This window comes from Kocuria sp. LHG3120 (assembly GCF_049897445.1).
GTDB classification, from domain to species: Bacteria; Actinomycetota; Actinomycetes; order Actinomycetales; family Micrococcaceae; genus Kocuria; species Kocuria rosea.
This window is the reverse complement of record NZ_JAFCWG010000007.1, coordinates 223,147-264,673: the sequence shown is the minus strand read 5'-3', so window position 1 is coordinate 264,673 and position 41,527 is coordinate 223,147. Positions and strand designations below refer to the sequence as shown.

Genomic DNA, 41,527 nt, shown 5'->3' with positions numbered 1-41,527 from the left:
TACACCCTGGCCAAAGAGCTGCGGGTGGCCCTGCCCCTGCACCCCGAGTACCGCACGATGCCCATGGTCTGGTACGTCCCGCCACTGTCGCCGGTCGTGGACCTGCTCAAGGACCAGGGCCACGACGGCGAGGACGCCGCCAACCTCTTCGGGGCGATCGACTCCCTGCGCATCCCGGTCGAGTACCTGGCCGAGCTGTTCACCGCCGGGGACACCGAGAAGATCCGGGAGGTGCTCAACAAACTGGCAGCCATGCGCTCCTACATGCGCGACATCGCCCTGGGCGAGGAAGCGGACGAGGCGATCGCCGAAGCCGTCGGGATGACCGGGACCGAGATCCAGAAGATGTACCGGCTCATGGCGATCGCCAAGTACGAGGAACGCTACGTCATCCCCTCCGCGCACCTGGAGGACGCGCACAACCTCGAGGAGATCGGCTGCTCCCTCGACGTGGACGGTGGGCCCGGCATGGGCCAGACCGGGGTGTTCGGCGAAGCCTCCGGAACGCCGATGCCAGTCGCGGCCGAGAACTTCGCGGCCCTGCAGGCACGGCAGCGCGGGACCGACCCCACCGGAAACGAGGAACTGGGAGGGCGGGTCAACCTGCTCAACTGGGACGGGCGGGGCAAGCCCCAGGGCCTGTTCCCGCCCCAGGACGGGAACGGGGCGCGCTGATGGGGCTGCTGGAGAAGCTGCTCGGCAAGGCCGGGCCGGGCACCCTCGACCCGGGCGCCTACGCCGACCCGGACCCCCGGCGCAGCGCGGTGACCCGGCAGGCCGCCGCAGTGCTGCTGGGCTACCCGGACCCGGCGATGCTCGAGGTGCTCCCGCTGCTGCACGGGGCGCTCACAGAGGTAGAGGCCCCCGTGGAGGAGGTCGAGGAGCTGTTCGAGTGGTTCACGGCTCGCCCCTTGGATGAGGTGCAGGCCGACTACGTCCAGGAGTTTGACCTGTCCCGGCGGCACAGCCTGCACCTGACCTACTGGACCGACGGGGACACCCGACGCCGTGGGGAGGCACTGGCGGCCTTCAAAGAGATCTACCGCTCCCACGGGGCGCAGCTGGACGAGTCCGAGCTGCCGGACTACCTGCCACTGGTGCTGGAGTTCACCGCGAAGGTCTCCCCCGAGGACGGCTACGAACTGCTGCAGCGCTACCGCCCGTCCCTGGAGCTGCTGCGGCTGTCCCTGCGCGACGACGGCCTGCCGCACCGCGGCGCCCTCGCCCTGGTGTGCTCCACCCTGCCCGGGGTCTCCCCGGAGGACCGCGACGCGGTGATGCGGATGGCCGGCTACGGCCCGCCCACCGAATCCGTGGGCCTGGACCCCTACGACCCCCGGCTGCTGCCCGTCACCGAAAGGAACAGCCCATGATCCCCACCGCTCCGCCTCCCGAGACCGTCGAGATCGGGGTGGGGGACGTCCTGTTGTGGGGTGCCCTGCCCTACGTCGTGCTGGCGCTGATCATCGGCGGCTCGATCTGGCGCTACAAGTACGACCAGTTCGGTTGGACCACCCGCTCCTCCCAGCTCTACGAGTCCCGCATCCTGCGCATCGCCTCCCCGCTGTTCCACTTCGGCATCCTCGCAGTGCTGGCCGGGCACGTCATGGGGCTGGTGATCCCCCGCACCTGGACCGACGCCGTCGGGATCAACGAGCACCTGTACCACATCATGGCCCTGGGCATCGGCACGATCGCCGGGGTGGGCACCCTGGTCGGGATCGTGCTGCTCATCTGGCGCCGGCGCACCACCGGGCCGGTGTTCATGGCCACCACCAAGAACGACAAGCTCATGTACGTCATGCTCGTCGGCGCGCTGCTCACGGGCCTGGGCACCACGGTGCTGTCCCTGTTCGACACCACCGTGGTCGACTACCGCCAGACCGTCTCCCCGTGGTTCCGCTCCATCTGGATCTTCCAACCCGACGTCGCCGCCATGGCCGCGGCCGGCCCCGGCTTCAAGGTGCACGCCCTGTGGGCGATGGCGCTCTTCGCGCTGTGGCCCTTCACCCGCCTGGTGCACGCCTTCACCGCACCGGTGCACTACCTGTTCCGCCCCTACATCGTCTACCGCTCCCGTGACCGCGCCTCCGGAACGAACCTGGCCCCGGTGCGCCGGGGTTGGGAGCCCGTGGGCACCCGGGACCGGGCCCGTGGCACCACGAAAGCACCCACGGGCCGCAACCGCGCCGGTCGCCACTGACGTCTCGCCCTGCCCACCGAACGCACGAGGACAGCCATGTCATCCACCTCCCCCGCGACCTCTTCCGGCACCACTGCCCCTGACCTCAAGGTCGGGCAGCTGCGCAACCTGCTCCTGGCCACCCTGGCGTCCGCAGTCGGCTTCTGGGCCTGGACGATCGTGGGGCCGCTGGCCAAGCGCTATGCCCAGCAGATGGACCTCGACGCCACCCAGACCTCGGTGCTGGTGGCCATGCCGATCCTCGTCGGCGCCGTCTGCCGGGTGCCCGTTGGCGCGTTGACCGACCGCTACGGCGGGCGGGTGATGTTCACCGTCATCCTGGGCATCACCGCTCCCCTGGTGCTCGTCACCGGGCTCGTCGGGCAGCTGGGCAGCTTCGGACTGCTCGTGGCCGTGGCGTTCTTCCTCGGCATCGCCGGTACCGTCTTCGCCGTGGGCGTCCCGTTCTGCTCGGGGTGGTACGAATCCCACCGCAAGGGCTTCGCCACCGGGGTCTTCGGCGCCGGTATGGTCGGCACCGCCGTCTCCGCGTTCCTCACCCCCCGCCTGGTGACCGGGATCGGATACCTGGGCGCCCACGTCCTGATCGCGGTGATCGTGGGAGTCATGGCTGTGCTGTGCTGGGCGCTGCTACGGGACTCTCCCGTGCACGGGGCCAAGGCCCCCGAGCCGGTCCTACCGAAGATCAAACACGCGTTCACGCTGAAAGTCACCTGGCAACTGTGCTTCCTCTACGGGGTCGTCTTCGGGGCGTTCGTCGCGTTCTCCAACTACCTGCCGACCTACCTCGACAACGTCTACGACTTCGACGCCACCGCCGCCGGCACCCGCACCGCCGGCTTCGCCCTGGCCGCCGTCATCGCCCGACCCATCGGCGGGATCCTGGCCGACAAGATCGGGCCGAAGACGGTGACCCTGACCGCTCTGTCCGGCACCGCCGTGCTCGCCATGGTCGTAGCCTTCCAACCCGGTCAGGAACGCGTCTACGGCCCCACCTTCCTGCTCATGGCACTCTTCCTCGGCCTGGGCACCGGCGGTGTCTTCGGCTGGGTCGGCCGAGCCGCCCCGGCCAAGGACGTCGGCACCATCGGCGGCATCATCGCCGCCGCCGGCGGCCTGGGCGGATACTTCCCGCCGCTGGTCATGGGCGCCACCTACAACGCCGAGCACAACAGCTACTTCGTGGGCCTGACCCTGCTGGCCGGCTTCGCGATCCTGTCCCTGCTGCTCGCCCTCACCGTACGCAACGGCGGGAAAGTCGACGAACGAACCCACCCCTGAACACCACCACCAACTGCCCCCACCGCCGGCGCGGAGGTCCCCGCGCACCGCGCTGACGGCCACCCACGACAGGACACACATGACAGGCCATCCCTCGGCCGATGACGCCATCCCCCACGCACCCCCGCTGGCCGGACCCGCCACGGCACCGGGACCGGCCACGGATCCCGTCCGGTCCGATTGGAACCCGCGGGGCCCGCAGGTCCGTCGCGATCCTGTGGCCGCCTACGACAAGCTGCGCTCACGCTGTCCCGTGGCCCGCGATGCCAGTGGTGCTTGGACGTTGTTCACCCACGCTGACGTCACTGCCGCCGCGCTGGACCACGAGAGCTTCTCCAACGCAGTCTCCCGCTACCTCCAGGTGCCCAACGGTCTTGACGGCCCTACCCACACGGCCTTCCGCGCCCTCGTGGAGCGGTTCTTCACCCCTGAGCGGATGAGCGCCCTGGAGCCGGTGGTGCAGCGGGTCGCCACCGACCTGGTGGGCCAGCTCGAGGTCCCCGGCCCGATCGACGCCGTGGCGGTCGGCTCCCGCTTCGCCGTGCGCGCACAGACGGCCTGGCTGGGGTGGCCTGCAGGCCTGGAGGAGGATCTGCTGCAGTGGATGCAGGACAACCATGCCGCCACCCGCTCCCGGGACCGTTCCCGCACCACTGAGGTCGCCCAGCGCTTCGACGCCATCATCCGATCCTTGACCGACGTCCGCCGCGAGGCCGGCGACGGTGCGCCCGATGACGTGACCACTGAGCTTGTGCGTGCCCAGGTTGATGGGCGGGAGCTCAGCGACGATGAGATCGTCTCGATCCTGCGCAACTGGACCGGCGGTGACTTGGGGTCGATGGCGTTGTGCACCGGCGTGGTACTGACTTATCTGGCCGATCAACCCGAGTTGCAGGCCCGGCTGCGCTCGGGGGTGTCCGACCGGGAGTTCGACGCGATCCTCGATGAGATCCTGCGGATCGATGACCCGTTCGTCGCCAACCGCCGCATCACGACGGAACCCGTCACAGTCGGTGGTCGAGAGCTGGCCGCCGGCGACCGGGTGCTCCTGAACTGGACCGCCGCCAACCGCGACCCGCGGATCTTCGCTGACCCGGACGCGTTCGACCCGGTCGGCAACGCCCCGTACAACCTGGTGTACGGGATCGGCAAGCACGTGTGCCCTGGCAGGCCGCTGGCGACCCTCGAGCTGCGAGTACTGACCCGCGCCGCCCTGGCGGCGACGGCCGTGATCGAGCCCGATCCGGACCGGCCCCGGGAACGCGAGTTGCCGCCCGTGGGTGGGTTCGCCACCGCTCCGCTGCGCCTGCGGTGACACCCACCGCTCCGGCGGGAACACCGACCCCGTGTCGGGGTGGAGGAATCAGCCTCTCCCCGGCCGGGGCCGAGCACGCGTCGCTTGTCGGGACGCCCGAGCAGCCAACCCCTGGGGTTTAGTAGTTCTGGGGCGGGTCGGAGGCGGGGAAGGAATCGAGTCCCCACTGCTCGATCTTCGCTTCGTTCCGTTCGTACTGGGCGGCGGCTGTTTCCGCGTTCTTGATCAGCTGCTGGAGCTGGACGGTTTCGACGCTGGTGCGCGTCGCCGTGGCGATGCGGGGGCTCGTGGTCGGACTGGTCTTCTGGCACATGGGATGTTCCTTCTGTGGGCTGGATCCGCTCTCTCGCGCCCCGCCTCAAGATGAGTCGACAGGTGCCGGTGTGACGGCCCCCGTCAATGGGCTGGGGCCGCCACACCGGCGCCCTTGTTCTCACCGCATGAGGCTCCGGGCGTGCCCATGATCAGCACACGGGGGTGGGTTCGATGACGATCTTGCCGGTGGCGTGACCGGCCTCGACCTCGGCGATCGCCCGTCCTGCTTCTGCCAGGGGATAGCAGGCGGTGACGTGGGGATCGACGAGTCCGTATTCGATGACCTCGGTGATCTTTTCCATCGCCTCCTCGGTGCGTTCCAGTGCCGCCCCGCCCAGTTCTGTGGCGGTCGTGGCGTCGGCCGCCGAGATGATCCTGGCCGGATCGGTAACCAGGCCGGCGACCTCGCCCAGGGCCTCACCCCCGACGAGGTCGACGATAAGGTCCACCCCCTCGGGGGCGACCTCGCGGACGCGGTCAGCAGCTCCTTCCCCGGAGGGGACGAAGGTCGCCCCGGTGCATTCGACGATCTTGCGCTTGGACTGGCTGGCGACGCCGATGACGGTGAACTGGTGGACGCGCCCAATTTGGGCGGCCATCAGTCCCACCCCGCCGCCGGCGCCAAGAATCAGCAATCTCTGGCCGGGTTCGAGTTCGAACTGGTGGGTGGCGTCATAGGCGGTGGCCGCAGCCACCGGGATGGTGGCGGCGTCGGCGAAGGAGATCTCCTCGGGCTTGGCGACCGCCTCGGCCGCCCGCACGAGGGTGTGCTCGGCGAACCCGCCGTGACCCGGAGCGACGGGGCCGAGGATCTCGTCGCCGACCGCGAAACCCTTTACGCCTTCCCCGAGATCGGTCACGACGCCGGAGACCTCCCGGCCCATCGGGGCCGGCAACTCCCGGTCCCGCCCCAGTACCCCGGAGCGGATCTTCCAGTCGACAGGATTCACCCCGGCGGCCCGAACCTCCACGGCCAGCTCGCCCGGGCCAGGCTGCGGGGCGGGCCGATCGAGGAGCTGTTGGGTCTCAGGACCGCCGAAATCGGTGAACACGTAGACCGTGGACATCGTCTTCCTCGTTTCTTCTCTAGAGGGTGTGGATGAGTGCGGGCTCAACCGGTCGGGGGTTCGTCCCGGCCGGTGGCCTCGGCCGCGTCCGCCTCCTCCTTGGTGGCGTAGGCGGCCTCGGCGGCGTGCTCGGGCGGGCTGTAGACGGTGTAGAGCACCAGGGGCTCATCCCCGGTGTTGCGGAAGTTGTGCCGGGCCCCGGCCGGGACCGCGCACTGGTCACCGGCCTCGATCGGATGCGTGTGCCCGTTCAGGTCGGCTTCCCCGGTGCCGGCGACGAAGGTGAGGATCTGATCGGTGTGCTCGTGGACCTCCTCGCCGATCTCACCACCGGTAGGGATGGTCATGACAACGATCTGAGCGTGTTGGCCGGTCCACAGCACCTGGCGGAAGTCGGGGTTGCTGCCAGCGATGTCGGCGATGGTGAAGTGCTCAATGTTGCCCTCGATGATGAAGTGCTCTTGCGCGCTCATGATGCTCCTCCTGCAGTGATGGTGGTCTCTCCGCCCGGGGCCGGGCAGGACTGGTGGTGCGTTCCGCCCCGTGGCGGGCGGTCCTGGTGTGGGGCCGCCCGCCACGGTGGTGTCCTAGGACCGGGATGTCACCCGGTCTGTGGCCGGGGCGGCCGGTGTGGTGCCCGTCGCGGGGGTGGTGTCCTGGGCGCGGCGCAGCAGCCGCATGGCGTTGGCGATCACGACGAGCACAGAAGCCTCGTGGACGAGCATCCCGATCGACATCGTGACCCCGCCGGCGAAGACCCCGGCCAACAACAGCACCACGGTGATCAGGGCGACGGTGATGTTCTGATGCATCACGGCCACGGTGCGCTTGGCCAGCCCGATCGCTTCGGGCAGCTTCAGCAGGTTGTCGCCCATCAGCGCGATGTCGGCGGTCTCCACGGCCACAGCCGAGCCGGCCGCGCCCATGGCCGCGCCGATGTCCGCGGTGGCCAGGGCGGGGGCGTCATTGACGCCATCGCCGACCATCACCACCAAGTGGCCCTCCCGCTGCAGCGCCGCGACCGCCTCGAGCTTGTCCTCGGGCAGCAACCCGGCGCGGATCTCGTCCACCCCGGTGACCTTCCCGATGGCCTGAGCCACCAACGGGGCGTCACCGGTGAGCATGACGACCTTCTCCACCCCGGCCTCGTGGAGCCGGGACACCATCTCGGCCGCGTCGGCCCTCACCTGGTCGGCCACGGCGATGACACCGATCACGGCATTGTCGACGGCCACGATCATGGGTGTCCGCCCAGCCGCGGCGAGCTTCTGGGCCGCAGCTGCAGCCTTCGGGTCGGTGATGCCGTACTGCTCCAGCAACGCGGCGTTGCCGATCAGCACCCGCACCCCGTCAGTGGTCGACACGATGCCCTTGCCCGGCACTGGGTCGACCGCCTCGGGGACCACGGAGGCGCCCACGCCCTCGGCCGCAGCGGCGTCGAGGATCGGGCGGGCCAGGGGGTGCTCGGAGCCGGCCTCCGCGGCCGCGGCCCAGCCCAGCACGTCCGCGCGGTCCAGCGCCGGGTCCAAGACGACCACGTCGGTCAGCTGCGGGCGGCCCTCGGTGAGCGTGCCGGTCTTGTCCACGGCGACGGCGGTGATCCTCGCGGAGGTCTCCAGGAACTCCCCACCTTTGATCAGGATGCCATTGCGGGCCGCACGGCCGATGCCGGCCACGATGGCGACCGGGATGGAGATCACCAGGGCTCCGGGACAGCCGATGACCAGCAGGGTCAGGGCGAGCACCACGTCCCCGGTGATCAAGCCACCGACCAGTGCCAGGACCATGATTGCGGGGGTGTACCAGGTGGAGAAGCGGTCGATGAATGCCTGGGTGGCCGCCTTGGCGTCCTGGGCCTCCTCCACCCGGTGGATGATGCGGGCCAGCGTGGTGTCGGCGCCGATGCCGGTGGCCAGCACCTGAAGAAACCCGCCGCGGGAGACGGTCCCGGCGAAGACCTGGTCGCTCTTGGCCTTCTCCACCGGGATGGACTCCCCGGTGATGGAAGCCTCGTCCACGGCACCGGTGCCGGCCACGACCTGGCCGTCGACGGGAACCTTGGCGCCGTTCTTGACCAGCACGACCTCGCCCATCGCCACGTCCGCGGCCGGAACCTCGACCTGCTCCCCGTCACGCAGGACCACGGCGGTGTCCGGGGCGACCGCGACGAGCTCGGCCAGCGCCGAGCGGGTCTTGTTGAGGGTGGCCGACTCCAGGGCGTGGCCGACCGCGAAGAGGAAGGTCACCGCGGCGGCCTCCCAGTAGTTGCCGATGATGACCGCCCCGATGGCGGCGACCGCCACCAGCAGGTCGATCCCGACCATGCGGGCGACCATCGCCCGGACGGCCTTGACCACGATCTGATTGCCGGCGACGACGGCGGCGGCGAGCATGAGCACATCCGCCCACAGGACCGAGCCGACGACCTCGGAGGCGACGAACGAGGCGAGGATCAGCACCCCCGCAACCGCGGGGATCGCCCACCGGCCGTAAATCCACCTCTGCACCCTGTTCATGATGTCCGTCCTTCCTGGTAACCGTTCTCGCCCCTGATGGGGGCTTGTTCACGACGCTACGCACAGCCCACGGACCCGAACATGTCGGGGATCAATCAACCGCACGATCGCAGGAAGGGCCAATGAGCGCCGGCTCGGCGGGCAACGAAGAGCGCCGCTGCCGTGACCTCCTGGGGAGGTCCCGGCAGCGGCGCGGGCTGTGGGTGCGGCGGGTCAGAAGGCGGCGGGGCGGGCGGTGTAGCCGACCTTGGCAACAGCGGCGACGATGTCCTCCACACTCACGAGGGCAGGGTCGTGGTCGACCTCGATGCGGGCCGAGGCGAAGTGGACCTTCACCGCGTCGACGCCCTTCAGACGCCCGACGCGCTTCTCGATCTTGGCCACGCAGGAGGGGCAGGAGAAGCCCTCGGCGCGCAGGACCGTGTGAGTGGTGGTGGCTGTGGTGGTGGTCATGGTGGTGGTTCCTCTCCCTGTTGTGGAGTACTCACCTCATCGGGTGTGTCTCCAACCTACGAAGGACCGGGTCCTCGGACCATGACGGGCGTCAATCAACCGCGAAGCTCGGGGGTCAGGCCTCCGCTCCGGCGATCTCCGCCAGCCGGCGCGGGTCACGCACGGCAGTCCAGCGGCGGCCGGCGTCGATGACACCGTCCTTGCGCCACCGGCTCATCACCCGGGAGACGGACTCCGGGGTCGACCCGGTCATCCCCGCCAGATCCGCCCGCGACAGCGGCAGCTCGATCAAGGTCCCGCCCTCGCGGGCGGGCTCCCCGAACTTCTCCGCCAGGCGCAGCAGGACCGCCGCCAGTCGCTCGGCCACGGTGGCCGTGGACTGCCGGGTGACGTCGGTGCGGGCCTGGGCGAGCAGCGCTGTGGTGTCCTCGAGCACCCGCAGCCCCACCTCTGGGTGCTCGCCGAGGATCTGGCGGAACGCGTCGTCGCCGATCCGCAGGGCGCACACGGTGGTCAAAGCCTCGACAGTCTCGGCGTAGGCTTCCTGGCCGAGGGTGCGCAGCCCGCCGAACAGGTCTCCCGGCCCCAGTAGCTCCACCACGACCTCTTGCCCATTCGGGGCGGTCCGGTAAGCCTTGGCCCGTCCCGCGGCTACGAGGTAGAGGTGCTCAGCCGGTGCGCCCTCGACGTGGAGCGCGTCCCCCTCAGCCCAGGACAGGGAGGTCATCCTCCGGTCGATGTCCGCCAGCTGCTCCTCGACCAGCCCGGCGAACATCGGTGTCCGGGACAGCACCCGCATCCGCACCGGCGCCGGACAGACGTGGGGCTGCGCGCAGGTCGACCGCAACGGGATCCGCCGCCGAGAAGACACCGGGCTAGCATCCGGGGACATCCGCGCCGGCGACCCCTGCAGGCCCTCGGCGTGCGAGGAGGTGCTCATGCTGTTCCCTTCAGGCCAGGTAGGGGAAACGGCACCAGGTACGGGGCGCCCACCTGGTCACCGGATCGCGTCGTTCGAATTCCACCGTACTCCCACAGCATTCGGCCCCGGCCCCGCGTCCCGCTTTCACGGACCCCGGCCCGCATCAGCAACATGGCTTCTTCCCCCAGACCTTCTCCAATGGGGGTGCATCTCACAGACACCACCAGTGCGCGCAGAGCTTTCCCCGCTGACGTGTCGCTGGCGCCCGTTCGGCGTGGCGCGCGGGGAGTCCTGCAGCTTCCAGGAGGAGCGTGGACGCTGTGAACACCTCACGTCCCGAATCGACTCCTCCAGCCCATCAGCAGCGGAAGCCGCCCCGGGACTTCGCCGCCGTCCTGCCGCTGTTGGTGGGCTCGGCTGTGGGCGCGGCCGGGGGCAGCACCTTCGTGCTGGCCAACGCCTCCGCACTGGTCCCACCGCGGCCCGGACTGACCCTGGTTGCCTGGGGCGTGCTCGCGCTCGGATGGTTGGCCGCGACACTGCTGCACCGGCACGACCCCGCCGTAGCACGGCCGCGCCGGCATGCCCTGACGATTTACGTGACGAGTGTGGTGGCGACGCTGGTGCTGATCCCACTCGCCACCACGGCCTTCGGCACCCTCGAGGCAGAGCCCCTGCGTCCCGCGGCCATCGCCGCGGCGGTGGGTCTTTTCGTCACTCCCACGGCAGGGCCCGCAGCCGCAGTGCTGGCCGGGTTGACGATGCTGGCCTCGATCACGCTCTACAACCTCCGTCACTAGCCAGCACTCCACGGCCCGGAAAGCAACCCACAGTGCATCAGACCCGCCGGGTTCGGCGTGAGGTCGTTGCACGGAGGCTGGACTATGGACGAGGAGGTTCAGGAGGTGTCTCCGTCGACGGGTTCGACCTTAGGGTCCGTTGCCGGGGTGCAGCGAGTATGTGGGGGCAGTGCTGCGCTCAGGTGCGGGGCGATGTGTGCCAGGTGGGCGAGATAGCCGTGGGCGTCCAGCTCGGTCAACGCGAGGCGAACCTGGGCCTTGGCCGTGCTGGCGCGGGCGGCGAGCTCGGCCAGCGCCAGGGTGTGCTCGGGGCGGGTGCGGGCCACCGCGCGCAGCACCCGACGGGCCTCCGGGCTCAGCCGGGAGTCGGCGCTTGCCTGGTGGATCAGGGCCTCCAGGGCCGGGCGCAGGGCGGCAAAGGCCGCCGCCCGGGACAGCGGATCGGCCACGGGAGTCGCCCAGTTGGCGTGCGCTGCGGCAGGGTGGGCATCGTTCATGCGGGCCTCCTCAACCGGGGCAGCTACCTGCGATTGGACGATGTGCTGCCACAGGGACGGAGGGACGGTCATGAGTGCCGTAAGGGGCCGCCGGCCCGGCGGCAGAAGCGTCGCCCCCCCCCCCCCGGCGACGGAGCCCAAGGCCCCAGCTCTTCTGCCGCCAGGACGGCGGCTATTCGACCGGTCTGGAATGGGCCAGCCCCCCGGCTGCGCCCTCTGACACGGTCCACACTAGGTGGCCCAGCCCCCCGACTGAGCACCGTGCGCGATACCCCAACCGTACCGACCGGTAAGGAAAAGATCGACTTTCATAATGTCCCCACTTCCGCCGGTGGGACGCCCCGCCGTGCTGACGAGGCGGTCCGGGGCCGGGTTGTCCGCCCAGAGGCGGTTTCCGCCGGCGCGTACGGCAGGCTGGAATTGCTGGGCCCCCCGGTCCTGCGGACACCGACTCCGACCGCATCGGCTAAGCCTTCCCCTGGGGATGCCGTCTGCGTGGTGCTGGCCCGGTGCCTGTTATGGGTTCCAGGCCATGACGCCATCGGCTGCACGTCCGGGGACGTCGACGAAGCCCTCCGCCGCATAGAGCTTCTTGGCGTAGTTGTCGGCCTCCACCGACAGGCTGAGCCGGGGCACCCCTCGAGCTCGCGCGTCGTCCTGCACCCGGCGCAGGAGCGCCCTGCCCACTCCCCGGCCACGCCAGTCGCCCCGCACCCACAGGCTCACCTCCGGGGTGTCCTCGGCGAGGAATCCGTAACCAGGATCATCCGGGGGCAGGAATTGGGCCCAGACAACGCCGATGGCGCCCTTCCCGACTTCGGCCACCCAACCGAAGTCGCCGCGCTGGGGATCAACGACCGTGTAGTGGGCGAACTCCGACCGCGTGCGCACATCGGCCGCTATGAACCGCTGCCCGCACCAGTTGAGGTTCCCGAGCGTGGCCGCGGCCAGCAACGCGTTCTCCGCTGCCATCAACGGTCGCAAGGAGAAGTCATGGAGCACGGGGTCATCGTAGGGCCGCAACCAGATGCCGAACCTCAACTGCATCATCATTCCCGCGGGCAATGTCCGGTAGCACCGCAGCCACCCTGATGCTCACCGAAGGCTGGGACGTGAAGGTCGTTGCCCAGCTGCTGGGTCACGCTTCGGTGACCACCACCTCCAAGTACCTCGACGAACGGGACTGCCGCACGAATAGGTCATCCGAGCTGGGTTGATGGCCTATACCAGCCATATGTAAAGCGGCGGGTCTCGAGTTGCTGCCGCATCCCCAGTCCATGGTCGAACCAGTAACTCTTCGGGCCTTCCTTGTCCTGCGGCTGCGCCCGAGACCGCAGTCCCTCGGTCGGTTACGGCTGCTGGTGCGTGTCCAGGAGGCGTTGCTGGTAGGCCGGGAGCAGGGCGGGGTAGTCGTCGGGTTCGAAGTCGATCGCGGCGACGTCCCGCCCGTGTCGGCTCACTTTGAGTTTGACGGGGATCGGCGAGGAGTAGGTGGCGGTCTCGGTTAAGCGGGGCTGGCCTACTCTGCCCGGACGAATTCTTCGGCGTCCTGCACCTGCTGGTCTGTGGGGCGGATACCCGTGTACAGCACGAACTGCTCAAGCGCCTGGATGGTGGCCACCTCCGCACCGGTGATGACCTTTTTGCCCGCCGCCCTGCCGGCTCTGATTAGCGGCGTTTCCGGCGGTAAGGCCACCACGTCGAACACCACCTCGGCGGCTTCAACGGCCGCGGCCGGAAAGGACAGAGAGTCCGCTTCGGCGCCGCCTGCCATGCCGATGGGTGTGACGTTGATGATCATGTCGGCGGTGGCACCGTCCAGCTCGGGTCGCCACCTGAAGCCGTAGAGGTCAGCGAGGGCACTTCCTGCGGCCTCGTTTCGGGCAATGATGGTGACGTCGCCAAAGCCCGCGTCGCGCAGCGCAGCGGCAGTGGCCTTGGCCATGCCGCCGGCTCCCTGCAGCAGCACCGAGGAGTCGGTGGGCACGTCGTTGCGTTCCAGTAGCTGCTCGATCGCCGTGTAGTCGGTGTTGTAGGCAGTGAGGTGGCCGGCGTCGTTGACGATGGTGTTCACCGAATCGATCGCCTTCGCGGACGGATCCATCTCGTCGACCAAGGCGATGACGTCCTCCTTGTACGGCATGGAGATGGCGCAGCCGCGGATGCCCAGTCCGCGGACACCGGCGATGGCCTGCTCCAGGTTGGTGGGGGCGAAGGCCTTGTAGATCCAGTTCAGCCCGAGCTGTTCGTAGAGGTGGTTGTGGAAGCGGGTCCCGTTGTTGCTCGGTCGGGCCGAGAGCGAGATGCACATGGTCATGTCTTTATTCAGAATCGGCACCCCTCCATTAAATGGTCAAGTCAGTAGGGAACCCGGGTGCACGGCGTTCATCGGCGCCTCAACCGCACTGCAGGAAGCGCCGAGGAGTCCCGCTCCGGCATGATCACCTCGACAAGAGTTCGTGCAGGGCGGTGTCGTGTCTTGACGCTGTGGGACTTTCGCATCTGCAAATATTGGGCAATGACATCATCAGGACCTCCCAGGGAGGGATCACAGCAAATCCCGTCCCACCAGACGCCACAACCCTTCCCCGCTCATTTTGACCAGGGGGCGTCCACCCAGATGCTTCCGCCTCCGCAGACCAAGGCGAAAAAGCAGTCGAACGTTGTGGGGCTCATCGCGCTGATCACAGCAGTGCTCGGCTTCATTTTCGCCTGCATCCCCGGCGCCCTCATCGTCGGCTGGATTCTGCTGCCGATTGCCTTTGTTCTGGGTCTCGTTTCCCTGTTCCTCAAGGACAAGTCCAAATGGATGGGCATCACCGCTGTGATTCTCTCGATCGTGGGCACGATTGTCGGAGTCGTCGTGTTCTTGACCGTCGTCGCCACCTCTTTCGATGAGGCGTTCGACAGCGGGAACACCACCGTCGTCGAACCGTCTGATGACGCGGTTGCCGATGATGGTGCAGCCGAGGGAGACGCGGCCGCCGAAGCCGGAACGCGTGGGAACCCCTACCCGATCGGCTCGGTGATCGAATCCGACGATTGGCGCGTCGTCGTCAACTCCGTCACCCTCGCCGCCACGGACGCCGTTGTCTCTGCCAATGAATTCAACGAGCCGCCTGCCGAGGGCTCGGAGTACATGCTCATCAACTACTCCGCGACCTATCTGGGCGATGACCCAGAGGGGCAGATGCCGGCTTTCGTCGCAGTCGAGTACGTGACAGCAGACAGCACGACGGTCAACAGCTTCGACAACGCCGTCGTCGCACCGGAGGCGATCGATACCATCAGCACGCTCTACACGGATGGCACGGCAACAGGCAATGCGGCCTTTGAAGTGCCGACCACGACGGCTGACCAAGGCGTTCTCGCCGTCACCCCTGGCATGCTCGGAGATAAGGTATTCGTCGACGTGCAGTAGCACCCGCAGGAGAGTAGTAAAGCCCTCGGTGATTTACCGGGGGCTTTGCTACACCGGGAAGCCGTTCTTGCCCTGCTCGGAAGGGCATGTTTAGTGTCCGATAGCTGGCCATATGTAAAGCAAAGTCGACCTCAGCGGCTGCGGCGGCGCCAGAAGCACGTCCGGGCGCGGAGCCGATCCCCTGACGACGCTCGTGGAGGTGGTTCAGTCGGTGCGGATCAGGCACCACGCCTGGTCGAAGCGGCGGGCTTCGAGGTCGGTGGTGCGCATCCAGACCTCGAGGCTTCCGGCGTCGCCGAACCACCCCTCCAGGGCCGTCCAGCTCTCCAGGTCCAGGACCAGACGGTGCTCGTCACCGGGAGTATTCAGCGGCAGCACCTCGGCGAGCAGGGCCCGGGCGTTGATCTCCCCGTGCTGACTGTGGCCGTAGACGTGACTGACCGGCACCGGGTACCCCTCGGTGGAGCCGGTGCGCTGAGCCAGCCATGCCCTTTGCAGGACCTCTTCGAGCGCTTCGGCGGTCTCGAAGTCCTCCTGCGGCCCGCCGGCGGCGTCAGCGGCGGGGGGCAGAGTGAATCCCGGCAGGGCCATCACGAGCTGGCAGGCCGGGGCCGGGACCTCGACATCGGCCGGGGGCTCCACCAAGGTGGTACGGTCCGGCTCGGCCACCCAGCGCACCGACCACGCGCCCGCGTCCCGGTCGCCGGTCTCGTCGCCGAAGGAGCGCAGGTCGTGGAAGACCTCCAGCACCCCGGTGGTGGGCAGGCCTTCGCGCAGCCCCGGCCAGGCGGCCTTGCCCTGGGCGTCGAGCACCCCGGCCGTGTCCGCCAGGTCAAGGGTGAGGACATGGGCCAGGGCCGTGCCATCGGCCGCCCGGGGCCACTGCTCCAGGGGCGCTGCGGCGGGCCCGCCCAGCCAGCTGACCCATCCCCCGGTGCTCCACAGCTCGGTCAGCTCCTCATCGCCGGGGGCGAAGGACTGCTCGCTGAGCACCGGGGAGAACGCCACCTGCTCCAGCAACCGGTCCGCGCCGGTAGGCCTGTTCTGCAACCAGGCTTGGATCTGGCCGAAGGGTCCATGCAGGGGCGCCTCGACGGCGCCACGCTTTTTGGCCATGACCGTCCTCTCTTCACGGGGGGTGGGGAAATCGTAACGGCGGGCGGGTCGGCAGCAGCCCAGCGACGCTGCTGCCGGCCCGCCCGGATGGTGAGGGGCGCTCAGATGCGCACACCGCAGTGGCGTAGCAGGTTCACCCCGATCTGGTGCTGCTTGGAAAAGCCCTGGGCGTGCACCCACTGGCGCATGGTCTGACTGCTCGAGGCGTTGACGCCGAAGGACCGCACGCCCTTACGGGCCATCCAGGAGTTCACGCACCTCTGATGCACCTGAGTGGGGATCTGCACGAGGTTGTTCCGGTTGTGGATCGCCCGAGGATCCCAACCGCGATTTCTGATGGTGGACTGCTCCACCACGTGGTGCCACTGGTAATTGGCCCGCGGCGCCCCGACGGCGTTCTTGAACGAGGCGAACGAGCGGTAGCCGCCCCGGGTGGTGTAGGCCACCCCCGCCCGGATGGTCTGGGTGGCGAAGGCTCGGATGGCGTGCGGAGCCAGGGCCCGGGCGGCCGCGCCCAGGGCGATGGCCACCAGCGGCAGCGGATCCGAGACCACCGGGAAGACCGCATCGGTGGTGTCTACGACCTGGACCAGGTCCGTGCCCTGGACCTCGAAGCGGGTGGGCAGGGCCTGCCCACCGGCGTCCACCGCCCAGGGGGCTTGGAAGACCCCCACCAGGCTCTGCCCCTCCGGCAGCTCATCGCCGGCCGGGCCGAGCATTTCCGCGGGAGCGGTGTTGGCCGCCACGTCCTCGGCATCGATTTCGGCGGGATCCGGCAGCACCGACGCCAGGTCCACGGCCGCGACGTCGGCGGCGGTGACGCCATCGGCCACAGCGGTGGACTCCTGGGCGAGGGCGACCTCACCGGTGGGCAGTTCCATCAGCTGCACACCGTCCGGCAATCCCACCGCGTAGGAGTACTCATGCACGGCGGTGTCGCTGTAGGCCTCCTCCGCCACGGTCAGCACTCGCGCCGATCCGTCCTCGACGTTCTGGACCTCGGCGTGCAGATGGGGTGACTCCCCCGGATAGACCAGGGTTCCGTGATCCGTCAGCTGCGGGTCTGCGGTGGTGTCTACCGGCAGGGACAACTCGACCTCCAAACCGGCCCCCACCATGGCCGTCACCGTGGCTCCGTCGACGGCCACGGTGCCATCGGCTGCGGTGAAGCCTTCCCCGGTCGCCGCGAAGGCCTCCAGGGGCAACATTTGATCCGCCGCGGCCACTGCCTCAGTGGTGCTCGTTGTGACTTCCTGGGCCGCGGCCACGGCCTCCTCGGCCTGCGCCGGGCCCCCACCTACCGTGAGCACCAGCGCAGCAATCGCACCACCCGCCACGCACCCCTTGAACCTGCCCCACCGCGCCATCACGAGCTCCTCGTCTCCCACCCAAAAGTCCATTTGCAAAAACAAATGACTGTGAACGGGATGAAGCCTATAGCCGGCATGACAGGCGCGGCAGAACCTGCTGGGGCGGGTCCTTCCGCCTCAGCGAAGGCCTCACGTGACGGGTGTCCGGTCAGTGCCTGACCTCCGGATCTGCATGCCCGCGAGGGATCGGGCGATGCCCCGGGACGGAGGATCGCCGCTAGTGGGAACTGAACTCCCGAAGCGCTTCCCCCTGAAGCTGTTGCTGCACAGCCTGGCAACGGTGACATGGCGCAATCTGCAGAGCCCTCGAAGAAATCCCTTCACGAGGATGCCGACAGACCCGATGGAGGCAGTCACCGGCAACCACCACCACCGATCTGTCCCCTGAAACGGGGACCGCCTGCCGGCACCACTCCCGCCCAGTCCACCGATGACGCCCGTGGTCACCTGCAGTGCGTCGGCGAGCATGGCCGACGCCAGTTCAACGGCCGCTTCGCGACCACTGCGAGGTGGCAGGGGTTTGCCCACCGCACGGATGCACTATGGTCCTTCCGTGCAGGGCAGCCCTGCACAGCAACGCCTTTCCCAGGAGGACGCACCACATCATGGCCACCGACTACGACGCTCCGCGCACTCGCCCCGAGGACGAGCCGGCCAACGAGTCCCTGGAAGCGATCCAGGTCCAGCGCAGCGCCGCCACCCAGACCGCGGTCATCGACGCCGAGGACTTCGACACCGCCGAGGGCATCGACCTGCCCGGGGCGGACCTCTCGCACGAAGAACTCACCGTGGCCGTCATCCCCGAGCAGGTCGACGAGTTCACCTGCGGGGCCTGCTTCCTGGTCCGCCACCGCTCCCAGCTCGCCCGCACGAGCGCGGGCACCAGCTACTGCACCGACTGCGAGGGCTGAGGCGCGGCGCACACCCCCACGGATAACCCGACAGATCAGGGATGGACCCACGCAATCGCCTGTCGCAATCAGCGCTCCTGCAGGCAACCGCTAACCGGCCATATGTAAAGCAAAAAGTGCCGCTACCTTCCCCAGGGCAGGGCACGCGGTGGCTGTTGGGGTTCGTGGGGTCCTGGGCACGGAAAACCTTTGAGGCCCCACCGTCATGGTGGGGCCTCAAGGATCCGTCCTCTGGCGAATTCGATACCGTCTGGCGCCACCCTCGGCAAGTGGATGGTGTGTTATCCGCCGATGCCAACGAGGGCGATCATCACCGGGACGATGCTGACGATCAGGGCCACCCCGAGGATGTCGAAGACGATGCCGGTGCGGATCATGCGGGTGATCGGCACGGCCCCGGTGCCGTAGACGATGGCGTTCTGCGGGGTCGACACGGGGAGCATGAACCCGAAGGACGCGGCGAAGGTCGCGGCCATGGCGGGCACGAACGGGTCCACGCCCATGGCCTGGCACAGCGGGATCACGATCGGGACGATCACCGCCGCCGAGGCGGTGTTGGAGGTCGTCTCCGAGATGAGGACCGCGAGCACGGCGGAGAACACGGTGATCGCCACGACGTTGGTGATGTTGAGGTTCTCCGAGGCCCCGGTGCCGATGGTCTCGGCCAGACCGGTGTCGGCCAGCAGGGAGCCGAAGATGATGCCGGTGCCGAAGAGGATGATCGTGCCCCAGTCGATCTTCGCCGCGTCCGACCAGGTCAGCGTGGCCTCCCGCTTCTTCCAGTTGGTGGGGAGGATGAACAGCAGGGAGGCGCCCAGCACCGCGACGATGCCTTCGTCCAGGCGGTCGTCGAGGAAGATGTAGGCCGCGGACTCGGTACCGGCGAACAGGCTCACGAAGGCCGGCAGCAGCCACAGGGTGACGGTCAGACCGAAGGCGATCAGGGTGTTCTTCTCCGCCCGGGACATCGACCCCTGGGCCGCACGGTGCTCCCGGATGTAGTCCTCCACACCTTCGATGCGGCGGATCTCGGGCTTGTTAAGCAGGAACATCACGATCGCCAGCACCACGAACATGGCCGCGCAGATCGGGAAGGCCACGGCCATCCACTGGGCGAAGGAGATCCGGGTGCCGGTGGCCTCCTCGATCAGGCCGCGGCCGATGAGGTTGGGCGGGGAGCCGACCGGGGTGAGCAGCCCGCCCACGGACGCGCCGTAGGCGAGCATCAGCAGCAGGGCCGCCCCGACGCGCAGGCGCAGCGGGTCGAAGTCGGCCTTGACCACACCCTTGTCCTGCATCATCTGGGCGATCACGGCCAGGATGCCCAGGGCGGTGGGCATCAGCATGGCCACGGTGGCGGTGTTGGAGACGAAGGCCGAGAGGATGCAGGTGATCACGCCGAAGGCGATGATGATCCGGTAGGTGGACTTCCCCACCCCGGGGATGGAGAGCACGGCCAGGGCCAGGCGCTGGGCGATGCCGTGCTTGAGCATCGCCGCGGCGAGGATGAAGGCGCCGATGAAGGTGAAGATCGTGGTGGAGCCGAACGGGGCGAGCACGTCCCCGGCCGGGGCGACGCCGAGAATGACCACGGCGGCCACGCCGATCAGCCCGCCGACCGGGATGGGTACCGGCTCGCAGATCCAGAGAATGATCACGCCCAGCAGCACGGCGGCCAGCGTCTGCTGGGTCGGGTCCAGGTTCAGGGGCAGGAGCGCGAAGAGGATCGCCACCGCCGGGGCGAGGAACAGCCCGGTGGTCTGGCGGCCGCGTTCGAACTTCTCCTCCCGCGGGGACAGGGTCTGCTCGCTGAGGCTGCGGAAGGTCTTGCCGCCCAGCAGGGCAGCACGCACGTCGGTGCGAGGTACGGCACTCATAGTGCCGGCGGAGACAGGTTGCTGGGTTTGCACGGTCCAGGTCCTTTCCATCGGTGGAATGGACTCACCATGCGCCCGTGACTTGCATCACGTCCAAGGCCCGTTATCTACTACGCCAATAGGGAAAACCAATGGGTTGGTGGGTTATAGCCTCGTGTGGTGGCCGCTGGGCCGCGGACCTTCCGGAGCTCATGACCCCGGGTGCCACCCCAGGAAGGGTTCAAGGGGAACAGAGCCCCCAGGGCTGACGCGCACCCCGGGGCGCGGGTGCGGTGGCCCAGACGGCAATGGCCCACCCGAATCACCCTCCGGTGGGGCGCGGACCTCGAGGCCCCCGTGATCCACAAGAAGGGAAAGCAGACATGGATGTCCGGCAGCTGAAATATTTCCTGGCGGTGGTGGACCACGGCGGGTTCACCCGGGCGGCCGAGCAGCTGATCATCGCCCAACCCTCGCTGTCCCAGACGATCAAGGGCCTGGAGCGGGAGCTGGGGGTCTCGCTGTTCCACCGGATCGGCCGGCGGGTGGTGCTCAGCGAGGCCGGTCAGGAGCTGGTGGGCCCGGCCCGGGTGGTGGTCCGTGATCTCGACACGGCCCGGGCGGCCATCGATGATCTGCGCGGGGTGCGCAGCGGCCGCCTGGAGGTGATCGCCATGCCTTCCCCGGGGATCGAGCCGCTCACGTCGATGATCGACGCCTACGCGCAGTCCCATCCGGCCGTGACGGTCAGCGTGGACGCTGCCTTCACCCCCGAGCAGGTGACCGAAGCGGTGCGCACCGGCAGCGCGGAGATCGGAGTCCTCGGCGCCGACAGTCCATTCCGCTCCGCGGAGGTCGAGGTGATGCACCTGGAACAGCAGCCGCTGGTGCTGATCGTCAACCCCGACGCCGACGACTTCGGCGACGGCGAGGCCATCGGCCGGCAGGCCTTGGAGGGCCACCGGGTGGTGGCCTCCCAGCGGGGCTCGCTGATGCGCTGGCTCGTCGACGACGCCCTGGCCGGCGGGGTGCAGGTGCAGATCGCCGCCGAGGTCGCCCACCGCACCTCCGTGCTGCCGCTGGTACTGGCCGGGGTCGGGCACGCGGTGATGCCCTCGTCCTGGACCCCGCTGGCGCGGGCCACGGGACTGCGGGTGCTGAGGATCGAGCCGACCACGGTGCTGCACGTGGCCGTGCTCAGCCGGCCCTCGGACCTGACCCCGGCCGCCCGGGCCTTCCTGGACATCGCCGCCCGGCACACGGTCGGGGGGGGGGGGGGGGGGGGGGGGGGGGGGGGGGCGGGCGGGGGGGGGCGGGGGGGGGGGGGGGGGGGCGCCCCCCCCCCGGCCCCCCCCCGCCCCGGGCTCAGGAGGCGTCGGCGGACGCGGCGAGCGCGCGGTCGGCGACGCGGACCTCGACGGGGGTCGTGAGGACGCGGTCGGCGTCCTCCACGTCCCGGACCGTGCCGGTGACCGTGAACCGGCCCTCGAGGGGCAGGTCCTCGCTGGAGGTGCCGGCGCGCAGGACGAACTCGCCCGGCTCCACGATCAGGCGCACGGCCCGGCCCGTGAACGAGGTGCGGTCGGCGTGGACGGAGAAGACCACGCGGGCGCTCTGCCCGGCCTCCAGCGCGATCTTGGCGAAGCCGACGAGCATCTTCAGCGGCCGGACGACCTGGGCGACGGGGTCGCTCAGGTACAGCTGGACGACCTCCTGGCCGGCCCGGCCGGAGGTGTTGGTCACGGTGACCGCGGCCTCCACGGTGCCGTCGGTGCCGATCTCGGCCGCGGACAGCTCGAGCGCGTCGTAGGAGAAGCTCGAGTAGCCGATGCCGTGGCCGAACGGGTACAGCGGCCGGGGGTCCAGGTTGGAGACGCCCTCCGAGTATCCGCCCAGGGCGGGGGTCAGGTAGGTGCCGGGCTGCCCGCCCACGTGCCGGGGGATCCCCACGGGCAGCCGCCCGGAGGGGTTCACCCGCCCGGAGAGCACTCCGGCGACGGCGTGCCCGCCCTCCTCGCCGGGCATGAAGGCCTGCACCACGGCCGCGCAGCGGTCGTCGAACGCGCCGAGGCTGTAGGGGCGGCCCGTCACGAGCACGAGGACCACCGGGGTGCCCGTGGCGAGCACGGCCTCGACGAGCTCGGCCTGCCGGCCGGGCAGGGACAGGTCCACGACGTCGCAGCCCTCGCCGGAGGTGCCCGTGCCGAAGAGCCCGGCGAGGTCGCCCACGGTGACGACCGCGAGGTCGGCCTCCTCGGCCGCGGCCACGGCCTCGGCGATGCCGCTGGTGTCGGGGTCGGTGAAGTCGACGCCGCGGGCGTGCCGGAAGGTGGTCCCCCCGTCCGCGAACTCCTCGGCGAGGGCGTCGACGATCGAGGTGATCTCGATGCCGGTGCCGGACTCCCCGAAGCGGGACAGGACGTGGTTGGTGAAGCTGTAGCAGCCGAGGAACGCGCGGGGCTGCCCGGCGCTGGGGCCGATGACCGCGACCTTCCGGGCGGTGTCGCGGGCCAGCGGCAGGACGCCCTCGTTCTTGAGCAGGACGACGGACTCCTCGGCCATGCGCCGGGCGAGCCGGCGGTTCGCCGGGGAGTCGAGGTCGACGGCCCCGCCCGCGGTGCCGGGGTCGAAGCCCGGATCCAGCAGGCCCAGCTCGACCTTCTGCGTCAGCACCCGCCGCACCGCGCGGTCGAGCAGGGACTCGTCGAGCGCGCCGTCGCGCACGGCGCCGGCGAGGTCCGCGAAGCAGCCGGTCTCGGGCAGCTCCACGTCCATCCCGGCCGCGAGCGACTGGACGCCGGCGTCGCGGGGGTCCGCGGCGACGTGGTGCATGGACTCCAGGAAGCTCACGGCCCAGTAGTCGGAGACGACCGTGCCCTCGAAGCCCCAGGTCTCCCGCAGGAGGGTGGTGAGCAGCTCGGGGTCGGCGACGGGCGGGACGCCGTCGACGTCCGCGTAGGAGTTCATCACCGCGCCGGCCTGCCCGAGCTTGACGGCCATCTCGAAGGGCACGAGGACGACGTCGCGGAACTCGCGCGGTCCGATCGAGACGGGGGCGTGGTTGCGCCCGGCGCGGGAGGTGGAGTAGCCCGCGAAGTGCTTCAGGGTGGCGATCACGCCGGCCTCCTGCAGCCCCCGGACGTACTCGGTGGTCAGGGTGCCCACGAGGTAGGGGTCCTCGCCGACGGTCTCCTCGACGCGGCCCCAGCGGTAGTCGCGGACGACGTCGAGCACGGGGGAGAGGCCGAGGTGGACGCCCACGCCCTTCATGTCGGCGCCGATGTGCCGGGCCATGGTGCGGACCAGCTCGGGGTCGAAGGCGGCGCCCCAGGCGATCGCGGCCGGGTAGCAGGTGGCCCCCAGGGTGGTGAACCCGGTGAGGCACTCCTCGTGGGCGATGGCCGGGATCCCGAGCCGGGAGGTCTCCACGACCTGGCGCTGCAGGGTGCGCAGGTGCTCCACCCCGTCCGCGGCCGAGATCGGCGCGCTGCCGAAGGCCCGGGTGATGTGGCCGAGACCGTGCGCGATCGCGGCCTCGAAGGTCGAGCGGTCGTCGGCGAAGGCGGACTCCATGGGGGCCGCGCCGCCCGTGGCCTCCTCCGGGTCGGGGCGCAGCCAGTAGCTGCCGAGCTGACCGGCCTTCTCCTCGAGGCTCAGCTCCTGCAGCAGGGCGTCGACGCGTTCGGCGACGGGGCGGGCGGGGTCTTTCCAGGGTGCTGTCATGGGGGTGTTCTTTCTGCTCGGTGGGCGCGTCACTTGCCGAAGCCGGCGGTGAGCCCGGCGACGAGGTGCCGGCGCCCGAAGACGTAGAGGACGAGGATCGGCAGCGCCGAGAGGACGACGGCGGCCAGGACGGCGGGGATGTCGGCCTGGAACTCCCCCTGGTAGGTCCACAGGGACAGGGGCAGCGTGCGCTTCGCGGAGCTCTGCGTGAGGATCAGCGGGAACAGGAAGTTGTTCCAGCTGTTGAGGGCGTTGTAGACGCCCACGGTGGTGATGGCGGGCAGGCTCAGCGGCAGCACGAGCGTGCGGAAGACCTTCCAGTCGCCGGCGCCGTCGAGGGTCATGGACTCGTAGAGCTCGTTGGGGATGTCCCGCATGAAGTTCGTCAGGATCAGGACCGTGATCGGGATCCCGGACGCGATCCCGGGCAGGATCAGGGCGGCCAGGGTGTCGTAGAGGCCGAGCTGGACGATGATCAGGTAGATCGGGATGATCGTCGCCTGGATCGGGATGGCGATGCCCAGCAGGAACAGCCGGTTCGAGAACACGGCCAGCCCGCTCCGGCTGCGCACGATCACGTAGGACGCGAGCAGGGACAGGAAGACGATCCCGGCCACCGTGAACACGACCACGACCACGCTGTTGAGGAAGTACTGGACGAACTGGTTCTGCAGGACCGTGGCGTACGGCGCGAACGTCGGGGACGAGGGCAGCAGCGGGTTCGTGGAGTAGTAGTCCTCGCGGGGCTTCAGGCTCGTGATGGCGATGTAGTAGATCGGGATGATGATCGCGCCCAGCCACAGCCAGCCGCCGACGGCCGCCGGGATGTTCGGGAGCCCCCGGCGCCGGCGGGCGGGACGGGCGGCCGCCGGCCGGGCGTCCGGGCGGGGCGCGCCCCCGGGCCGCGTGCGCACGGGAGGGGTGTCCGTGGTTCGTGTGCTCATGGGACTACGCACCTTCCGCCTGGCTCTCCATCTTTTCGGCCCCGGTGAGCCGTTGCAGGCCGAGGGCGAGGGTGAGCCCCACGGCGACGAGGATGACCGCCAGGACACTGGCCTCGCCCATCTGGTTGCTGCGGAATCCGGTCAGGTACATGTCCAGGGGCAGGATCCGGGTCGCGGTGCCCGGCCCGCCCCCGGTGAGGGCGAAGACGAGGTCGAAGTAGGTCAGGGAGCCGACCAGCATCAGCGTGGAGGACGTCACGATGGTGTACTTCAGCTGCGGCAGCGTGATCGAGAAGAACTGCCGCACCGTGCCCGCGCCGTCGATGGTGGCGGCCTCGTACATGGTCCGCGGGATCTGCCGGACCCCCGCCTGGTAGAGCAGCGAGTGGAAGGGGATGAAGGACCACGAGATGACGACGACGACGACATAGAACGCCAGGCTCCCGTCACCCAGCCAGTCCTGCCGCAGCAGCGCCGCGTCGAACGCCCGCGACAGCCCGAAGTTCGGGTCGAGCAGGGCCTTGAAGGCGATGCCGATCGCCGCGGCCGAGAAGAGCATCGGCAGGAAGTACAGGACGGAGAGGAACTCCCGGTACCGCTGGCGGCCGGCCATGAACACGCCGAGCAGCAGACTCAGCGGGAACTGCACGGCGTAGCTCAGCAGCGTGAGCTGGACCGTCAGCACCATCGCCTGCCGCGAGACCGGGTTCTCGAGCACGGACACCCAGTTCTCGCCCCCGGTCCACTGCGGGGTGCCCAGGCCGTCCCACTCCATGAAGGACAGCACCAGGACGCCCAGCAGCGGACCGATCGCGAAGATGCCGAAGAAGACCAGGGCGGGCGCCAGCATCCAGTTGCTGGGGCCGGCGCCCGCCCGGGCCCTCCGCCGGGTGGAGGAGCGCACGAGCATCAGAGCGTCCCGTTCATCGCGGTCTGGAACTCCTCGGGGCTCATCTCGCCGGCGAAGACCTGGCTGAGGTTGGTCAGCAGGGCCTGTCCCTGGTCGGCCGGGAGCGCCTGGTCCCAGGAGAGCTGGAAGTTCGGCGCGTCCTGGACCATCGAGTAGGCGAAGTCGAGGTACTCCGGGTGCTCGGTCTCGGCGATCCTGTCCTCCACGCCGTCCACGGCGGGGATCAGCCCGGCGTCGAAGAGCGTGTCGACCGCGGCGTCGTCGAGGTTCATGTCGTCGAGGTACTCGAGGGCCGTGGCCTGCTCCTCCTCGGACGCGTCCGCGGACACGGCCCAGAAGTTCGCCGGGTTGCCCACGATGTTCTGCGGGTCGCCCTGTCCGCCCTCGATCTCGGGGAACGTGGTGTAGCCCAGGTTGCCCTCGGCGGTCCACTCGGGGGCGTCGGTGAGGAAGCTGGAGTAGACCCAGCTGCCGTGCAGCATCATGGCCGCCTGGTCGGTGTGCACGAGCGCCACGTCGGCGCCCGCGTCGGCCACCACGGATCCGTAGGCGTCGCCGAAGCCGCCGGCCTCGACGAGCTCCTGGATCTTCTCCAGGGCCTGGGTGATCGCCGGGTGCGACCACGCGTCCTCCTCGCCGTCCACGACGGCCTGGAACACCTCGGGCCCGCCGATCCGGTCGGTGAGGTACTGGATCCACATCAGGTACGGCCACTGGCTGGAGCCGGCCACGGAGATCGGCGTGACGCCCTCGGCCTTGAAGGCCTCCACGGCGTCCAGCATCTCCTCCCACGTGGTGGGGACCTCGACGCCGGCCTCCTCGAAGAGCTTGGTGTTGTAGTACAGGATGACGGGCTGGGTGTTGTTGTTCGGGACGGCGTAGAGCTTCCCGTCCACCTTGCCGGTCTCCAGCACGGAGTCGAGGGCGCGCTCCTCCATCTCGGGGATCTCCCCGGTCAGCTCCACCACGCTGCCGTTCTCGACGTAGCTCTCCAGGGTGTCGCCGCCCCAGTTGTAGATCAGGGTCGGCGCGTTGCCGGAGCCGACGCTGGTGCGGATCTTCTCCTTGAAGGCGTCGTTCGCGAAGTACTCGGCGGTGATCGGGCTGTCGCCGTTGGCGTCGTTCCACGCCTGGAAGGAGCTGCGGAACGTCTCCTCGGCGCCGCCGGTCAGTGTCCAGGCGCTGGCGCCGCCCTCGCCGCCCCCGCCGCCGGGCTGGGCCCCGGCGCTGCACCCGGCCAGGGTCAGGGCCGCGGCGCCCACGAGCGCGATGCGGGACAGCGAGCGGGGGGAGAAGGGGCCCCGGTGCGCGCCGGCGGGCGCGGGGCGGAGGCTGCGGTGGGTGGTCATGGCGTTCTCCTCGTCGTCGAGCAATGCATTGCGCCCACGAAACTTTTCGTATAGCGTTTCGTTGCGAGAAGAGTAAGTGGCCTGTTTCACACCCGTCAACCCCCTGGTGTGACCGGGGCCACTGCGGCGAAGTGCGTCGAAACGTTTCGCCGTGCGCCCGTGACCCGCCCGCGTCCGAGGAGATCGTCCCGCATGAAGAGAACCACGCTGAGCCAGGTGGCCGCCCAGGCCGGCGTCTCCAAGGGCACGGTCTCCAAGGTGCTCAACGGACGCCCCGACGTGGGGGAGGACACGCGGGAGCGGGTCCGGGCCGCGGTCGCCGACCTCGGCTACACGGGCTCGGCCGCCCGCCGGCCCCGGACGGCCATCGTGCTCGTCTTCGACACCCTCGAGAGCAACTACTCCCTCCAGGTGATGGCCGGCGCCGTGGACGCCTGCGGCCGCGCCGAGGCCGACCTCATGCTGAGCACGCTGCCGAGCCTGGAGCAGGGCGACGTCTCCCCGTTCTCCGAGGACTGGTTCGCCCGCTGCGGCCGCACGGGCGAGACCGCGGTCATCGCCGTGACCACCCCGCTGACCGCGGAGCAGGTGGCCGCCGCGGCCCACGCGCAGGTCCCGCTGGTGGCCATCGACCCCGTGAACAGCCTGCCGTCCACGGTTCCCAGCATCGGCTCCACCAACTGGGCCGGCGGGCACGAGGCCACCACCCACCTCCTGGGGCTCGGGCACCGCCGGATCGGCCACCTCAGCGGCGCCGGGGGCTCGGTCCCGGCGCGCGAGCGCCTGGCCGGCTACCGCAGCGCCCTGGAGGACGCCGGGGTGCCGCACGACCCCGGGCTCGTGACGGGCGGCGGGTTCAGCTACGAGGCGGGCTTCGCCGGCGCCCAGGAGCTGCTCGAGCTCGAGGATCCGCCCACGGCCCTGTTCGCGGCCTCCGACGAGGCCGCCCTCGGCGCCTTCGAGGCCGCCCGGCAGGCGGGGCTGCGGGTGCCCGAGGACCTCAGCGTGGTCGGCTTCGACGACACGCTGCTCGCGCGCTGGGCCTCGCCCAAGCTGACCACGGTGCGCCAGCCCCTGCACGCCATGGGCGAGATGGCCGTCGAGCGCGCGATCACCCTGCTGGCCGGCGGGTCCCGCCGGGTCCACCCGCTCCAGCTCCAGACCTCGCTCGTCGAGCGCTCCTCCACCGCCGCGCCCCGGGGCGCGGCGGACGGGGTGGTCACTCCCGGATGAGGCGGGCCCGGCCGGCCTGCCAGCCGAAGACCGCCGCGAGCGTGCCGACCGCCGCGAACATGACGCCCGCCGCGGCGAAGCCCCCGGTCCAGTGCAGCAGCTGCCCCACCAGGAAGGTGCCCGAGGAGCCCACGCCGTAGCCGACGCCCTGCATCATGCCCGAGAGCCGCACCGCCATGTGGCTGCTGCGGGTCCGCAGCGCGATCATCGTCAGGGCCACGGCGGTGAGGCTGCCCTGGCCCAGCCCCAGCAGCCCGGTCCAGACCCAGATCAGCTGGAGGGGCCCGAAGATCGAGAGCACGAAGCCGCCGCCGGCCATGAGGGCCACCGCGGCGTTGAGCACCCGCTGGTCGGCCATCCGCGCGGCCAGGACCGGGGCGAAGAGCGAGCCCGTCATCTGGAGCAGGATGGACACGGCCACGATCAGCCCGGCGGCGGCACCGTCGATCCCGCGGTCCCGCAGGATGGGGGCGAGCCACGCGAAGACGCTGAAGGACATCATCGCCTGGAAGACCATGAACAGGGTGATCTGCCAGGCCACCGGCGAGCGCCAGGGGCCGGGCCCGTCGGTCCCTGGCGGCGGGGGGCCGGGCGCCCGGCGGCGGAGCGCCACCGGCACGAGCAGCGCCACCACCACGGCCGCGGGCACCGCCCACACCGCCAGGGAGCCCCGCCAGGAGCCCGTGGCCTGGAACACCGGGTAGGTGAGGCCCGCGCCGAGGGCGGCGGACGCGCAGATCGCGGTGGTGTAGAGCCCGCTCATCAGGCCGATCCGGTGGGCGAAGTCCCGCTTGACGATGGACGGCAGCAGCACGTTGCCCAGGGCGATCGCGGCGCCGCACGCGACCGTCCCCGCGAGCAGCAGCGGCAGGGCGCTCGCCCCGGGCAGGGGCAGCCCGCGGGCCACCAGGCCCAGGGTCAGGACCACCATCGCGCCCAGCAGCACGTTCTCGGACCCGAACCGGCGGGCCAGGCGCGGCGCGAACGGCGCGAAGACGCCGAGCAGCGTCACCGGGGCGGTGGTCAGCACGGTGACCGCCCACCCGGGGAGGCCGGCGGCCGCGGTGATCTCCGGGAGGATCGCGGAGAAGCTGGAGAAGACCGTGCGCAGGTTCAGGCCCACCAGGACCACGCACACGGCGAGGTAGACGAGCGCCCGGCGGGACGTGGGGGCGCTCGGCGGATCGGCGCTCGGGCTCGGCACGGGGAGGTCTCCTCGGGGCTGGCGGGCAGGCCGGCCCCGCGAGGGGCGGCCCGGACAGGCTCCACGGTACTGCGACAGCGCTCCGACCCCGTGCAGCGCCGGTGCCGTGCACGCGGGGCGCCCCGGGTCAGTGCAGGAGCAGGCCGGCGAGGAGGACGGCCGGGAAGGAGAGGAACGAGCTGAGGAGGATGATGTCGCGGGCGGCGTTGGCCGGCATCCGGAACTGGGACGAGAACAGGAACACGTTCTGGGCCGTGGGCAGGGCCGCCATGACGACCACGCCCAGCAGCTCGGTGCCGCCCAGGCCGAACCCGAACCTGCCGATCGCCCACGCCAGCACGGGCATCGCGACCACCTTGACCAGCGTCCCGCCGAGCACGTCCGGCACGAGCGCGCGGTTCCGGAACGGGCGCTGCCCGTGCAGTCCCATCCCGAACAGCAGGAGCAGCAGGGGGACGGACGCCTGGCCGAGCATCTCGAGGGGGGCCCACAGCACCTCGGGCACCTCCAGGCCGGTCGCGGAGAGCAGCACTCCGGCCGCGGTGCCGACCGTGACGGGGTTCGCCACCGACCGCACGATCGTGCGGCCGGTCGAGGTGCTCGTCCGCCCGGGGGCCGCCGTCCGGATTGCCGCTCCCGGACCGGCACGGCGCGACGGGCGGGTGGCCCAGGAGAACACGAGCAGATAGAGCGGGGCGATCACCAGCAGCTGGGCCAGCAGCACGGAGACCACGGGCGCGGCGCTGCCCACCGCGTAGAGCGCGATGGGCAGCCCGATGTTCCCGGCGTTCACGTAGGAGGAGGCCATGGCGCCGACCGCCGTGCGGGCCGCTCCCCGGCGCAGCACCAGGCCGCTGTACAGGGCGAAGAGCGCACCCGCCACCGCGGCGGTGGCGAGGGCGATCGGGGTGTAGACCCCGAGCACGGCCCCGAGGTCGGTGCCCGCCACGAGCACCACCATCAGCGCCGGATTGGTCAGGTAGTAGATGACGGGGGTGAGGCCCGCACGCATGGTGCGGGCCTCACCGGGCAGCAGCGCGGCGGTGGCGAAACCGACGGCCGTGAGCACGGCCACCACGCCGAAGCCCAGCAGCACCCCCGTCATCCGGCCGCTCCTCTCCGGCTCAGCGGACCAGGCAGGGGCGCTTCGGGTCGAAGCTCCAGCCCTCGATGAGGTACTGCATGGCCGCGGCGTCGTCGCGGGCGCCCAGCCCGTGCTCGAGGTAGAGCTCGTGGGCCTCCGCCAGGCGCTCGCGGTCCAGCTCCACGCCGAGGCCCGGGCTCGCGGGCACCCGGATCTCGCCGTCGCGGATGCGCAGCGGCTCCCGGGTGAGGCCCTGGCCGTCCTGCCAGATCCAGTGCGTGTCCAGCGCGGTGATCTCGCCCGGTGCCGCCGCACCCACGTGGGTGAACATGGCCAGGGAGATGTCGAAGTGGTTGTTGGAGTGGGAGCCCCACGTCAGCCCGAACTCGTGGCACAGCTGGGCCACGCGCACGGAACCGGCCATCGTCCAGAAGTGCGGGTCCGCCAGCGGGATGTCCACGGCGCCGGCACGCACCGCGTGGGACATCTCGCGCCAGTCGGTGGCGATCATGTTCGTCGCCGTCGGCAGGCCGGTGGCCCGCCGGAACTCCGCCATCACCTCGCGGCCGGAGAACCGGCCCTCGGCGCCGCACGGGTCCTCGGCGTAGGCGACCACGCCCTGCATCCGCCGGCCCAGCCGGACGGCCTCCTCGAGCAGCCAGCCGCCGTTGGGGTCGAGGGTGACCCGGGCCTCGGGGAACCGCTCCTTGATCGCCGTGACGGCGTCGACCTCGAGGTCGCCGGCCTGGACGCCGCCCTTGAGCTTGAAGTCCTTGAAGCCGTACCGCTCCCGGGAGGCCTCGGCCAGGCGCACGATGCCCTCGGGGGTCATCGCCTCCTCCCGGCGCACCCGCTCCCACTGGTCCGCGCCGTGGGGCTCGCGCAGGTACGGCAGGCCGGTGCTGTCCGGGTCGCCCACGAAGAACAGGTAGCCCAGCATGGGCACCGAGGCGCGCTGCTGCCCGTCGCCGAGCAGCTCGGCCACCGGCACGCCCAGGAACTGCCCGTGCAGGTCCAGGAGGGCGGACTCGATGCCGGTCACGGCGTGCACGGCGGTGCGCAGGTCGAAGGTCTGCAGGCCGCGCCCGCCGGCGTCCCGGTCCGCGAAGGCCGCGGCGACCCGGCGCAGCAGGGTGCGGAACAGCGCCACGGGCTGCCCCGCCAGCAGCCCGGCAGCCTCCTCGATCGTGGCGCGGATCGCCTCCCCGCCCGGGACCTCGCCCAGGCCGGTCCGCCCGTCGGAGTCCGTCACGATCACCACGTTGCGGGTGAAGAACGGCCCGTGGGCGCCGGAGAGGTTGAGCAGCATGGAGTCGTGCCCCGCGACGGGCACGACCTCGAGCCGTGCGACGGTGGGCTGGGCGCTCATGCGCGGTCTCCTTCCTGGGGGCCGGCCAGCTGGATGCGGCCGTCGACCCGGCGGTTGAGGTGCCACGGGTTGTCGTCCTGCACGGGCGCGGGCAGCAGGGCGGCGGGGATGTTCTGGTAGGCCACGGGGCGGAGGAACCTTTCGATCGCGAGCGTGCCCACCGAGGTGGTCCGCGAGTCGGAGGTCGCCGGGAACGGGCCGCCGTGGACCATCGCCTCGCCCACGTCCACGCCGGTCGGCCAGCCGTTGGCGAGGATCCGGCCCACCTTGCGCTCCAGCACCGGAAGCAGCGGGGCCGCGGTGGGGACGTCCTCCTCGGACAGGAACAGGCTCGCCGTCAGCTGGCCCTCCATCCGGGCCGCCGCGGCCACCAGCTCCTCCGCGGAGCCGTAGCGGATCGCCAGGGACGAGGCGCCGAAGATCTCCTCCTGCAGCACCGGGTTGGTGAGGAAGGCGGGGACCTGGGCGCCGAAGACCACGGGGGCGGGGGCGTTCTCGGTGGGGCCCTCCTTGCCGCGGGCCACGATCTCGACGTCCTCCTGGGAGCCCAGGGCGTCGATGCCCTCCCGGCAGGAGCGGGCGATGCCGGGGGTGAGCATGGTCGCGCCCTCGGCGTCGGCCAGCACGAGCCCGACGGCGGCCAGGAACGCGTCGCCGGCCTCTCCCTCGGGCACGAACAGCAGACCCGGGTTGGTGCACAGCTGCCCGGAGGAGCCCGTCAGGGAGGTGACGTAGGCGCGGGCGAACTCCTCGGCGTCACCGCGCAGGGCGGAGTCGAAGAGGAAGACGGGGTTGATGGAGCTCATCTCGGCGTACACCGGAATGGGCTCGGGACGGGCCGCAGCCGTGGCCATCAGCGCCGTGCCGGCGCCGCGGGACCCGGTGAACCCGACGGCCTTGATGGCCGGGTCCCTGACCAGGGCCTGGCCGATGCTCGCGCCGGGACCGTAGATCAGCGAGAACACCCCCGGGTGCAGGCCGCTCTCGCGGACCGCGTCCGTGAGGGCGCGGCCCACGATCTCTCCCGTGCCGGGGTGGGCGTTGTGCGCCTTGAAGACCACCGGGCAGCCGGCTGCCAGCGCGGAGGCGGTGTCGCCGCCGGCGGTGGAGAAGGCGAACGGGAAGTTGCTGGCCCCGAACACGGCCACCGGGCCCAGCGGGACCTTGCGCTGGCGCAGGTCCGGGCGGGGCAGGGGGGTGCGCTCCGGCAGGGGCGGCTCGATGCGCACGCCGCGGTGGTCGCCCTGCCGCACCACACGGGCGAACAGCCGCAGCTGCCCGGTGGTGCGCGCCAGCTCGCCCTGCAGGCGGGGCTTCGGCAGTCCGGTCTCGGTCGAGGCGCGGTCCACCAGCTCGGGGCCGGCGGCCTCGATGTTGGCGGCGATCTTCTCGAGGAAGCCCGCGTGGGTCTCGGGCTCGAGGCTGCTGAAGGACTCGAAGGCCTCTTCGGCGGCCGCGGTGGCCTGGGCGAGCTGGGCCTCGTCGACCAGGGAGTACGCGGGCTCGAGCTCGGCGTTGGTCGCCGGGTCGATGCCGTGGGTGGTGCCGCCGGTGCCGACGACCTGGCGGCCGGCGATGATCGAGTGGCCGGAGAGGGTGGTGGTCTGGGTGCTCACGGACATGGGTTTCCTTCGCTGTCTGTGCGTGCGGTCTCTTGGGGAGAGGCTGGTGTCAGGCCCGCTGCAGGGTGTCCGCCGGGGTGCCGGTGGGGAGGGCGTCGATGAGGGCGGTGAGGTCGGCGAGGTCGGTCTCGGTGAGGTCCTGGAGCGGGGGGCGGACCCCGCCGGCGTCCCGGCCCACGGCCTTGAGCCCGCCCTTGACGATGGAGACCCCGTAGCCCTTCACCCGGTCGCGGATCTCGATGTAGGGCAGCACGAACCGGTTGAGCTTGTCCGTGACGGCGGCCCGGTCCTGGGCGCGGACGTCGGCGTAGAACTCCAGGGCGAACTCGGGGACGAAGTTGTACATCGCCGAGGAGTAGGTGCTCATCCCCAGCTGCAGCAGGGGCAGGGCGAAGGTCTCCGCGGTGGGCAGCCCGCCCAGGTAGAACAGGCGGTCCCCGTTGGTGGCGTAGACCTTGGTGAGGTGCTCGATGTCGCCGACGCCGTCCTTGAAGCCGATGAAGTTCTCGTGCCGTTCGGCCAGCCGGGCGATCGTGGCGGCGGAGTAGATGGCGTTGGCCCGGTTGTAGGCGATGACCCCGAGGTCGGTGGCCTGGCAGACGGCCGAGGCGTGGGCGAGCAGGCCCTCCTGGTCGCACTCGGTGAGGTAGGGGGGCAGCAGCAGCAGGCCCTCGGCGCCGGCGGCGGCGGCGTCGGCGGCGTTGCGCACGGCCTGGGCGGTGTTGCCGGCCGCGGGGGCCAGCACGGGGACCCGGCCGGCGACCTCGTCAACGGCCGCGGCCACCACGGTGGCGGTCTCCTCGGGGGTGAGGGAGAAGCCCTCCCCGGTGCCGCCGGCGGCGAAGAGCCCGGCCACGGGGTAGGAGGCCTGCCAGGCCAGGTGCTGGCGGTAGGCGCTCTCGTCGAAGAGCAGGTCCTGGTCGAACGCGGTGACGGGGAAGGACAGCAGGCCGTCCTTGAGCTTTTCCGCCAGTTCCCGGGGAGTGTGTGTGGCCACGGTCGTCGTCCTTCGCATGGGTCGAGGTGAGGCGTTCTGCCTGTGAATCACGTCTCACCCTAGGGAGGACTTTTGATGCTGTCCAAGGCCGTTTTTGAATGGAGTCATGCACTGAGGGCATCGATGCTGTGCTCAGTGCGGCTGGGTGCGCAGGAGGTCGAGCAGGTGGTGCAGGGCGGGATTCTTCGAGGTGCGGTCCCACAGGGCGTGCAGCTCGACGGAGCCCGAGGAGCTGCTGGCCAGCCGGTGGTAGGACACGCCGTCGATGCCGAGCAGCCGGGCGGACTCCGGGACGAAGGCGATTCCTCGCCCCGCGGCCACGAGCGCCACCATGGTGAGGACCTGGCTGACGGTGTGGACGACGTTGCGGTGCTCCACCTCCACGAGCCGCACCACGTGGTCGTAGAAGTACCGCGCCTTGGTGGGGGAGTGCATGATCAGCGGGAGGTCCTTGAGGTCGGCCGACGTGACGGGCCGCCTGAGGGTGCTCAGCGGGTGGTCGGCCGGGGCGGCGACGTACAGGTCCTCGGCGAGCAGCAGCTGCGACTCGAAGAGCTCCGTGTCGAAGGGCGGGCGGGCGAGCCCGAGGTCGAGGTCGCCGTTCTCGAGCGCCTGCAGCTGCTCGCCGGTCACCAGTTCCTGCAGGTCGACGTCGACGTCCGGCAGCACCCGCTCGATCTCGCTGAGCAGCGGTCCCAGCAGGCTGAACCCGGAGGCCGCCGTGAAGCCGATCCGCAGCACCCCCGAGCGCCCGGCGGCGATCCGGCGCGCCAGCAGCGGCGCCCGGTCGGCGGCGACCACCAGCTTGCGGGCCTCGACCAGGAACGCCCGCCCGGCGGCCGTGAGCGCCACCCGGCGGTTGTCCCGCTCCAGGAGCTCGACCCCCACCGTCTTCTCGAGCTTCTGGATCTGGCGGCTCAGGGGAGGCTGCGTCATGTTGAGCCGCACGGCGGCGCGGCCGAAGTGCAGCTCCTCCGCGACGGCGATGAAGCTCCGTGCCTGATCGAGTGTGAACATCATGTCCTCCGGGTATTACTCAATGCACGAATTGGCTTGGACAGGCATCATCATCCCTCTTTAGGCTCGGGAACCGATCCGCTTGTGATGCCACTCACAGGGGTGCGGGTCCTCTCGCGCCCCGGTCGGGCGGTTCCGATCCCTCACCCCTTCAGGAGAACCCATGAAGAACACCTCGTTCCGCACGGCGCTCGTCGGCGTCACCGCAGCGACCTCGCTCCTCGCGCTCAGCGCGTGCGGCGGCAACGTCGGCGGGGGCAGCAGCGCCTCCGGGGCGGACTTCCCGACGGATCCCATCACCCTGACCGTCGGCCAGGCCGCCGGCGGATCCACCGACCTCATCGCCCGCGCCGTGTCCGACGCCGCCGCGGAGGACCTCGGGGTCCCGATGCCGGTCGTGAACAAGCCCGGAGCCAACGGCGCCCTCGCCACCCAGGAGGTCGCCGGCGCGTCCCCCGACGGCCAGAACCTGGTGCTGCTCAACGCCTCGCTGATCACCATCACGCCGCTGGCCGTGGGCGAGGAGGAGGCCGTGTCCCTGGACGACGTCGAGGTGCTCAAGGGCCTGTCCCAGGACGACTACGTGATGGTCGCGAGCAAGGAGTCCGGCTTGGAGTCCCTCGAGGACGTGCAGGGCGCCTCGGGCTCGTTCAGCTACGGCACCACCGGCGTGGGCACCGGCTCCCAGCTGGCCCAGACCGTGCTGTTCGCGCAGGCCGACATCACCGGCACCGAGGTGCCCTTCGACTCCGGCTCCCCGGCGCTGACCGCCGTGCTCGGCGACCAGGTGCAGGTCGCCACCGTCCAGCTGGGCGAGGCCAAGCCGCAGATCGACGCCGGCGAGGTGACGCCGATCGTGGTGTTCTCCGAGGAGCGCAACGAGTTCCTGCCCGACGTGCCCACCGCCGTCGAGTCCGGCTACGACGTCCCCGTCTCCCAGTACCGGGCGGTGGCCGCTCCCGAGGGGCTCCCGGACGACGTCAAGGCGCGGCTGGTCGAGGCCTTCGACGCCGCCGTGCAGTCGGAGGCCTACCAGGACTTCAACGAGCAGAACCTGCTCACCCCGTGGGAGGTCTCCGGCGAGGAGGTCGAGGCGGAGTGGACCGAGCTCGCCGAGCGCTACGAGCAGCTCGTCGAGGAGCACGACATCTCCCTCGCCGAGTAGGGACCGGCGCCGCCATGACCACCACCACGGCCCTGCCGACCACTACAGCCAGGAGCGACTCCATGAAGCAGTCCCGCCCGGACGGCACGGCCTCCGTCGCCGACGTCCTCCACGACCCGGAGACGGCGGTCGAGGAGCTCACCCCGGAGCAGCTCGCCGCCCGGTGGGAGGCCGAGGGCCCGCCGCCCGGCGGCCGCGCGGCGGCCCTCGGCTCGACCCTGGCGGTCACGGTGCTGGCGGCTGCCGCGGCCGTGCTGTCCCTGCGCATGGGACTGGGCACACCGCAGCAGCCGGCCCCCGGCATGTGGCCGTTCGTGGTGAGCGTCGTGGCCGTCGTGATCGGCCTGTCCCACCTGGTCCTGGGCCGGCGCGGAGGAGAGGGGGAGAAGTTCACCCGGGAGTCGCTGCTGGCCGCCTGCGGGCTCGTGACCCTCGTGGGGCTGGTGCTGCTCATGCCCGTGATCGGCTTCGAGATCCCCGCCCTGCTCCTGTCCTTCGTCTGGATGAAGTTCCTGGGCGGCGAGACGTGGCGGGCCGCGGCCCTGTACTCCGCGCTCGTCGTCGTCGCCTTCTACCTGATCTTCATCACCGCCCTCGGCACGTCGATCCCGCACCTGTTCTGACGGCCGCCGCCACGGCGGCCACCGACCAAAGGCTCCCGCATGGACTTCCTGCAACCCGCCCTGGACGGCTTCGGCGTCGTCCTCCAACCGACCAACCTGCTGTACTGCCTCCTGGGCGTGACCATCGGCATGCTGATCGGCGTGCTGCCCGGCCTGGGCCCCGCCGCGACCATCGCCATCCTGCTGCCGCTGACCTACGGCATCGAACCGGTGACGGCGATCATCATGCTGGCCGGCATCTTCTACGGGGCCCAGTACGGCGGGACCATCACCTCCGTGCTGCTCCGGCTGCCCGGCGAGGCCAGCTCCGTGGTCACGGTCTTCGACGGCTACATGCTGGCCAAGCAGGGCCGCGCCGGCACCGCGCTGGGCATCGCCGCGATCGGCTCCTTCATCGGCGGCACCGTCGCGATCGTCGGCCTCACCTTCCTGGCCCCGCTCGTCGCCGGCTTCGCCCTCGACTTCGGTCCGCCCGAGTACACCGCGCTCGCCCTGCTCGGCATCCTGCTGGTGGCCACCATCAGCAACGGCAACAAGTCCAAGGCGCTGATCGCCGCGTGCTTCGGGCTGCTGCTGGCCACGGTCGGCCGCGACGTCTTCACCGGAGCCGAACGGCTCACGTTCGGCAACCTCAACCTGGCCGACGGCATCGACTTCGTGCCCGTGGCCATGGGGCTGTTCGGCCTCGGCGAGATCCTGCACAACCTGGAGGAGCGCCACCGTGCGGCCAAGGCGCCCGACAAGGTCTCCAACGTCTGGCCCTCCCGGGCGGACCTCAAGCAGTCGTCCGGGGCCATCGGCCGCGGCTCGGTCCTGGGCTTCTTCCTCGGCATCCTGCCCGGCGGCGGCGCCACGATCTCCTCGATGGCCGCCTACGCCATGGAGAAGAAGCGGGCCAAGCAGCCCGAGCGCTTCGGCAGGGGCGCCATCGAGGGCGTCGCCGGCCCGGAGACCGCCAACAACGCGGCGGCCACCAGCTCCTTCATCCCCCTGCTCACCCTGGGCATCCCGGCCAACGCCACAATGGCCCTGATGTTCGGCGCCCTGCTCATCCAGGGCGTCACGCCGGGCCCGCAGCTCGTCCAGCAGGACCCCGAGCTGTTCTGGGGCGTGGTCAACTCCATGTACGTCGGCAACATCCTGCTGCTGGTCATGTCGATCCCCCTCATCGGGGTGTTCGTGCGCATCCTCCGGGTGCGGGGCGCCATCCTCGCCCCCATCACCGTGCTGATCACGATGCTGGGCGCCTACACGATCAACAACTCGATGTTCGACGTCATGCTCGTCGTGGTCTTCGGCGCCGTCGGCTACCTCATGAAGAAGTTCGGCTTCGAGCCCGGCCCCCTGGTGCTGGCCTTCGTCCTCGGCTCCCTGCTGGAGTCCAACCTGCGCCGCTCCCTGCTCGTCTTCGAGGGAGACGTCACCGGGTTCTTCACCCGCCCCATCTCGGCGACCCTGCTGCTGCTGTTCGTGCTCGTCGCCGTGCTGCCCGTCATCCAGTCCGCCCTCCGCCGTCGCAGCGCCTCCGGGACGTCCCCCGCGGGACCGTCCGTCGAGGACTCCGACCGCACCCCTGTCAAGGAGAACGCATGAGCATCCTCGTCGGTTACGTCCCCACCCCCGTCGGCGAGGCCGCCGTCCGCGCCGCCATCGAGGAGGCCCGGCTGCGGGGGGAGCGGCTGCTGATCGTCAACTCCGTGCGCGAGGGCGCCCTGGCGGACAAGTCGGTCGCCTCCGACGACGACCTGCGCCGCGTCACCTCCGCCGCCGAGTCCGCCGGTGTCCCGCACACCGTGCTCCAGCCGTCCCACCGGGACGACCTCGCCCAGGAGATCCTCGACCTCGCCCGGGAGCACGACGTGTCCCGGATCGTCATCGGCCTGCGCCAGCGCTCCCAGGTGGGGAAGTTCATCATGGGCTCGCACGCCCAGCGGATCCTCCTGCAGTCCGACCGGCCGGTCCTGGCCGTGAAGGCGGGGGAGGCGCACCTCTGAGCCCCTGCCCCGCACGGCCGAGGGCGCCGCCGTCGGACAGGAGTCCGGCGGCGGCGCCCTCGGCCGTGCGGGGGTCAGGCGCTCTCGCGCCGCACGATCTCGCCCACCACGTGCTCGATCCGGACCTGGTCGTGGCTCAGGGCGATGTCCGCGGCGGTCTCCCCGATCTGCTCCAGGGGGAAGCGCACGGTGGTCAGGCCCGGGGAGAAGTCCCGCAGGTTGGGGATGTCGTCGAAGCCGGCCACCCGCAGGTCGTCCGGCACCACGAGCCCGGCGTGCCGGAAGCCCGCGATCGCGCCCAGCGCCATGACGTCGTTGCCGACCACGACCGTGAGCCCGCGCACGGCGTCGGCCCCGAGCCGGTCCACCAGTGCCCGTGCGGCCTCGTAGCCGCCCTGGCTGTTGAAGTCCTCCGTGACCTCGGCCTCCGGCTCCAGGCCCGCCCGCTCGAGGGCCGCGCGGAAGCCCGCCCGGCGCTCCGCCGCGCTGGCGAGCTCGTCCGGCCCGCCGAGGAAGGCGAAGCGGGTCCGGCCCGTCCCGATCAGCATGTCCGTCAGGTCGTCGCCGGCGCTGCGGTTGTCGATGGTGACGGCGCCGGCGCCCTCGAGCCAGGCCTGGCCGATGGTCACCACCCGGCCGCCGTTCTTCTGGTAGCGGGTGAGCTCGGCGAGCAGCCGGGGGTCGATCTCCCGCCGCCGCGAGCCCGCCATGATGATCGCGTCGGTGCGGTGGGACGCGAAGGCCGCGACGGCGTCGAGCTGGTCGGTGCCGTCGGTCGCGGCCAGCAGCAGCTGGTGCCGGTCCGTGCGGGCCCGGCGCTGCACGCCCTTGGCGATCGAGGAGAAGTAGGGGTCGGCGATGTCGTGGACCACGAGCCCCACCAGCCCGGTGGTGGACCGCGCCAGCGCCTGCGCCTGCGCGTTGGCCACGTAGCCGAGGGACTCCGCGGCGTCCCGGACGCGCTCCGCGATGTGCTCGGCCGGCCGGCGGTCCGACCCGTTGAGCACCCGGGAGGCCGTGGCCAGGGACACCCCGGCCTCCCGGGCCACCTGGGAGAGGGTCACTGCGCTCATCGTCCGGTCCTGCTTCCTCCTCACCGCATCCGGTGGGCGTCTCGCCCCCGCGCCGGGGAGTCCGGGACCGGGAACGTGTTGACAGTCACACTGAGCCAACCCTAGAGTGGAAAGCGCTTTCCTACAAATTTCCCGAATCCTCTGGAGTTGATGATGTCCGAGCCCCGAGTTCTCCGCATCGCCATGAACGGCATCACCGGCCGCATGGGCTACCGCCAGCACCTGCTGCGCTCGATCCTGCCCATCCGGGACCAGGGAGGAGTGACCCTGCCGGACGGCACCCGCGTGACCGTCGAGCCGATCCTCGTGGGCCGCAACGAGGCCAAGGTCGCCGAGCTGGCGCGCCGGCACGGCGTGGAGCACTGGACCACCGATCTCGACGCGGTCATCGAGGACCCCACCGTGGACGTGGTCTTCGACGCCTCCATGACCAGCCTCCGGGCCGAGACCCTCAAGAAGGCCATGCGCGCCGGCAAGCACGTCTACACCGAGAAGCCGACCGCCGAGACCCTGGACGAGGCGGTCGAGCTGGCGCAGATCGCCCAGGAGCGCGGCGTCACCGCCGGCGTGGTCCACGACAAGCTCTACCTGCCCGGTCTCGTGAAGCTGCGGCGGCTCGTGGACGAGGGCTTCTTCGGCCGGATCCTGTCCCTGCGCGGCGAGTTCGGCTACTGGGTCTTCGAGGGCGAGCACCAGGAGGCCCAGCGCCCGTCCTGGAACTACCGGCGCGAGGACGGCGGGTCCATGACCGTCGACATGTACTGCCACTGGAACTACGTCCTCGAGGGCATCGTGGGCCCGGTCCGGTCCGTCACCTCGACCGCCGTGACGCACATCCCCGCGCGGTGGGACGAGCAGGGCCACGAGTACCCGGCCACCGCGGACGACGCCGCCTACGGCGTCTTCGAGCTCGAGACCCCGGACGGCGACCCCGTGGTCGCCCAGATCAACTCCTCCTGGGCCGTGCGCGTGTACCGCGACGAGCTGGTGGAGTTCCAGGTGGACGGCACCCACGGCTCGGCGGTCGCCGGGCTGAACAAGTGCGTGGCCCAGCAGCGGGCCCACACGCCCAAGCCGGTCTGGAACCCGGACCTGCCCGTCACCGAGTCCTTCCGCGACCAGTGGCTGGAGGTGCCGGCCAACGCGGAGCTGGACAACGGCTTCAAGGCGCAGTGGG

The 41,527-nt window shown here is 70.6% G+C and carries 38 protein-coding genes and 1 pseudogene (1 of these 39 cut by a window edge); 16 read left to right on the top strand and 23 right to left on the bottom strand.

All coding sequences use genetic code 11. The features are described 5' to 3' along the window. The 5 genes and pseudogenes from narY to ACP7CD_RS15055 all read left to right on the top strand — a co-directional run. A pseudogene (narY, locus tag ACP7CD_RS15075) lies at nucleotides 1–675 on the top strand (nitrate reductase subunit beta); the annotation flags it as partial. Continuing rightward, nucleotides 675–1,373: a nitrate reductase molybdenum cofactor assembly chaperone gene (gene narJ, locus ACP7CD_RS15070; protein WP_017834488.1), complete on the top strand. Its 699-nt coding sequence runs from the start codon at nucleotides 675–677 to the stop codon at nucleotides 1,371–1,373. The pseudogene narY and the gene narJ, both read left to right, overlap by 1 nt. Beyond that, nucleotides 1,370–2,203 carry a respiratory nitrate reductase subunit gamma gene (narI, locus tag ACP7CD_RS15065; protein ID WP_109244522.1) on the top strand — a complete coding sequence of 278 codons (834 nt, stop codon included), beginning with the start codon at nucleotides 1,370–1,372 and terminating at the stop codon, nucleotides 2,201–2,203. Before narJ ends, narI begins: the two co-directional genes overlap by 4 nt. Nucleotides 2,204–2,239: 36 nt before the next feature. Then, complete coding sequence (locus ACP7CD_RS15060; protein WP_017834490.1) at nucleotides 2,240–3,484, top strand: MFS transporter; 1,245 nt, start codon at nucleotides 2,240–2,242, stop codon at nucleotides 3,482–3,484. 217 nt (nucleotides 3,485–3,701) lie between these two features. Beyond that, on the top strand, nucleotides 3,702–4,799 hold the full coding sequence (locus tag ACP7CD_RS15055; RefSeq protein ID WP_017834491.1) for a cytochrome P450: 1,098 nt from the start codon (nucleotides 3,702–3,704) through the stop codon (nucleotides 4,797–4,799). Nucleotides 4,800–4,917: 118 nt separating this feature from the next. Here ACP7CD_RS15055 and ACP7CD_RS15050 read toward each other — a convergent pair whose 3' ends face one another. The 6 genes from ACP7CD_RS15050 to ACP7CD_RS15025 form a co-directional block, all read right to left on the bottom strand. Then, nucleotides 4,918–5,112 carry a hypothetical protein gene (locus ACP7CD_RS15050; RefSeq protein ID WP_017834492.1) on the bottom strand — a complete coding sequence of 65 codons (195 nt, stop codon included), beginning with the start codon at nucleotides 5,110–5,112 and terminating at the stop codon, nucleotides 4,918–4,920. Nucleotides 5,113–5,263: 151 nt separating this feature from the next. After that, nucleotides 5,264–6,181: an NADP-dependent oxidoreductase gene (locus ACP7CD_RS15045; protein ID WP_017834493.1), complete on the bottom strand. Its 918-nt coding sequence runs from the start codon at nucleotides 6,179–6,181 to the stop codon at nucleotides 5,264–5,266. A 44-nt stretch (nucleotides 6,182–6,225) separates the two neighbouring features. Next, nucleotides 6,226–6,654, bottom strand: a complete 429-nt coding sequence (locus ACP7CD_RS15040; RefSeq protein WP_017834494.1) for a cupin domain-containing protein — start codon at nucleotides 6,652–6,654, stop codon at nucleotides 6,226–6,228. 114 nt (nucleotides 6,655–6,768) lie between these two features. Then, nucleotides 6,769–8,697, bottom strand: coding sequence for a heavy metal translocating P-type ATPase (locus tag ACP7CD_RS15035; protein WP_017834495.1), 1,929 nt, complete (start codon nucleotides 8,695–8,697; stop codon nucleotides 6,769–6,771). Nucleotides 8,698–8,910: 213 nt separating this feature from the next. Further along, entirely contained in the window at nucleotides 8,911–9,150 is a 240-nt protein-coding gene (locus tag ACP7CD_RS15030) for a heavy-metal-associated domain-containing protein (RefSeq protein WP_017834496.1), read from the bottom strand. Nucleotides 9,151–9,265: 115 nt separating this feature from the next. Continuing rightward, entirely contained in the window at nucleotides 9,266–10,090 is an 825-nt protein-coding gene (locus ACP7CD_RS15025) for a Crp/Fnr family transcriptional regulator (RefSeq protein ID WP_109244523.1), read from the bottom strand. A 293-nt stretch (nucleotides 10,091–10,383) separates the two neighbouring features. On the opposite strand from ACP7CD_RS15025, the gene ACP7CD_RS15020 reads away from it, so the two are divergent. After that, nucleotides 10,384–10,872, top strand: a complete 489-nt coding sequence (locus tag ACP7CD_RS15020; RefSeq protein ID WP_017834498.1) for a hypothetical protein — start codon at nucleotides 10,384–10,386, stop codon at nucleotides 10,870–10,872. 98 nt (nucleotides 10,873–10,970) lie between these two features. On the opposite strand, the gene ACP7CD_RS15015 is transcribed toward ACP7CD_RS15020, so the two are convergent. Next, complete coding sequence (locus ACP7CD_RS15015) at nucleotides 10,971–11,369, bottom strand: hypothetical protein (protein WP_017834499.1); 399 nt, start codon at nucleotides 11,367–11,369, stop codon at nucleotides 10,971–10,973. Nucleotides 11,370–11,885: 516 nt separating this feature from the next. Then, complete coding sequence (locus ACP7CD_RS15010; RefSeq protein WP_109244524.1) at nucleotides 11,886–12,416, bottom strand: GNAT family N-acetyltransferase; 531 nt, start codon at nucleotides 12,414–12,416, stop codon at nucleotides 11,886–11,888. Between the two features lie 17 nt (nucleotides 12,417–12,433). On the opposite strand from ACP7CD_RS15010, the gene ACP7CD_RS15005 reads away from it, so the two are divergent. Then, nucleotides 12,434–12,586, top strand: a complete 153-nt coding sequence (locus ACP7CD_RS15005; protein WP_336650686.1) for a tyrosine-type recombinase/integrase — start codon at nucleotides 12,434–12,436, stop codon at nucleotides 12,584–12,586. A 302-nt stretch (nucleotides 12,587–12,888) separates the two neighbouring features. Here the strand turns inward: ACP7CD_RS15005 and ACP7CD_RS15000 are convergent, their stop codons facing one another. Beyond that, on the bottom strand, nucleotides 12,889–13,707 hold the full coding sequence (locus ACP7CD_RS15000) for a shikimate 5-dehydrogenase (RefSeq protein ID WP_336650687.1): 819 nt from the start codon (nucleotides 13,705–13,707) through the stop codon (nucleotides 12,889–12,891). A 99-nt stretch (nucleotides 13,708–13,806) separates the two neighbouring features. On the opposite strand from ACP7CD_RS15000, the gene ACP7CD_RS14995 reads away from it, so the two are divergent. Further along, a complete protein-coding gene (locus tag ACP7CD_RS14995) occupies nucleotides 13,807–14,790 on the top strand; it encodes a hypothetical protein (protein ID WP_336650190.1) in 984 nt (327 codons plus the stop codon). A 204-nt stretch (nucleotides 14,791–14,994) separates the two neighbouring features. Here the strand turns inward: ACP7CD_RS14995 and ACP7CD_RS14990 are convergent, their stop codons facing one another. Both ACP7CD_RS14990 and ACP7CD_RS14985 read right to left on the bottom strand, forming a co-directional pair. Continuing rightward, nucleotides 14,995–15,906, bottom strand: coding sequence for a DUF1963 domain-containing protein (locus ACP7CD_RS14990; protein ID WP_426120539.1), 912 nt, complete (start codon nucleotides 15,904–15,906; stop codon nucleotides 14,995–14,997). Nucleotides 15,907–16,007: 101 nt separating this feature from the next. Then, entirely contained in the window at nucleotides 16,008–17,294 is a 1,287-nt protein-coding gene (locus ACP7CD_RS14985; RefSeq protein ID WP_058874194.1) for a hypothetical protein, read from the bottom strand. Nucleotides 17,295–17,881: 587 nt separating this feature from the next. Between ACP7CD_RS14985 and ACP7CD_RS14980 the strand changes: the two genes are divergently transcribed. After that, nucleotides 17,882–18,187 carry a DUF4193 domain-containing protein gene (locus tag ACP7CD_RS14980; RefSeq protein ID WP_426120538.1) on the top strand — a complete coding sequence of 102 codons (306 nt, stop codon included), beginning with the start codon at nucleotides 17,882–17,884 and terminating at the stop codon, nucleotides 18,185–18,187. Between the two features lie 281 nt (nucleotides 18,188–18,468). On the opposite strand, the gene ACP7CD_RS14975 is transcribed toward ACP7CD_RS14980, so the two are convergent. Then, nucleotides 18,469–20,064, bottom strand: coding sequence for a DASS family sodium-coupled anion symporter (locus ACP7CD_RS14975; protein ID WP_336650188.1), 1,596 nt, complete (start codon nucleotides 20,062–20,064; stop codon nucleotides 18,469–18,471). 362 nt (nucleotides 20,065–20,426) lie between these two features. Between ACP7CD_RS14975 and ACP7CD_RS14970 the strand changes: the two genes are divergently transcribed. Next, nucleotides 20,427–21,473 carry a LysR family transcriptional regulator gene (locus ACP7CD_RS14970; RefSeq protein WP_426120537.1) on the top strand — a complete coding sequence of 349 codons (1,047 nt, stop codon included), beginning with the start codon at nucleotides 20,427–20,429 and terminating at the stop codon, nucleotides 21,471–21,473. Here the strand turns inward: ACP7CD_RS14970 and ACP7CD_RS14965 are convergent. Genes ACP7CD_RS14965 through ACP7CD_RS14950 form a run of 4 tightly spaced genes read right to left on the bottom strand, consistent with a single transcriptional unit; the run spans nucleotide 21,409 to nucleotide 26,969 of the window. Next, the gene (locus ACP7CD_RS14965) at nucleotides 21,409–23,766 is read right to left on the bottom strand and encodes a glycoside hydrolase family 3 N-terminal domain-containing protein (protein ID WP_176336964.1); all 2,358 of its coding nucleotides are present in this window, start codon (nucleotides 23,764–23,766) and stop codon (nucleotides 21,409–21,411) included. The genes ACP7CD_RS14970 and ACP7CD_RS14965 overlap by 65 nt on opposite strands. 29 nt (nucleotides 23,767–23,795) lie before the next feature. Continuing rightward, a complete protein-coding gene (locus ACP7CD_RS14960) occupies nucleotides 23,796–24,710 on the bottom strand; it encodes a carbohydrate ABC transporter permease (protein ID WP_081615855.1) in 915 nt (304 codons plus the stop codon). 4 nt (nucleotides 24,711–24,714) lie between these two features. After that, complete coding sequence (locus tag ACP7CD_RS14955) at nucleotides 24,715–25,620, bottom strand: carbohydrate ABC transporter permease (RefSeq protein ID WP_017834650.1); 906 nt, start codon at nucleotides 25,618–25,620, stop codon at nucleotides 24,715–24,717. Further along, nucleotides 25,620–26,969, bottom strand: coding sequence for an extracellular solute-binding protein (locus ACP7CD_RS14950; protein ID WP_081615857.1), 1,350 nt, complete (start codon nucleotides 26,967–26,969; stop codon nucleotides 25,620–25,622). The genes ACP7CD_RS14955 and ACP7CD_RS14950 overlap by 1 nt, the downstream gene beginning before the upstream one ends. Before the next feature lie 192 nt (nucleotides 26,970–27,161). Between ACP7CD_RS14950 and ACP7CD_RS14945 the strand changes: the two genes are divergently transcribed. Continuing rightward, nucleotides 27,162–28,202 (top strand): LacI family DNA-binding transcriptional regulator, encoded by a 1,041-nt coding sequence (locus ACP7CD_RS14945; RefSeq protein ID WP_109268364.1) that lies wholly within the window; start codon nucleotides 27,162–27,164, stop codon nucleotides 28,200–28,202. Here the strand turns inward: ACP7CD_RS14945 and ACP7CD_RS14940 are convergent. From ACP7CD_RS14940 to ACP7CD_RS14915, 6 genes are all read right to left on the bottom strand, one after another. Then, nucleotides 28,189–29,406 carry an MFS transporter gene (locus ACP7CD_RS14940; protein ID WP_109268363.1) on the bottom strand — a complete coding sequence of 406 codons (1,218 nt, stop codon included), beginning with the start codon at nucleotides 29,404–29,406 and terminating at the stop codon, nucleotides 28,189–28,191. The genes ACP7CD_RS14945 and ACP7CD_RS14940 overlap by 14 nt on opposite strands. A 127-nt stretch (nucleotides 29,407–29,533) precedes the next feature. Next, the gene (locus ACP7CD_RS14935) at nucleotides 29,534–30,511 is read right to left on the bottom strand and encodes an AEC family transporter (protein WP_095650251.1); all 978 of its coding nucleotides are present in this window, start codon (nucleotides 30,509–30,511) and stop codon (nucleotides 29,534–29,536) included. A 19-nt stretch (nucleotides 30,512–30,530) separates the two neighbouring features. Next, on the bottom strand, nucleotides 30,531–31,859 hold the full coding sequence (locus ACP7CD_RS14930; protein ID WP_095650252.1) for an enolase C-terminal domain-like protein: 1,329 nt from the start codon (nucleotides 31,857–31,859) through the stop codon (nucleotides 30,531–30,533). Next, on the bottom strand, nucleotides 31,856–33,481 hold the full coding sequence (locus ACP7CD_RS14925; RefSeq protein ID WP_426120536.1) for an aldehyde dehydrogenase (NADP(+)): 1,626 nt from the start codon (nucleotides 33,479–33,481) through the stop codon (nucleotides 31,856–31,858). Before ACP7CD_RS14925 ends, ACP7CD_RS14930 begins: the two co-directional genes overlap by 4 nt. Before the next feature lie 49 nt (nucleotides 33,482–33,530). Next, the gene (gene kdgD / locus ACP7CD_RS14920; RefSeq protein WP_284562873.1) at nucleotides 33,531–34,478 is read right to left on the bottom strand and encodes a 5-dehydro-4-deoxyglucarate dehydratase; all 948 of its coding nucleotides are present in this window, start codon (nucleotides 34,476–34,478) and stop codon (nucleotides 33,531–33,533) included. A 132-nt stretch (nucleotides 34,479–34,610) separates the two neighbouring features. After that, complete coding sequence (locus ACP7CD_RS14915; protein ID WP_017834658.1) at nucleotides 34,611–35,495, bottom strand: LysR family transcriptional regulator; 885 nt, start codon at nucleotides 35,493–35,495, stop codon at nucleotides 34,611–34,613. A 163-nt stretch (nucleotides 35,496–35,658) separates the two neighbouring features. Between ACP7CD_RS14915 and ACP7CD_RS14910 the strand changes: the two genes are divergently transcribed. Genes ACP7CD_RS14910 through ACP7CD_RS14895 form a run of 4 tightly spaced genes read left to right on the top strand, consistent with a single transcriptional unit; the run spans nucleotide 35,659 to nucleotide 39,277 of the window. Then, complete coding sequence (locus ACP7CD_RS14910) at nucleotides 35,659–36,660, top strand: Bug family tripartite tricarboxylate transporter substrate binding protein (RefSeq protein WP_017834659.1); 1,002 nt, start codon at nucleotides 35,659–35,661, stop codon at nucleotides 36,658–36,660. 14 nt (nucleotides 36,661–36,674) lie between these two features. After that, on the top strand, nucleotides 36,675–37,283 hold the full coding sequence (locus ACP7CD_RS14905) for a tripartite tricarboxylate transporter TctB family protein (protein WP_229587592.1): 609 nt from the start codon (nucleotides 36,675–36,677) through the stop codon (nucleotides 37,281–37,283). Between the two features lie 39 nt (nucleotides 37,284–37,322). Further along, complete coding sequence (locus tag ACP7CD_RS14900; protein WP_126346631.1) at nucleotides 37,323–38,876, top strand: tripartite tricarboxylate transporter permease; 1,554 nt, start codon at nucleotides 37,323–37,325, stop codon at nucleotides 38,874–38,876. Next, nucleotides 38,873–39,277 (top strand): universal stress protein, encoded by a 405-nt coding sequence (locus ACP7CD_RS14895; protein WP_017834662.1) that lies wholly within the window; start codon nucleotides 38,873–38,875, stop codon nucleotides 39,275–39,277. Before ACP7CD_RS14900 ends, ACP7CD_RS14895 begins: the two co-directional genes overlap by 4 nt. A gap of 74 nt (nucleotides 39,278–39,351) precedes the next feature. Here ACP7CD_RS14895 and ACP7CD_RS14890 read toward each other — a convergent pair whose 3' ends face one another. Next, nucleotides 39,352–40,350: a LacI family DNA-binding transcriptional regulator gene (locus ACP7CD_RS14890; RefSeq protein ID WP_031283663.1), complete on the bottom strand. Its 999-nt coding sequence runs from the start codon at nucleotides 40,348–40,350 to the stop codon at nucleotides 39,352–39,354. A 153-nt stretch (nucleotides 40,351–40,503) separates the two neighbouring features. Between ACP7CD_RS14890 and ACP7CD_RS14885 the strand changes: the two genes are divergently transcribed. Next, a protein-coding gene (locus ACP7CD_RS14885) for a Gfo/Idh/MocA family protein (RefSeq protein ID WP_095650257.1) crosses the window boundary here: on the top strand, nucleotides 40,504–41,527 show its 5' portion. Its footprint extends 179 nt past the window's final position; only the first 1,024 of its 1,203 coding nucleotides appear in the window; its start codon is at nucleotides 40,504–40,506; its stop codon lies beyond the right edge, outside the window.

What these genes read in the sequence shown, in the direction of transcription:
- narJ (WP_017834488.1), top strand. Translation starts at nt 675, where the DNA reads ATGGGGCTGCTGGAGAAGCTGCTCGGCAAGGCCGGGCCGGGCACCCTC.
- narI (WP_109244522.1), top strand. Translation starts at nt 1,370, where the DNA reads ATGATCCCCACCGCTCCGCCTCCCGAGACCGTCGAGATCGGGGTGGGG.
- ACP7CD_RS15060 (WP_017834490.1), top strand. Translation starts at nt 2,240, where the DNA reads ATGTCATCCACCTCCCCCGCGACCTCTTCCGGCACCACTGCCCCTGAC.
- ACP7CD_RS15050 (WP_017834492.1), bottom strand. Translation starts at nt 5,112, where the DNA reads ATGTGCCAGAAGACCAGTCCGACCACGAGCCCCCGCATCGCCACGGCG.
- ACP7CD_RS15045 (WP_017834493.1), bottom strand. Translation starts at nt 6,181, where the DNA reads ATGTCCACGGTCTACGTGTTCACCGATTTCGGCGGTCCTGAGACCCAA.
- ACP7CD_RS15040 (WP_017834494.1), bottom strand. Translation starts at nt 6,654, where the DNA reads ATGAGCGCGCAAGAGCACTTCATCATCGAGGGCAACATTGAGCACTTC.
- ACP7CD_RS15035 (WP_017834495.1), bottom strand. Translation starts at nt 8,697, where the DNA reads ATGAACAGGGTGCAGAGGTGGATTTACGGCCGGTGGGCGATCCCCGCG.
- ACP7CD_RS15030 (WP_017834496.1), bottom strand. Translation starts at nt 9,150, where the DNA reads ATGACCACCACCACAGCCACCACCACTCACACGGTCCTGCGCGCCGAG.
- ACP7CD_RS15025 (WP_109244523.1), bottom strand. Translation starts at nt 10,090, where the DNA reads ATGAGCACCTCCTCGCACGCCGAGGGCCTGCAGGGGTCGCCGGCGCGG.
- ACP7CD_RS15015 (WP_017834499.1), bottom strand. Translation starts at nt 11,369, where the DNA reads ATGAACGATGCCCACCCTGCCGCAGCGCACGCCAACTGGGCGACTCCC.
- ACP7CD_RS15010 (WP_109244524.1), bottom strand. Translation starts at nt 12,416, where the DNA reads ATGCAGTTGAGGTTCGGCATCTGGTTGCGGCCCTACGATGACCCCGTG.
- ACP7CD_RS15005 (WP_336650686.1), top strand. Translation starts at nt 12,434, where the DNA reads ATGTCCGGTAGCACCGCAGCCACCCTGATGCTCACCGAAGGCTGGGAC.
- ACP7CD_RS14995 (WP_336650190.1), top strand. Translation starts at nt 13,807, where the DNA reads ATGATCACCTCGACAAGAGTTCGTGCAGGGCGGTGTCGTGTCTTGACG.
- ACP7CD_RS14990 (WP_426120539.1), bottom strand. Translation starts at nt 15,906, where the DNA reads ATGGCCAAAAAGCGTGGCGCCGTCGAGGCGCCCCTGCATGGACCCTTC.
- ACP7CD_RS14980 (WP_426120538.1), top strand. Translation starts at nt 17,882, where the DNA reads ATGGCCACCGACTACGACGCTCCGCGCACTCGCCCCGAGGACGAGCCG.
- ACP7CD_RS14975 (WP_336650188.1), bottom strand. Translation starts at nt 20,064, where the DNA reads ATGAGTGCCGTACCTCGCACCGACGTGCGTGCTGCCCTGCTGGGCGGC.
- ACP7CD_RS14970 (WP_426120537.1), top strand. Translation starts at nt 20,427, where the DNA reads ATGGATGTCCGGCAGCTGAAATATTTCCTGGCGGTGGTGGACCACGGC.
- ACP7CD_RS14965 (WP_176336964.1), bottom strand. Translation starts at nt 23,766, where the DNA reads ATGACAGCACCCTGGAAAGACCCCGCCCGCCCCGTCGCCGAACGCGTC.
- ACP7CD_RS14960 (WP_081615855.1), bottom strand. Translation starts at nt 24,710, where the DNA reads ATGAGCACACGAACCACGGACACCCCTCCCGTGCGCACGCGGCCCGGG.
- ACP7CD_RS14955 (WP_017834650.1), bottom strand. Translation starts at nt 25,620, where the DNA reads ATGCTCGTGCGCTCCTCCACCCGGCGGAGGGCCCGGGCGGGCGCCGGC.
- ACP7CD_RS14950 (WP_081615857.1), bottom strand. Translation starts at nt 26,969, where the DNA reads ATGACCACCCACCGCAGCCTCCGCCCCGCGCCCGCCGGCGCGCACCGG.
- ACP7CD_RS14945 (WP_109268364.1), top strand. Translation starts at nt 27,162, where the DNA reads ATGAAGAGAACCACGCTGAGCCAGGTGGCCGCCCAGGCCGGCGTCTCC.
- ACP7CD_RS14935 (WP_095650251.1), bottom strand. Translation starts at nt 30,511, where the DNA reads ATGACGGGGGTGCTGCTGGGCTTCGGCGTGGTGGCCGTGCTCACGGCC.
- ACP7CD_RS14930 (WP_095650252.1), bottom strand. Translation starts at nt 31,859, where the DNA reads ATGAGCGCCCAGCCCACCGTCGCACGGCTCGAGGTCGTGCCCGTCGCG.
- ACP7CD_RS14925 (WP_426120536.1), bottom strand. Translation starts at nt 33,481, where the DNA reads ATGTCCGTGAGCACCCAGACCACCACCCTCTCCGGCCACTCGATCATC.
- ACP7CD_RS14915 (WP_017834658.1), bottom strand. Translation starts at nt 35,495, where the DNA reads ATGTTCACACTCGATCAGGCACGGAGCTTCATCGCCGTCGCGGAGGAG.
- ACP7CD_RS14910 (WP_017834659.1), top strand. Translation starts at nt 35,659, where the DNA reads ATGAAGAACACCTCGTTCCGCACGGCGCTCGTCGGCGTCACCGCAGCG.
- ACP7CD_RS14905 (WP_229587592.1), top strand. Translation starts at nt 36,675, where the DNA reads ATGACCACCACCACGGCCCTGCCGACCACTACAGCCAGGAGCGACTCC.
- ACP7CD_RS14900 (WP_126346631.1), top strand. Translation starts at nt 37,323, where the DNA reads ATGGACTTCCTGCAACCCGCCCTGGACGGCTTCGGCGTCGTCCTCCAA.
- ACP7CD_RS14895 (WP_017834662.1), top strand. Translation starts at nt 38,873, where the DNA reads ATGAGCATCCTCGTCGGTTACGTCCCCACCCCCGTCGGCGAGGCCGCC.
- ACP7CD_RS14890 (WP_031283663.1), bottom strand. Translation starts at nt 40,350, where the DNA reads ATGAGCGCAGTGACCCTCTCCCAGGTGGCCCGGGAGGCCGGGGTGTCC.